This window comes from Flavobacterium sp. YJ01 (assembly GCF_029320955.1).
Classification (GTDB): Bacteria; Bacteroidota; Bacteroidia; order Flavobacteriales; family Flavobacteriaceae; genus Flavobacterium.
This window is the reverse complement of sequence record NZ_CP119757.1, coordinates 1,326,444-1,384,114: the sequence shown is the minus strand read 5'-3', so window position 1 is coordinate 1,384,114 and position 57,671 is coordinate 1,326,444. Positions and strand designations below refer to the sequence as shown.

General features: G+C 33.0%; 40 protein-coding genes and 2 tRNA genes (1 of these 42 only partly in view). 14 read left to right on the top strand and 28 right to left on the bottom strand.

Annotated features, from left to right (window positions below):
- Nucleotides 1-1,216 precede the first annotated feature (1,216 nt).
- The 4 genes from mobA (at nucleotide 1,217) to P0R33_RS06140 (ending at nucleotide 4,014) form a co-directional block, all read left to right on the top strand.
- Nucleotides 1,217-1,648 carry a conjugal transfer protein MobA gene (gene mobA / locus P0R33_RS06155; protein WP_276174683.1) on the top strand — a complete coding sequence of 144 codons (432 nt, stop codon included), beginning with the start codon at nucleotides 1,217-1,219 and terminating at the stop codon, nucleotides 1,646-1,648.
- Entirely contained in the window at nucleotides 1,645-2,931 is a 1,287-nt protein-coding gene (mobB, locus tag P0R33_RS06150) for a conjugal transfer protein MobB (protein ID WP_276174682.1), read from the top strand. The genes mobA and mobB overlap by 4 nt, the downstream gene beginning before the upstream one ends.
- A gap of 332 nt (nucleotides 2,932-3,263) precedes the next feature.
- Nucleotides 3,264-3,689 carry a hypothetical protein gene (locus P0R33_RS06145; protein WP_276174681.1) on the top strand — a complete coding sequence of 142 codons (426 nt, stop codon included), beginning with the start codon at nucleotides 3,264-3,266 and terminating at the stop codon, nucleotides 3,687-3,689.
- A gap of 43 nt (nucleotides 3,690-3,732) precedes the next feature.
- Nucleotides 3,733-4,014, top strand: a complete 282-nt coding sequence (locus tag P0R33_RS06140) for a helix-turn-helix domain-containing protein (RefSeq protein WP_276174680.1) — start codon at nucleotides 3,733-3,735, stop codon at nucleotides 4,012-4,014.
- A 175-nt stretch (nucleotides 4,015-4,189) separates the two neighbouring features.
- On the opposite strand, the gene P0R33_RS06135 is transcribed toward P0R33_RS06140, so the two are convergent.
- Both P0R33_RS06135 and P0R33_RS06130 read right to left on the bottom strand, forming a co-directional pair.
- Nucleotides 4,190-4,277: transfer RNA gene (locus P0R33_RS06135), tRNA-Ser, on the bottom strand.
- Nucleotides 4,278-4,651: 374 nt separating this feature from the next.
- Nucleotides 4,652-7,705: a P-loop NTPase fold protein gene (locus P0R33_RS06130; RefSeq protein WP_276174679.1), complete on the bottom strand. Its 3,054-nt coding sequence runs from the start codon at nucleotides 7,703-7,705 to the stop codon at nucleotides 4,652-4,654.
- 879 nt (nucleotides 7,706-8,584) lie between these two features.
- Between P0R33_RS06130 and P0R33_RS06125 the strand changes: the two genes are divergently transcribed.
- From P0R33_RS06125 to P0R33_RS06110, 4 genes are all read left to right on the top strand, one after another.
- A complete protein-coding gene (locus tag P0R33_RS06125; protein ID WP_276174678.1) occupies nucleotides 8,585-9,412 on the top strand; it encodes a glycosyltransferase in 828 nt (275 codons plus the stop codon).
- 16 nt (nucleotides 9,413-9,428) lie between these two features.
- A complete protein-coding gene (locus P0R33_RS06120; RefSeq protein WP_276174677.1) occupies nucleotides 9,429-11,570 on the top strand; it encodes a family 16 glycosylhydrolase in 2,142 nt (713 codons plus the stop codon).
- Between the two features lie 2 nt (nucleotides 11,571-11,572).
- A complete protein-coding gene (locus P0R33_RS06115) occupies nucleotides 11,573-13,177 on the top strand; it encodes a carbamoyltransferase C-terminal domain-containing protein (RefSeq protein ID WP_276174676.1) in 1,605 nt (534 codons plus the stop codon).
- A gap of 666 nt (nucleotides 13,178-13,843) precedes the next feature.
- Nucleotides 13,844-14,869, top strand: a complete 1,026-nt coding sequence (locus tag P0R33_RS06110) for an ATP-binding protein (RefSeq protein WP_276174675.1) — start codon at nucleotides 13,844-13,846, stop codon at nucleotides 14,867-14,869.
- On the opposite strand, the gene P0R33_RS06105 is transcribed toward P0R33_RS06110, so the two are convergent.
- From P0R33_RS06105 to P0R33_RS05980, 26 genes are all read right to left on the bottom strand, one after another.
- Entirely contained in the window at nucleotides 14,858-17,317 is a 2,460-nt protein-coding gene (locus P0R33_RS06105; protein WP_276174674.1) for a S8 family peptidase, read from the bottom strand. The genes P0R33_RS06110 and P0R33_RS06105 overlap by 12 nt on opposite strands.
- Nucleotides 17,318-17,486: 169 nt before the next feature.
- Entirely contained in the window at nucleotides 17,487-18,710 is a 1,224-nt protein-coding gene (locus P0R33_RS06100; RefSeq protein WP_276174673.1) for a site-specific integrase, read from the bottom strand.
- A gap of 261 nt (nucleotides 18,711-18,971) precedes the next feature.
- Nucleotides 18,972-19,059 (bottom strand) — tRNA-Ser (locus tag P0R33_RS06095).
- A gap of 151 nt (nucleotides 19,060-19,210) precedes the next feature.
- Nucleotides 19,211-19,609 carry an acyl-CoA thioesterase gene (locus P0R33_RS06090; protein WP_184167062.1) on the bottom strand — a complete coding sequence of 133 codons (399 nt, stop codon included), beginning with the start codon at nucleotides 19,607-19,609 and terminating at the stop codon, nucleotides 19,211-19,213.
- A gap of 1 nt (nucleotide 19,610) precedes the next feature.
- Nucleotides 19,611-20,744, bottom strand: coding sequence for a 3,4-dihydroxy-2-butanone-4-phosphate synthase (gene ribB / locus P0R33_RS06085; RefSeq protein ID WP_276174672.1), 1,134 nt, complete (start codon nucleotides 20,742-20,744; stop codon nucleotides 19,611-19,613).
- Nucleotides 20,745-20,746: 2 nt separating this feature from the next.
- Nucleotides 20,747-22,201, bottom strand: coding sequence for an LptF/LptG family permease (locus tag P0R33_RS06080; protein ID WP_276174671.1), 1,455 nt, complete (start codon nucleotides 22,199-22,201; stop codon nucleotides 20,747-20,749).
- Between the two features lie 8 nt (nucleotides 22,202-22,209).
- Nucleotides 22,210-22,902, bottom strand: coding sequence for an outer membrane lipoprotein carrier protein LolA (locus tag P0R33_RS06075; protein WP_276174670.1), 693 nt, complete (start codon nucleotides 22,900-22,902; stop codon nucleotides 22,210-22,212).
- 7 nt (nucleotides 22,903-22,909) lie between these two features.
- Nucleotides 22,910-25,366: a DNA translocase FtsK gene (locus P0R33_RS06070; RefSeq protein ID WP_276174669.1), complete on the bottom strand. Its 2,457-nt coding sequence runs from the start codon at nucleotides 25,364-25,366 to the stop codon at nucleotides 22,910-22,912.
- An 18-nt stretch (nucleotides 25,367-25,384) separates the two neighbouring features.
- Nucleotides 25,385-25,759, bottom strand: coding sequence for a diacylglycerol kinase family protein (locus P0R33_RS06065; protein WP_276174668.1), 375 nt, complete (start codon nucleotides 25,757-25,759; stop codon nucleotides 25,385-25,387).
- 13 nt (nucleotides 25,760-25,772) lie between these two features.
- Nucleotides 25,773-26,270: a thiol peroxidase gene (gene tpx, locus P0R33_RS06060; protein WP_276174667.1), complete on the bottom strand. Its 498-nt coding sequence runs from the start codon at nucleotides 26,268-26,270 to the stop codon at nucleotides 25,773-25,775.
- A gap of 374 nt (nucleotides 26,271-26,644) precedes the next feature.
- Entirely contained in the window at nucleotides 26,645-26,902 is a 258-nt protein-coding gene (locus tag P0R33_RS06055) for a hypothetical protein (protein ID WP_008462029.1), read from the bottom strand.
- A 17-nt stretch (nucleotides 26,903-26,919) separates the two neighbouring features.
- The gene (locus P0R33_RS06050) at nucleotides 26,920-27,228 is read right to left on the bottom strand and encodes a thioredoxin family protein (RefSeq protein WP_007805605.1); all 309 of its coding nucleotides are present in this window, start codon (nucleotides 27,226-27,228) and stop codon (nucleotides 26,920-26,922) included.
- A gap of 222 nt (nucleotides 27,229-27,450) precedes the next feature.
- On the bottom strand, nucleotides 27,451-28,089 hold the full coding sequence (locus P0R33_RS06045; RefSeq protein ID WP_229352825.1) for a peroxiredoxin: 639 nt from the start codon (nucleotides 28,087-28,089) through the stop codon (nucleotides 27,451-27,453).
- 125 nt (nucleotides 28,090-28,214) lie between these two features.
- The gene (locus P0R33_RS06040) at nucleotides 28,215-29,828 is read right to left on the bottom strand and encodes a glycoside hydrolase family 3 N-terminal domain-containing protein (protein ID WP_276174665.1); all 1,614 of its coding nucleotides are present in this window, start codon (nucleotides 29,826-29,828) and stop codon (nucleotides 28,215-28,217) included.
- A 2-nt stretch (nucleotides 29,829-29,830) separates the two neighbouring features.
- On the bottom strand, nucleotides 29,831-30,280 hold the full coding sequence (locus P0R33_RS06035; RefSeq protein WP_276174664.1) for a GNAT family N-acetyltransferase: 450 nt from the start codon (nucleotides 30,278-30,280) through the stop codon (nucleotides 29,831-29,833).
- A 189-nt stretch (nucleotides 30,281-30,469) separates the two neighbouring features.
- On the bottom strand, nucleotides 30,470-30,811 hold the full coding sequence (locus tag P0R33_RS06030; protein ID WP_276174663.1) for a hypothetical protein: 342 nt from the start codon (nucleotides 30,809-30,811) through the stop codon (nucleotides 30,470-30,472).
- A 31-nt stretch (nucleotides 30,812-30,842) separates the two neighbouring features.
- Nucleotides 30,843-32,156: an MFS transporter gene (locus tag P0R33_RS06025; protein ID WP_276174661.1), complete on the bottom strand. Its 1,314-nt coding sequence runs from the start codon at nucleotides 32,154-32,156 to the stop codon at nucleotides 30,843-30,845.
- Complete coding sequence (locus P0R33_RS06020) at nucleotides 32,143-33,711, bottom strand: family 10 glycosylhydrolase (RefSeq protein ID WP_276174660.1); 1,569 nt, start codon at nucleotides 33,709-33,711, stop codon at nucleotides 32,143-32,145. The genes P0R33_RS06025 and P0R33_RS06020 overlap by 14 nt, the downstream gene beginning before the upstream one ends.
- A 93-nt stretch (nucleotides 33,712-33,804) precedes the next feature.
- Nucleotides 33,805-35,076: a DUF5009 domain-containing protein gene (locus P0R33_RS06015; RefSeq protein ID WP_276174659.1), complete on the bottom strand. Its 1,272-nt coding sequence runs from the start codon at nucleotides 35,074-35,076 to the stop codon at nucleotides 33,805-33,807.
- Nucleotides 35,077-35,136: 60 nt separating this feature from the next.
- Nucleotides 35,137-36,342: an anhydro-N-acetylmuramic acid kinase gene (locus P0R33_RS06010; RefSeq protein WP_276174658.1), complete on the bottom strand. Its 1,206-nt coding sequence runs from the start codon at nucleotides 36,340-36,342 to the stop codon at nucleotides 35,137-35,139.
- A 365-nt stretch (nucleotides 36,343-36,707) separates the two neighbouring features.
- On the bottom strand, nucleotides 36,708-39,707 hold the full coding sequence (locus tag P0R33_RS06005; protein ID WP_276174657.1) for a glycoside hydrolase family 3 N-terminal domain-containing protein: 3,000 nt from the start codon (nucleotides 39,705-39,707) through the stop codon (nucleotides 36,708-36,710).
- A 52-nt stretch (nucleotides 39,708-39,759) separates the two neighbouring features.
- The gene (locus P0R33_RS06000) at nucleotides 39,760-41,265 is read right to left on the bottom strand and encodes a sodium:solute symporter (protein ID WP_276174656.1); all 1,506 of its coding nucleotides are present in this window, start codon (nucleotides 41,263-41,265) and stop codon (nucleotides 39,760-39,762) included.
- 24 nt (nucleotides 41,266-41,289) lie between these two features.
- Complete coding sequence (gene murQ / locus P0R33_RS05995; protein ID WP_276174655.1) at nucleotides 41,290-42,111, bottom strand: N-acetylmuramic acid 6-phosphate etherase; 822 nt, start codon at nucleotides 42,109-42,111, stop codon at nucleotides 41,290-41,292.
- Between the two features lie 131 nt (nucleotides 42,112-42,242).
- Nucleotides 42,243-43,442, bottom strand: coding sequence for a DUF1343 domain-containing protein (locus tag P0R33_RS05990; protein WP_276174654.1), 1,200 nt, complete (start codon nucleotides 43,440-43,442; stop codon nucleotides 42,243-42,245).
- Between the two features lie 226 nt (nucleotides 43,443-43,668).
- A complete protein-coding gene (locus tag P0R33_RS05985; RefSeq protein WP_276174652.1) occupies nucleotides 43,669-45,405 on the bottom strand; it encodes a RagB/SusD family nutrient uptake outer membrane protein in 1,737 nt (578 codons plus the stop codon).
- Between the two features lie 32 nt (nucleotides 45,406-45,437).
- Nucleotides 45,438-48,716: a TonB-dependent receptor gene (locus P0R33_RS05980; protein ID WP_276174651.1), complete on the bottom strand. Its 3,279-nt coding sequence runs from the start codon at nucleotides 48,714-48,716 to the stop codon at nucleotides 45,438-45,440.
- A 245-nt stretch (nucleotides 48,717-48,961) separates the two neighbouring features.
- Here P0R33_RS05980 and P0R33_RS05975 point away from each other — a divergent pair, with 245 nt between their 5' ends.
- The 6 genes from P0R33_RS05975 to P0R33_RS05950 form a co-directional block, all read left to right on the top strand.
- On the top strand, nucleotides 48,962-49,711 hold the full coding sequence (locus P0R33_RS05975; protein ID WP_276174650.1) for a DeoR/GlpR family DNA-binding transcription regulator: 750 nt from the start codon (nucleotides 48,962-48,964) through the stop codon (nucleotides 49,709-49,711).
- A gap of 135 nt (nucleotides 49,712-49,846) precedes the next feature.
- A complete protein-coding gene (locus P0R33_RS05970) occupies nucleotides 49,847-50,743 on the top strand; it encodes an alpha/beta hydrolase family protein (protein ID WP_276174649.1) in 897 nt (298 codons plus the stop codon).
- Between the two features lie 253 nt (nucleotides 50,744-50,996).
- A complete protein-coding gene (locus P0R33_RS05965) occupies nucleotides 50,997-52,832 on the top strand; it encodes a PQQ-binding-like beta-propeller repeat protein (RefSeq protein WP_276174648.1) in 1,836 nt (611 codons plus the stop codon).
- Nucleotides 52,833-52,987: 155 nt separating this feature from the next.
- A complete protein-coding gene (locus P0R33_RS05960) occupies nucleotides 52,988-54,469 on the top strand; it encodes a family 10 glycosylhydrolase (protein ID WP_276174646.1) in 1,482 nt (493 codons plus the stop codon).
- A gap of 10 nt (nucleotides 54,470-54,479) precedes the next feature.
- Nucleotides 54,480-55,784, top strand: a complete 1,305-nt coding sequence (locus P0R33_RS05955) for a serine hydrolase (RefSeq protein ID WP_276174645.1) — start codon at nucleotides 54,480-54,482, stop codon at nucleotides 55,782-55,784.
- A 282-nt stretch (nucleotides 55,785-56,066) separates the two neighbouring features.
- A protein-coding gene (locus P0R33_RS05950; RefSeq protein WP_276175693.1) for an FAD-binding and (Fe-S)-binding domain-containing protein crosses the window boundary here: on the top strand, nucleotides 56,067-57,671 show its 5' portion. The gene runs 1,302 nt beyond the window's last position; only the first 1,605 of its 2,907 coding nucleotides appear in the window; the start codon lies at nucleotides 56,067-56,069; the stop codon falls past the right edge of the window.

The following is a 57,671-nucleotide window of genomic DNA, read 5'->3' as shown; positions in this document are numbered from 1 at the left end:
TTCATATTACAGTCGACAATCTATAAAATCTTCCCTTTAATGATCCTCGTTTTATCAGTTTTAATAAGTCTAGAATGATATAAATTAATTACGAAAAACGATCCAAAAATTATCAAAAGCGATCAGTTTTTCACTTTTCTCAAATCAAAACTTAAATAAAAGGCTGGCAGATTGCAGACTAACTGCCGGAAAAAAAATTGTCTGTTTATAATATTAGAAGTCCATAAATTGCTTTATTGAATATCAGATATTGAGAATCTGAAAGTATGTTCGGATTTCATAACTATTTGAATATTAAAATTGCAAAAAAAGAAATCCGGAAGATGAAAACTATATTGATAACAGATAAACGCCGACTTCGGAGGTGTTATCCAGCCCCCGGCGGGGCAAGTTGTTTTGAGATGCAGAAAGTATTTCAAGCAGCTCAAAACACAACTTGCTATTTTCTCTCGAAAATATTATTGCAATAGTTTTAGTTGAAAGGGCTTCATGCCCTTTTTATTATTATGGCTGTAAGTAATTTATTTGAATTGTAAAAGCAATACAGATCTGCAATACTTGACGAGTACAAGTAAGATTTTAAATAAAGCGGACTGAGATATGGCTGTAATTAACCTATATGTGATTATCCGCCTATGAAGGCAGACAAGTCCTCAGGTATTCCTGCAGTCCTGCAGTCCTGCATTCAAGTATTCAAGTATTCAAGTGTGCAGGTATTCATGTAATCATGCAATCATGTATTCCAGTGTTTATGTATTCATGTATGCAGGGTTTTACTTCTGCCTGCAGGCAGTCATGCAGTCACGCCTGCAAGCCTGCACACAGGTAAGCAGATGCTCAGTCAGTCCGGCATTACTAATAAGAAAAAAGATATTTTTCCAAAAGAAACAGAAAAGGAAAAAAGAAAAAGAAAGCAATTTAAAAGGACGGGATGCAGACAGACCAAAAGGAAACGGAATAAGTCCCGAAGGGTGTTTTGTGAGGGACGAGCAAAACATTATGCCGTAGTCTTTTGGCCGGGCTGATCAAGCACGTCCTACCTTGTTTTTCTTTTTTACCGTTCCTTTGGTAAAAATATAAAGCTGCATGTAAAAAACTATCAGTTCTTTGTTTTGGGACATTTAAGGCCAAATGCTTCCAGAGATTTCCAAATCTAATCAGCGCTGCTGATAATAATATATATTGTTTTTTTAAGTAATTATAAGAGCCAATACTTATGGAAAACAAAAACACAGCCAATCCACGCAAAGGAGGCAGGCATCCTAAAGCAGATCCTGCCGTCCACCGCTATTCGATTAGCCTTACAGCTGAGGAAAATGCAAGGTTTCTGACTCTTTTTGAAGCATCAGGCATGAATGTAATGGCGCATTTCATTACAGCGTGTATTTTTCAAAAAGGAATCAAGACAGTTAAGATCGATAAAGCAGCAATGGATTATTACATACTTCTGACTGCCTTGTTCGGGCAGTTCCGCGCTGCTGGGGTTAATTACAACCAGGTTGTAAAGATTATGCACCGCAATTTTTCCGAAAAGAGAGCTCCCGCGTATCTCTACAAATTGGTAAATCAGACAATGGAATTTGCCGTTTTAGCTCAAAAGATAATTCAGCTTACGGCAGAATTTGAAGAAAAATATCTGAAAAAATGATAGCAAAAATAGCAAGAGGCATTAGTCTGTACGGAGCAATAGCTTATAATTACAACAAACTTGAAAAAGGGAACGCACAGGTTTTATTTACCCAAAAGATAATCCAATCTCCTGACGGCAGTTATACAGCAGGACAGCTTTCCCGTTCTTTTGAGCTGCACTTACTGGCTAATCGTAAAGCGGAGAAACCTGTGCTTCATATTTCCCTGAACCCTGATCCTAAAGACAACGTAAACGATACTGATTTTGAGAATATGGCACAAGTCTATATGAGGCAGATGGGCTATGGAGATCAGCCCTTTGTCGTATTCAAGCATACTGATACTGGCCGTGTCCATATACATATCGTATCAGTCTGCGTTGACGAGCTTGGCAGGAAGATATCCGATAAATTTGAAAAAAGGCGTTCGATGGAAGTCTGTAGGACACTGGAAAAACAGTACAGTCTTATATCGGCTGCAGATAAAAAACAAGAGCCACGCAGCCCAGGATTCAAGCGTGTGGATTTTAATGCAGGAGATGTAAAAAGTCAGATGGCTTCGGTGCTGCGCTATCTGCCTAAATATTACCAGTTCCAAACTTTTGGGGCATATAATGCATTGCTTTCTCTTTTTAATATTAGTGCCGAAGAAGTCAAAGGCGAATATATTGGAATTCCAAAACAGGGAATAGTATATTTTGCATTAAACAGGCAGGGAGAAAAAGCAGGCAGTCCCTTTAAGGCTTCGCTGTTTGGAAAAGATGCAGGATTAGCACAGCTGGAATCCCAATGCTACCAGAACAGAATAAAACTAAAAAATAGTCCTGCTAAGGAATCAGTTAAAGACAGGATTGAATCAGTAATGCGGACTGCATCAAACGAATCTGAATTTAGCCAAAAACTAATACAAGAAGGGATCAACATTGTTGTAAGGCGAAATGCTGCAGGACGTATTTACGGCATCACTTTTATTGATCATAAATCCCGCAGCGTATGGAACGGATCAGAGCTGGCTAAAAACCTCTCGGCCAATTCATTTAACGACTGGTGGAATAATAATAAGAAACCTGAAAATCCAGTACATAAAAGCAGTGTTTCCGAAAAAGATGTTATTATGAAACCAAAGACAGGCCAATCGCCTGAAATGTTTGACTTATTAAGAAATGAAAATATGTCCCATGCTTATGAACAAAATAGCTTTGACGTATTGGGCGGTTTATTGCCGCAGGCGCAGGCAGAGGATTACGAGGAGCAGGCATTTGAAAAAAGGATGAAAAGAAAGGTTAAACGCAGAGGATTGTAGGCATAAATTTAAGTTTCCTGCTCACCAGAGAATAAGCTGTATTAAAAAGAGGCTGATAAAATTTCCTATGATCTCTGTTCATTTTTTATTTCAATAGATAGTCTGTCTTCAGGTATTACCTGAGAACAAATTTGTATAAACATAATGCCATTGAATGACAAAGAAAGCAAACAACTACTATTGTTTAAATGGCTTCAAAATGCATTTATATATTTGTCTTACAAATAGGAAAGCTTAATAGGAATAAATATCTTGTGCATACAACGAATAGTAAAATATAAGGAGTCGGTGGATATTTTTATTTATATAATGATGACTAAATTTTAGAGGCAATGAAAAGTGGTAAGCTGATAAAGGACTTGAATGTTATATTAAAATTAGATGAAAGGCTTCGGTTAGTAGAAAATCTAATTAGTATAAGTGACCAGGAAAACAAAATGCAGTCCATTTCTTCAAATGAAAAATGCAAATCCTGTTATAACAAAATTGACTTTGCCCAGCTGTTCTATATTTTGATGGATGAAGGTTTGCTGTTTTTTGATGCTGCAGACGAAAAAAGTAATAGAACCAAGTTCCAGTTTTTTCTCGAAAATAATTTTATGTATGCAGGCTATGAGGGCGGGCAGTCGAGAATTAAGTCAATCAGCAGGCAGTTTTCCGAATGTAAGGGATACACATATAAAGAAAAGCAGATTGCATTTTTAGAAGGTTTTATCAGAAGAATGCAGGATAGGAAAAGAAGAATTGAGAGATGGTAAGATCTGGCATAAATAGTTTAGTGTAAAATTTAAATTTTTAGCGATGACAAAAAAAGAAAGAAAGCTCTCTTTTGTTATGAGAGTAGAACAATTAATGGAGTCTGTACTTTTAAGACTGGAAACAATTGATTTAAAAATAAGCCAGGGAAAAACATTAAGACCTGAATATTATCGTAATGAAGATTTAAAAAAGATGTTCGGTCTTTCCAATAACACGATTATCAAATACAGGCAGACCGGAATTCTGCCCTACACTAAGCTGGGAGATATTTTTTTGTACGACAGCAGTAAGATCGATAAAATACTAAGAAGTAATGAACTATAATAAAGCATCTAATTAGTTACCCAGATTTGAAATAAAGAGTTTAAAAATAGATTAGGTAACTTAAAAAAGTAACCATTTTTTCAATCAGGGTTCAGTACCATTTCAAATGAAAAATCCTTTAAACACTGATGTTTAAAGGATTTTTATTTTTAAAAGTCGCTTTTCGGACTTCATCTGGCGGAGGAAGAGGGATTCGAACCCCCGGACCTGTTACAGTCAACAGTTTTCAAGACTGCCGCATTCGACCGCTCTGCCATTCCTCCAGTAAGACGCAATCATTTTATCATTGCGGGTGCAAAGATAATATGTTTTTTTGATTGTAGAAATTTTTTTGAGCCTATTTACAAAGATTTTTTTGTTTTGGCAGTTATCAATAAATTATCTACTTTTTTTAATGGGTCAAGATATTGTTCCAATTTTTTCTTATGTGTAGAAAATAATAAATCGATTTAATGGAAAAATTATAACTACATCTGTTTTTTTTTAAATCTTAGCCTTAAATACTTTTATTTATATCGTATACCCCTAAAAAAATGAAGATATTGTAAAAAAAGCTATCTATTTAATTTGTAATTATTTTGTTATTAGTGATTTATGTTGGTATTAGTATAAATTGATGTATGAAAAAATTCAATTTCTATTTAGCATTGGATTGTATGGAAAATATTTTAATATAGCTATCAGTAGATTTAAAGAAAGGCTGTCCATCAAATAAATTTTTGCGTGTAAGTTTTTCCCTTTCCCATAAATCCGATTCAGTATGCAATTTTTTTATTATTTTCTCAGATAAGACTTGTCGGATATTGTAAATTTCCAAAGGATTATTTAAGTTTATTATTAAATAAAATTTGTCTTCATATGTAAACAGGAATAACCTCCCGTATTGAGATTCTAAGTCAATATCTGATACAAGTTTGTTCATCATATCAAGGTTATTACTTTCAAAAAATACTTGAGTAAAACTATCTTCTGAGTTTCTAGATCTAATTGATTTTTTTAATTCATCATTTACAATTTTAATCATTTTTAAACTCTGTTTAAATTCAAAAACGATAAATAAAGAATAATTGGTTATCGAGATTAGTTTGTAAAGTTGTATGAATTCTGTTATAATTTTTTCATTTGTATTGGTTTTAAGACCTTCAACAAAATTGAAAAAATTATTGGGCGATCCAAAAATATCAGTTGTAATTTTTTTTAAGGTGTAGCTAATTCCTGAAAAAAGACCAAAGTCAATCATGTGTATGCATAAAATTTCAATATTTTCAGCATTCCAGAAACTAATAAAGGTTTTTCTAACATCGTCAGCTATACCATCGGCGTCTTTAATAGCGTGGTAAACATCATAAATTGAGAAGTCATCAACAGTGTAGTCTGCCTTATTTTTTAATTCTAGGATATATTCCTTAAAACTATTTAAAATGATAGTAGAAAGGTCTTTATTTGATAAAGATCTGTAATTATTTAAATTATCATTCAGTAAGATTTGCTGATATAATATTAGTCTATTTTGAGTTGACAATACATTGTCAAAAAAGTTTGTGATTAACCATTTATCCAGATAGATTTTATTATGACCTTGTATATCAATGAGTTTTTGGATAAAAGTGTTAACAAGAATTAAAATTTCGTTAAATTGTAATTGGTAATTTTTTCTTTTCTCAAGTAAAATTCCGAGAATTAGGATTGTCCATTTGATATCTGAACTTTCATTAGAATTGAAATAGTCGAAGCGACTTAAAAGCTCCTTTATTTTTTTTTCTTGATATAATTTTTCAATTAATTCATATGGCAGTAAATGTCTGGACTGCATTAGATCATTTTCAATTGAACGGGAATTTTTAAATAACATCTGATATTCTTCCTGTAGTAGATCTGTAGATAGGTATTTTTGTTGCATTAACTTTCTAAAATTATTCTCAAACTTAATGGAATGCTTGTTTTCCATTTTATTTTCATCTCCAAAAAGTGAGACTAAACTTTTTAAAAGTAAATCTATATCAATATTGTTTCCATTTATTAAATCATTAACGGAATCATTAGCTTTCAGTTTTTCAAATATTAAATACCGATCTAAATTTGAAAAATTATTTAATCCGTAATTTTTGTTTTTCAGGATGTTAAGTTTTTGTTTTGGCCTTTTGCCATTTTCATCCTCTTTTTCTGCCAATCTATAAAACTTTCCTGTTTGATCTATTTCTAAAAAGGAATTGCGGTTGTCATTTAAAACCTTAACAAATTTTGGGAATTTTAACTTGAAATATGTAAAATTTAAAAAATCTTTTAAATCCAATTCTTTTTCAAAAAAAGGGTATTCGAATATGATTTGATTTGCTACTCTTTTTACATCTCTAAAATTTTTAACATATAAGTTAAAGAGATTAAAATTATTTTTCATTGCATTGTTTAACCGCAACTCAAAATCACTATTGAATTTTTCTTTAAATTTTAATAGTAATTTTACAAAATATTCTTGTAGTTTTATAGATTCTAGCTCTGGTAAATAAATTTCTAATTGAAAAAACTTATCAATAAATTTTGAATCCAGAATTTCATGGTTAATTTTTAATCTGTTAATCACGTAATCTTTGTCCATTGCAACGACAAAAATCGTATTGTTAAAGTCAGCAGTATTCCTAATTAATTTCAATACTTCTAAAATCTCGTTTTCATTTAACCTATCGAGGTCGTCAATGAAAACTATTATTTTTTTACCCACCTCCTTTAATCTGATGTTGATTTGATCATACAAGTGTTTTGAGGGAGTATCTGCAGATTTAGATGAAATATTTTCAAAAAGTTCAATTAATTTATTCTCTTTATATATATTAGTTAGACGCTTCGAATATTCTAAGATTTGATTAGCTAATTTACCGTTAAATTTGGACAACTCTTTACTAAGCGATGTAAAGAACTCACTTATGATATCTTCTTCTTTATGATTTAAGTAAGGCATAAAATTTATAACGATCAAATCTTTATTGTTCGAAAATTTGAGATAAGCCAATATTCTTTCAAAAAACGAAATTTTTGGTTCTATTTCGGACTTTACCATCTTTATAATACTTGACTTGCCATTTCCCCATGGGCCTACTAAACCAATAGTAAATGATTTGTCACTTGTCTGACCTATCAAAACTTCTTTCAGTTTTTTGACAATTTCAGAATAATCAAGTTCATCCTCTGCCGTATCGCTAATTGGACTATCATCGAATAAGTTGTTTAAAGGTTTTGGTTTCACCGAAGAAAAGGAAATGAAAATAAATCTTAAGAAAAATGAGGTGAGGAACACAATAATTGGCGCAAGAAGAAAATAAATATATTTAAAAGAGACTGTAGATATTTGTGTAGAAGTAAATTCCCAATTTAATTTTGAACTGTTGAACAGGTAATAAAAGCAATTAAAAACAAACAAAAGTCCTAAAACCAGCTCATTGTATGATGGCACATATCGATCATTGTTTATTTTATAAAAGAAAAAAATTGAAAAATAGATTGATATAAATAGTAAAACAAAATCTAGCCATGGATTAGAAAAATTTTTATCGATTAGTAAGTTTAGCTCGATAAAGTTTTCAATTTTTGACTGATAAGCAAAATAAAAGAATATAACTGCAATTAGAATTAATACTCTCTTGCGTGAAAATGAACTATATATAATTTCAATAAAGTTCTCAGTTTTTTTTCTCATCTATGTGTTTTAAATTAATCGAAATATAATTTTTTAGCTCTGTTTTGCTCACTAAGCAAATTAAAAACAATCTATATTTTAAAACCAGAAAATAGAAATATAAATAAAAAGCAAAGGGATTTGCGAAAGAGAAGTAGAAATTAGATCTAAAATTTTCTTGAGTCTTAAAAAGCCATTCAGAAATAGCTCCCTGATTTTCTAATTGAATAACTGTTTCTAGTTTTATTTTAATTTATTGTAGTTCCGAAATTAGATAAATTAATTAAAGAAAAAGCTGCATTTATCATTAAATTTAAATATATACATTAACTTCCGATGTAAAAAGATCAGAGAAGAATTTAAAAGTTAAAGAAGTATTCCATTTATTTTGTTCCCTTAACTAGATAAAACGAGAATTGAGAGATGTATAAATAATGGATGTTTTAAGGTAACTATTTACTTATAAGGGGTTTGGTTGCTGTTTAAGGTTGCGTTGAGTAACATGTTATTACGGAGCTTCAGACTCCGCAACATAAAGATAACTTCGTGAATTCCTCAAAAAAATGGAGTATGAAATCGGTAACGGTTTTAGTGAAGAGACTGTATAAGTTTTGAATCTAAGCTACTTGCAACTTTATTTTTATGGATTTCCTGTTTTTATAAACACCAAGTACCACGATTTTGCCACAAAATTTATAACAGTAATTTATAAAATTTTTTTAATTATAAAAATTCTGTTTTATTCTTGCTGGCAGTTTTCAAATATCTAATTTGTACTGCGTGTATTGAGGGGCAATTACGGATAACCGTAATTTTTTATGCATTTATTTTAATAAATTTACTTTTCATCAAATTTAACATTGCTAAATATTTATTTTTAACTAGATAAAATTTTAAGAAATGAATATTTCTAAAGAAGAAAAAAATCAAAACCAGTCTCTTTTTGTAAGGGATATCGTGCAAAAAACACCATCCAATAAAAAAGAATCATTATCAAACTCCGATAAAATTCCTAAAAAAATTATACAATTTTGGGATAATCATGAGCAATTGCCATCGGATGTGAAAGACTGTATTCAAAGTTGGTCTCAACTTGATGTTTTGGGTTATGAAAGATTACTTTTTAATAATAAAAATGCGGGAGAATTCATTCTTGAAAAATTAGGCGATAGATATAAGAATGCTTATGATAAGTGTTATCACCCCGCCATGCAATCAGATTATTTTCGTCTTTGTTATATCTTTATTGAAGGTGGGTGTTATGTAGACGCTGATGATGTATATAGTGGAGTAGATATTGATCCTCTTTTTGATGATGATAGATTAAAAATACAACCACTATGCTACGATACTACGACCTATTCTATGGTCTCTCAATCCATTTTCACAATGGTTGGAGAATATTCGAACAGTTGGATTTTCTATTTCAATAATAATCCTCTTATTGCTAAAAGTAGAAATCCCATAATTGAGCAAGCGCTTTCTCTAGCTACTTCTTTATTAGAAGAAGATACAAGCCAAGGTTTACCTGAAATCCAATCCACAACAGGTCCCGGTAATCTAACGAAATCAGTAACAGCGTTCTTAAAAGAAAAAGATGCGATAGTAGATGAATTAATTTTAGTATTAAAAGACTGGGATAATACCGCCGAAAGTAAGTGGCCTTTGAGTTATCGGAATGATGCTAGAAATTGGCGTTTATCAAATTCTGTAAACTTTAACGGATAAATTTGATAAACTAATCATGAGGAAGAAAACTAATTTGTCATTACCCTTAAAATATTTGTTTAGCACTGGACTAAAAATCAGGAGAGTACTCCCAAGTAAAAGGAGCAAAGTATTTGGTAATAAAAGCTCTCACTCTCTAATTAATCATATTTATGTAATTAATTTGAAACGCCAACCTAAACGGTGGAAAGAGATTGAAGCGGAGTTACAGCAAATATCAGATATTTCAGGAAGTAAACTCAATTATTTAACAGAACGGTATAATGCTATTGATGCTAAGGAATTTTTAAATGATCCTATTGCAAGCGATGATTTAGATCCAATATATACACTTGGTGATCAGCTTTATGTGGAGCCTCAACCCCTTATTTTACCTACGGAATGGGATCTTAATTTCAAGATCCGAATGAGTAGACCTGAAATAGCCGTAGCATATTCACATATAGAATTGTGGAAACGTATAGCTTCTGGGAACAATGAGTATACTATGATTTTAGAAGATGATATCTGGTTTAAACCAGCTTTTAATAGGGAGCTTAATAAAGTCTGGAAAGAAATAAAGGAAAATGATCAAAGTAAATTCGATATACTTTATTTATCCTTTGAAGAAGTGAAAAATGGGGCGCCCAAAACATTTATATCAAGCAAAATATTTTGCCCTGTCCGAGGTTTGTGGAACCTATCAGGTTATGTTGTCTCCAAGCAGGGGGCAGAAAAACTGCTCAAACTTCTTCCTTGTAAAGGTCCAATAGACTTATGGATAAATCATAAATTTAAATCTTTGAATGTACTTGCTTCGTATAGATCTATAATTAGTCAAAGACCTGATTTGTCATCTACAAATTCCTACTCTATATTACCAGCACTAACGAAAATTGGTGCAATTACAAGTGAAGGAGCTGCATTATTTAATAATAGACCATTAGAGGTGCCTGTCTTTGCATTTGGTTCGAATGATTCTGGGCTAACATCTCTTGCTATAGCATTATCAATGCTTGGTTATCGTTGTTTAAGTGATTTAGAAACAATCCCAAATTCAGAACTGAACAGTATTTTGACGGGAAAGAATAAACTGCTTTTTAATGCTTACGTTAATATCAATATTTTAAAAGGTAAGCTATTCGATTTAATTAAATTTTATCCCAATGCTAAATTTATTTTTACATTAAATGAAAATGAATGTTTGGATGAAGTTTATTTAGAATTAATTAAAATTCTTGATAAAAATAAATTTGTCATTCTTAATTCGAAAGCGCCAAATAAATGGCAGATTATATGCCAACTTCTGAGGACAGTTCCTCCAGATTGCAGGTTTCCAGAATTAATAGATAAAGGAAATAGAAAACTTAAATCCCAAAATAACATAAGTGAAATTCAAAAATTGGATAAGTTAAAACATGATTTTTCTCCATGGGTTATGGAAATTGATCGACAATGGAATGGTATTGATATAATCTGTGACGAGAATAGCTTAAGTAATCGCTATGTAATGATAAAAGAAGATTTCAAGACATTTAATAGTCAGTTTTGGACAGCTAGGAATGATACATTTACTGATAATCTCGCATTGTTTAGAGAGGAAAATTTAGTTTTTGATTTAAAACATGGTCTCGCGTTAACATTAAAAAAACATAATCTTGGTGTTAGAAAATACAGTGCAGGAGCTATGACAAGTAAACATCAATACTTGTACGGTAGGTTTGAAGTTGTATTGAAGGCATCGAATGTACCCGGTGTCATAACAGGCTTCTTCCTACATAGAGACTCTCCGCGTCAAGAAATTGATATTGAAATTGCTGGTAAAAACACTAGTCGTTTGCTAACGAATGTTTTTTACAACCCAGGTGATGAAGGAGCTAAATTTGATTATGGATATCGAGGCACACCAACTTATATTGATCTAGGATTTGATGCATCAGAGTCCTTTCATAAATATGCTATCGAATGGGATGAATCTGAAATACGATGGTTCGTTGATGATCATTTAGTGCATAGACGTAACCAATGGAATCCAACACCAATTCCACACCTTCCAATGGCAATTCACTTAAATATTTGGCCGTGTCGGTCAAAAGAGTTCGCAGGAATATTAATAAATAAATTGCTTCCTACAACCACTTTTTTAAAAAAAATTAGTATTAATGCACAAAAGTTATAGTAATGAAAATACTCTCTTATAATCCAGGACACGATGGTTCTGTTGTTTATCTAAACGATGGAAAGTTAGTGTTTTCCATAGAAGCAGAAAAAAATTCCAATTATAGATACTCTCCTATTTCAACGCCTGATATACTACGAGCAATGGGAGAACTAGATGAGATTCCTGACGTAATAAGTGTAGGCGGATGGTGGCCTCGTGATCATCATGAGTATTTATATGGTTCAAATGTACATGCACCTTATCGTGGAGAAACTTTAAAAGACATTATTGTTGAGCAGAGTAAATTATTAGGAAAAGAAATTCATTATTTTTCTTCCTCCCATGAACGATCACATTTACTTTGTGCAATTGGTATGTCTGAATTACCAAAAGGAACACCTTGTTATGCATTGATATGGGAAGGGGAAATAGGAGCATTTTACGAAATAGATTCAGAATTGAATATATTTCATATTTCTGATGTTCTTACGCAAGTTGGAAATCGATATGGTCTTTTTTACGGTTTAGCAGATCCAACATTTCCCATAGATGGAGAGTACCCTCGTAATCAGGATGCTGGAAAATTGATGGCGCTAGCCTCATTTTCAAACCGAAATAATCCAACAAATGAAGAAAAAAAAATATTAGAATTTTTATTAGATGGGCCTTATCGAAAACTCAGTGATTATGAAAATATTTTTGCATCTGCACATTATCATGTGGGTGTAGATAATTCAGAATTTTGCAATTTCGCGGGTATTTTTAGCGATAGAATTTTTAATATTTTTTATCAATTTGCTAAAGACAATTTGAAGAAAAAATTACCACTTGTAATTGCTGGAGGTTGTGGCTTAAATTGTGATTGGAATAGTAAATGGAAGGAGACTGGCCTTTTTACCGAGATTTTTGTGCCCCCGGTAGCTAATGATTCAGGTTCTGCTATTGGAACTGCTATAGACGCACAGTTTTATTTTACTGGCAATCCAAAAATTGATTGGGATGTGTATTCTGGAAAATATTTTGATGCTAACTGTAATATAAATTTAGACGAGTATGATATACTTGAAGCAACCAATGAGAAAGTAGCTGAATTTTTAGCTGATGATTTAATTTTAGCATGGATTAATGGCAAATATGAAATAGGTCCGAGAGCCTTAGGCAATCGTTCAATTATTGCAGCGCCATTTAAAGAGTCTACTAAAACAAGATTAAATATAATTAAGCAACGTGAGCAATTTAGACCGATTGCTCCTGTATGTTTAGAAGAAGATGCCTCTAGATGGTTTGGATGCGAAAAACCAAGTCCTTATATGCTTTACACTTATGTTGCTAATACTGACGCATTAGCAGCAGTTACTCATGTTAATAAAACAGCGAGGATACAAACAGTTTCATCTTCATCAAATAAAAATCTTTATAATTTACTTAAAGCATTTAAAAATCGAACAGGCTATGGTGTATTATGCAATACATCTTTGAATTTTAATGGTAAAGGATTTATTAATAAACTTGACGATCTTTCACTATACACAATTCAACATAAATTAGATGGCTTTGTAGTGAACGAAAAAATCTATATTTTAAAGTCTTCAACATATTATCAAAACCACTTAAAAAAAAACTAAAGTAGAATGAATGAGGTATTTTCGTCAAAAATGTGTGGCCAGCTGATTTCTCTCAACAGTGTTGAGAGATTTGGATAATTTTATATTGCGGATAGAATTGTTTCATCCGCAAAATATTTTTATTTAAAAATCTTTTTAGCTTCCATAGAGAATCCTCTCTTTCTAGATTCTAATCTTTGACTGATGTAATTCCTATTGCACCAGCCGTGGCAAGTTCATTTGTTTTCATCCTGATAGTAATATAGAACTCTTTTTTTTTATTTATTATCAATTGATTATATGAGTTTGAATTGTGCCCGCACTGTGGGTACAATTGGAAATGTTCTGTAAATTTTTGGTACCTATTTATTGACAGTATGAAAATTAAGTTCCATACTGAGGCTCTAATTCTTCGGACAGATAGTTAATTATGATCTATAATCTCCTCTTTTTTCTCCTGCTTTTCCTTAAGAGTCAATATTTCATTATTTGGTATTGTATTGTACTTTCGTTATTCATTGCAATGTTTAACTCCTTTAAAGAACTGGATAATGATGAAAAGTATGCGAGAATAAAAGCAGAATAGCCTTATTTTATAATTTGCAGATTTTTAATAGTTGGGGTATTATTAATCCGACGGTTTTTCGTAAATTTATTAAATAAATTTGGTTACTTTTGTGGCAGTATATGGCACAGGCAGACTACATCAAAGAAATAGCAAAGTATGGTCTTGAGAATGATCAGGAACGTTTATTGTCTGTTTTAAACGAGTTGATTGAGCATTCTAAGAAAACTAAAAAGTTAAATTTTGCCATACAGCTTCAGTCAATTTTAAAAGATGCGATCAGATTTCAAAAATCTACAGGATTAACAAAAGTTGGTTCTGAAACATATTTAAATAGGATTGAAGACAAAGAAATCTCTGATTTAATATTGGAGAAAATTACTTCTGATTATACTTTAGAAAATATTATTGCAAATGAAAAGGTGCATAATGAGTTAAAGTTTTTTATTGAAGAGCATCATAAAATTGAAGTTCTTCAGCAATTTGGGCTGCCGGTTTCTAATAAACTACTTCTACATGGGCCATCAGGATGTGGAAAGACATTAGCCTCTTATGTTATTGCCGGGGAATTAGAAAAAATGATGGTTGTTATTGATCTAGGGGCAATTGTGTCTTCTAAATTAGGAGAAACAAGCAAAAACTTATCTAAAATATTCAAAAAAGCGGCACTGGAAGATTGTATTATATTTCTGGACGAATTTGACAGTCTTGGAAAAATACGAGATTACAGTCAAGATCATGGAGAAATGAAAAGAGTTGTCAATACTATACTACAGCTTTTTGATTATCTTCCGCAAAGCAGTATTGTAATAGCAGCAACAAATCAGAAGGATATGCTCGATGATGCACTGCTGAGAAGGTTTGATAATATCATAGAATTTCAATTTCCCAATCAAGCAGAAATTAGCAAACTTATAGAGTTAGTTCTGCAAAATGGAAGTTTTAAATTTGATAATAAGGCAGCTGCAAATAGGATTCTAAAAGAATGTTTAGGCCTGTCTTATTACAGCATTCAAAAGACCCTTATCACTGCTATCAAAAGGTCTTTATTTGCTGCTAAAGAAACACAAAACTTGCTCTTTGCTAAAATAGACACATCTATCTGGCAAAATCTTGTTATTGCTGAAAAGCAGTCGTTAAATATTTAGAGAGTCTGTTTCTAAATCATTATCAATATCAATATTTTGAATAGATTCCAGTTCATTTACCAATTGTAATCCATCATATAATTTTCCAGTCTTCTTCTTGAGATTTTCTTCTATAGAAAGCACAATTGAAAATGAAAATTCTTTGGGATAATTTTCGGGTAGCCCTCCAACAATCTGGTCAGAAACTCTTGCGTGTAATGCTAGTTTGAAGGTGCTTTTTTCGCTAACCAAGTCATCTACATTGACATTCAGTGTTATTTTCTGAGTATTTGAATAAGGGATAGGTTTTGAGATGTATCTTCCGTTTTCAGACCATGTTAGAGTTGATTTTAGCTTCGACAATACTTCCTCATCAGATTTCATAATTTCCTCTGCCGTATGATTTTTAAATATGCTGAAAGCCATATGAATCGGATTATAAGAAAGCTGATTATTTTTGATGGGCAGAAATTTAAAGCACAGAGTTGCATTAATTTTTAAAATTCCATTTTTTTTACCTAGATCATCGTATATAAGGTAGTCTGGGAAATTGACAGGATAAATTTTTATTTTTCCACTCTTTATTGTGTCCTCTAATATAAGTGTAGCCGAATTTTCATTTGAGTACAATGTTTTAAAATCATCAACAAGTCCATGTCCAATTACTCTGTTCTTTAATTTAGAAACATCTGATTTAAATGGTATCAAGCTTGTAGACGCGCTGTTTATTATAAGTGCTTTGACGCTTTCGTTGGTGAGTAACGGATAGTTTTTTGTGATTTTTGCGGCAAGATTAGCAACAAGTGGAGTTGCGAAACTTGTTCCGACTTCTTGAATGATCCCGATTTCTGGACGGGCTGATAAAAGTGTAAGAGCAGGTTCATCCATCCAGTCTAAAGTGTTTTCGTCGTAATAGCCTATATCGCCGGCATACTCAATGCCATCAGGCTTGAAGTAGTTTTTATTTACTTTAACAGGACTAAATATTGCAGATAGGTCGACATGTCCTTTTCTGGTGTAGAGAGCAGGAAATTCTTTACTGCTGGAAATGCCTAAAAAAGGTCCGTTTATTAGATTGCCTGCTGCAGCTCCTACGGTGAAATTGTTTAAACTATCTGCGGGGGTGGATAAATTAGTATGGTTGTTTTGAAAATAGGAAAGCTCATAACTTGTATTTTCATTTAGACAGTTCAAATTATTTCCCGTACAAATAAAGATAAGGCTGTTTGTTTCGTATGAGAATTTGTCTAATAGATAAGTATAGTTTGAAAACGGTTCATTTTGCTCTTTAAAGATGCCGTAGCATGTGGTTAATGTAAATAGGCGAATTTCTGGGTATTTCTTTTTTACGTCGTAAAGCATTTTTAATAGATCAACTTCTGATATATAGCCAGTTCCATTTTCGCTTATTTTAATTGACAGCAATTTGGCGTCGGCAGTTACTTTTCCCTGAAAATTGTTTCTATGATTCTCTTTGCCCAATGAGGCTAAAGCAGCCACTGCCGTACCATGACCTAAATAATTGAATCCAGTTCTTCGTCCAGCCTGGTCAATTAAAGGATTGCCTGCAAGGGTAAAACTTGCATCATCAATTATTAAAGGCGCTAAAGCTGTTTGAGAGCTAATTCCAGTGTCAATTATTCCAATAATTGGCAATTCCTCATCAGAGTTTGAAACGGTAAAAGCGAACTGGCGTTCAACTGTGTTAAATTCACCAGGTCGGATCGTAGTGAAGAGTGAGCATGTTGCGCTCTCAATTATATCGTAATTTTGTATGATCAATTGAATTTGATGTGAATCTGGATTTATCAATTCTATTCTATCATTTTCAGAATCATGCTTATGTTCAATATTTGATTCATTTAAATAGCTTATTAAAGCTTTTGCAATTTGCTGCTTAATAGCATCATCTAGCGGTAGGTTAATAAGTTCAAGATATACAATAGATCCAGTATCTTCCAGTTTGAACTTTAGAATATCTTCAGTTCGAAGGAGTTTGAAATCTGATATATATTTGACATATTCGGAAAACTTTAGATTATGGTTTTTCTCAAGTTCGTAACTGATGAAATTGTTTACACTATTAATGAATCTCTCAAACTTTGCGCGGTCAACAATAGCAAATAACCCTTTTTTTGCAAAGTCGTAGAAGTTGGTGGCTTCTAGTCCAAAATTATTGTAATAGTCCTTATAATATTTGTTTATGACAAACTGATCTTGAAAAGTGATCTGTACATAGTCTATGTCGAAGGGTATGGCTAAAGATTTATCTCTTAATTTGTATTTGCTATTTAAATCGCTTTCAAGGCGTATCAGATTATTTCTAAATGAGTTGGCTAGTCTGGTGTAATTTTTAGGTTCTTTATCTTCTTCATCATTGCTGGGATCAAAGCCATAATTATATTTGAAGTCTTTGATTTCGGACAGCTGTTTTTTACTTAGAAATTTTAAGTGAGATTTGTTAGTCATTGTTTGGTCTGGTTAGCTAGTTTAAATGTAAATATAAGAAAAGTATGTATAAGATTGTTGTCTAGGTTATTGGCATTTTTAAGGATGGTTGGAGATATTTTTAATGTTCAGGCAGATTAGCATGCAGGATTAAGAGGCCTCAAATTCAGAGGCCTCATTTGAAAGCATTTTACCTAAACTTAGATTTCAATTTTTCCATATCTTCCATTATATTCACGTCCAAAACTTTTGCATAATGCTGGGTTTGTTTAGTATTGGTATGTCCCATCATGGCTGAAACATTCTCAAGTCTCACGCCATTTCCTAAAGTGACAGTGGTTGCAAATGTGTGTCTGGCAACATACCATGTAAGATGTTTGTCTATGCTGCAGGCATCAGCTATTTCCTTAAGATAAGCATTCATTTTTTGATTGGATATTTTCGGGATAAGACCTTTCTGCTGATTTTTATATTTAAAAATAATTTTCTCAACGGTTGGTAATACAGGCACATTTGCTCTAATGGCGGTTTTGGCTCTGCTGGTCATAATCCATAAGTTTCCATTTGAATCTTCAGATAAGTTTCTTTCGCTCAGATCCATTGCATCGACGGGCGCATATCCTGTATAGCAGCTGAAAAGAAATATATCCTTGACCTTTTCCAGACGGGGCGTTGAAAATACTTTATTCTCGATTGTATTCAGTTCCAGCTGGGTTAGGAAGACAGCATCTTTTACGCTTAGTCTTCCGTCATAAACGTTGAATGGGTTTTTTATGATTAAGTCCATTTTAATAGCGTAATTGCAGGCGGTTTTATACATTTTTATATATTTTACCACCGAATTGTTTTTGATGCCTGTCTGGTCTTTAAAACTGCTCTCGTATTTAAGGAACTGCTCCAATTTAAAAACAAAAGAGCTTGATATTTCAGATGCTGGCATATCTTCCTTTTTGTAGTTACTGGTGATGAAATCTAAAAGTAAATCTTTAGCTCTTTTGTACTTCTGCAATGAAGCCGATGCACGCTCTCCAGTATTTACTCTTTTGGTGAAGAATTCATTGTATGTATCCATAATCTGAATTATGGAGGGTCCCTCAGGCTGGTCGATTTTAACTTTTCCTGTGAGTTCAGCTTTTAATAATTGAAGGTTAACCTCAGGATCAATTCTGAAGAGCTCAGTAAATTTTTTAGCTGCATTAAGCTGGAAAAGGTCAAGCAGGTTTTTTATTACTATTTCCTTTTCAATCTTAAGCTGGTTTCTGAGGTTATTTGTGCTTGTCCATCTTTCTTTTGAAATGGCTTGTCCGGTGGACATTGAAATTTGTTTGTCATTGAAACTCAAACGGGCATAGATTGGAGATTCGCCGTTCTTGTTTACTCTGTCGGATTTCTGGTAAAAAATTACTTTTAACATGTTATCTAGTTTTAAAATTAATAATCAAATTGAATTAAAAATTTTAAGAGAGCCCATTGACAGCAGGGAATTCCCAGGGAATTCTTTCTTTTTAGTTACCCATTTTTGAGAAAAAAGATTCAAAAAAAGACAGGGTAACTAATAGGGTAACCATTCTTTGATAAAACATGTGCTTTTTGAAAAGTATGCAAAAACGAAAAAGCCTTTAAACACTAGTGTTTAAAGGCTTTTGATTTTTAAAGTTTCTTCTGAAGCTTCATCTGGCGGAGAAAGAGGGATTCGAACCCCCGGACCTGTTACAGTCAACAGTTTTCAAGACTGCCGCATTCGACCGCTCTGCCATTTCTCCAGTATGTCGCTATCAGTGCCTGATTGCGGGTGCAAATATAAGACGGTTTTTCGGTTATAAAAACTTTTTTTGGACTTTTTTTGAAACTTTTTTTAAATAATTTTCAAGTGTCTAATTATCAGTATTTCCGAAAACGAACTTTTTCGAAAAATTATTCTAAGTCGTCTAAAATTGGCGTCGGTTTTTTGTTTTCGTCAACTGCAACAAAAGAAAAAGTTCCCGAAACTACCGTTTCGCGAAGCTCCGAATACATTTGTTCCATAAAAATATCGACATGAATTTTGCAGCTTGTTCTTCCAACACTATCGACTTTTGCGACTAATTCGATTAAAGTTCCAGCGGGAATTGCCTTTTTAAAATCGATTTGACCTGTAGAAATCGTAACTACTTTTTTACGACTGAAACGTGTAGCGCAAATAAACGCCACTTCATCCATAAGATGTAGTGCAGTTCCTCCAAATAAAGTGTCGTAATGATTTGTTGTACTCGGAAAAACGGCTTTAAAAATACGAGTTTCAGATTTCTGAATTCTTTCTTCTACTGTTCCCATATTAATAATTAACGTATTCTGTAATTTCAAGTCCGTAACCAATCATACCAACGCGTTTTGTTTGCTCAGTATTAGAAACCAATCTTATCTTAGAAATATCAATATCATGAAGAATTTGAGCTCCAATTCCGTAATCTTTGCTGTCAATAATTACTTTCGGAGCTTTTAAAGTTCCGTTAGATTGTAATGTTTTAAGCTCCGAAATTCTATTTAAAAGATTTACAGCTGTCATATCCTGATTGATGAAAATAACAGCGCCTTTTCCGTTCTCGTTAATTACTTTAAACATATCGTCCAATTGCTGTTCCGCATTGTTGGTTAATGTTCCAAGTAAATCATTATTTACTTGAGAAGAATGTATTCTGGTTAGAATTGGTTCGCCAGAATTCCAAGTTCCCTTTGTTAGAGCAATATGAATTTGTTTGTTAGTCGTTTGCTCGTAAGCTCTTAATCTGAAAGTTCCAAAACGAGTTTCAATATCAAAATCTTCTTTTTTAACAATTAAACTATCGTGTTGCATCCTATAGGCAACTAAGTCTTCAATGGAAACTAATTTTAAGTCAAATTTTTTGGCAACTTTAATCAATTCAGGCAAACGAGACATTGTTCCGTCTTCATTTAGAATTTCGCAGATTACACCGGCAGGTTTAAATCCTGCTAAACGTGCAAAATCGATAGCGGCTTCAGTGTGTCCAGTTCTTCTTAAAACACCGCCTTGTTTAGCAATTAAAGGGAAAATATGACCAGGACGAGCTAAATCGTGTGGTTTTGTATTTGGATCAACTAGTGCTTCAACAGTTTTAGAACGATCGGAAGCCGAAATTCCAGTTGTAACACCATTTCCTTTCAAATCAATAGAAACAGTAAAAGCAGTTTCCATATGATCTGTGTTGTTAGTAACCATCGCACGCAAATCAAGTTCTTTGCAACGGCTTTCTGTAAGTGGTGTGCAAATTAATCCACGACCATGAGTAGCCATAAAATTGATCATTTCTGGTGTTACTTTTTCAGCAGCTGCCAAAAAATCACCCTCATTTTCACGATCTTCATCATCGACTACAATGATTACTTTACCTTGACGAATATCTTCTATAGCTTCTTCAATGGTATTTAGTTGTATTTTTGTTGTTGACATAATTATTGTTGCTTTTGAGCCGGAAAAAACCGCTCGGAAATTTTCTGAAATAGTAGTGAAATCGGGGTTGTAATTGCATCAAAATTAATTAACCCGTTGTCGTTTGTTGCACGATACGTTAAGAGAACCGCTAATGGAGATAAAATAATGGACGACATCCATGAACCCAAAAATGGAGACATACCGCCTTCTTGTGATAATCTTTTTCCAAAAGTATTAATGAAGTGGAAAGTAATAAAGATTAAAACAGCAAATACAATCGGAAGTCCAAGTCCACCTTTTCTAATAATCGCACCAAGTGGCGCTCCAATAAAAAACATTAAAAAGCACGCAAAAGCAATTACAAACTTTTCATATAATGCGCTTAAGTGCTTATTGATTTCTCTTTGTTTGTCCTTTAAATCCTTTTGAGTAGTTTCTATTGAATAAATATTACTTGTGATATTGCTTCCAGCCATTTTAAATATATCTACTTGATCTTTGTTCGAATACAATGATGTTAGATTGTTTGGAAGTTGTTTTTTCTTTACCTGTTTATTTATGTTTTGTGGACCTCTTCTAATTCCGACTCGCTGATTGATGTTTTCAGAAAAAGAAACAATTTCGTTATCTAAGTTTTTGTTTAATGAATCTAAAGTGTAGCGTAATTCATTAACATTCAGCATTGCATTTGTACCTGCAATGCTTTCTTTGCTATCGTCAACTTTGTTTAATTCAGCTAAATCAATATTAATAATTTGCTTCTTGAATTTTCCCTTTATAAAAGGCAATTTTGCACGATCTTCATATTTTTTTGGAGTAACATCTTGATAATAGTAACCGTCATTCAAAACTAATTGAAGAATGCTTGATTTTTCGCTACTAATAAGTTCTCCAGTTTTAGATTTTATAACGGTCTTGTTTTCACCCATAGTGCTGGGTTTTTCGTGAATGGTAACACCTGTAAGATGATTTCCGTTTTCACCAGATTTCTTGTTTACCTTAATGTTATAAGTTCCGACATCATTAAACTGACCTTCGGCAATTGCCATTGCTGGCTTAGCCTGTGCAATATTTTTTCTAAAGTTTACAAATTTATATTCTGCATATGGAATTACGTTATTTGCAAACCAAAAAGCGACAATACTCAAAACGAAAATAAAAATAATCAATACACGCATAGCTCTTTGCAACGAAATACCAGAAGATTTCATGGCAGCGAATTCGTAATTTTCGGCCAAATTTCCAAAAGTCATAATCGAAGCCAGCAAAACTGATAAAGGTAAAACCAGCGGAATAATTCTAGGCATGGAGAAAAGCAAGAATTTAACCACTAGAATTAAATCCAAATCTTTACCTGCAAGTTCTGAAATAAACAGCCATACTGTTTGAAGTATGAATATGAAAAATAGGATTACAAATACCGTAGCAAATGTAAATAAGAATGTTTTTAATAAGTATTTGTCTAGAATTTTCAACCTTCTGATTAATCTAATTTATTAATGTAGTATTTCGGGTATTTACTCGCTACAAAGGTAAATTGATTTTTTGATAATGGCTGATTGGTTTTAAAAGAATTAACGGTTAAAGTTGTTTTTGTTCCGTTTTTCCCTGTTTCAATCAAATTATAAATGTGTTTTGTTTGACTGTCAATACCTAAAAGAATTTCTTTTCTTTGATCTTTTCCGCTTGTAGGAACTAATTTGATGTATTGAATTTTTCTTCCTTTTACATTTTGAACAATGTCCATATTGTATTTATAGCCAGAATTAAAGAAAGTAAGCATTTTTGAAGGAGTAATTGCATTGTCATCCTTTTCGTTTACTTTAGAAATTGTAACTTCTTCGTCTTCAGGAACAATTGTATATGTTTTTTGACCATCAAAAATTTTAGTAACCCCCATGAAATTCAATACATATTGATTTCCTTTCATAGTTACATTCCCTTTACTGTCTTGATTAATGTTTTCTTTAGCATTATTCAAAGAATATTTAAAATCAATTACAATATTATCGTAGCTTTTTATTTTAGAAGTTACTTCGTTCAATAGATCTTTTGCTTTCTTATCTTGAGCCTGAATAGAAGTGAAGCTCAAAAGCAAAATAACTGCCATTTGAAAACACTTTTTAGTCATGTTTGTGATAGAATTTTTGTTGATTTCTTGAATTTTTGTTCTCATGATTGGATTAATTTTGTTCATTATTAAAAAATTGATCAAGAGCACTTAAGTCTAAAATATTAACGCTTCTAGCTTTACTGCCTTCGAACGGACCAACAATACCTGCTGCCTCAAGTTGATCGATTAATCGACCTGCTCTGTTGTATCCTAATTTTAATTTTCGTTGCAATAAAGAAGCAGAACCTTGTTGTGCATTAACAATTATCTCTGCCGCTTCTCTAAATAAAGTATCTCTTTCAGAAATATCTATATCAAGATTAATGCCAGTTTCTTCTCCAACAAACTCCGGAAGCAAATAAGCCGTGGCATACGCTTTTTGTGCACCAATAAAATCGGTAATTTTTTCAACTTCTGGTGTATCAATGAAAGCGCACTGAACACGAATGACATCATTCCCGTTTGTGTATAGTAAATCTCCACGTCCAATCAGCTGATCGGCACCTTGCGTATCCAAAATCGTTCTCGAGTCGATTTTTGAAGTTACCCTAAAAGCAATTCTAGCAGGGAAATTGGCTTTAATTAAACCTGTAATTACGTTTACAGAAGGTCTCTGTGTTGCAATAATCAGGTGAATACCGATTGCACGAGCTAACTGAGCAAGACGCGCAATAGGTACTTCTACTTCTTTTCCTGCAGTCATAATCAAGTCGGCGAACTCATCGACAACCAAAACAATGTAAGGTAAAAATCGGTGGCCAGCTTCAGGATTTAATTTTCTTGCTTTAAATTTATCGTTGTATTCTTTAATATTACGAACCATCGCATCTTTTAATAAAGAATAACGATTATCCATTTCTGTACAAAGTGAATTTAAAGTATTGACAACTTTTGCATTATCTGTAATAATTGCGTCTTCTGTATCTGGAAGTTTGGCTAAATAGTGTCTTTCAATTTTATTAAAAAGTGTAAGCTCTACTTTTTTCGGATCGACCAAAACAAATTTTACTTCTGCTGGATGTTTTTTGTATAAAAGCGAAGTTAAAACCGCATTTAATCCAACAGACTTTCCTTGTCCCGTTGCTCCAGCCATCAATAAGTGAGGCATTTTAGCAAGATCGACTACAAAAGTTTCGTTAGAAATAGTTTTTCCTAAAGCAATTGGAAGTTCCATTTCAGCTTCTTGAAACTTAGCGGCTCCAATAACGCTTTTCATCGAAACCATAGTTGGGTTTTTGTTCGGAACCTCAATACCGATAGTACCTTTTCCTGGAATTGGCGCAATAATACGAATTCCTAATGCTGATAATGATAATGCGATATCATCTTCTAAACTCTTAATTTTAGAAATTCTGATTCCTGCTTCTGGAACAATTTCGTACAAAGTAACCGATGGTCCAACGGTTGCTTTAATTTGTGCAATTTCAATTTTGTAGTTACGAAGTGTATCTACAATCTTGTTTTTATTTTCTTCTAATTCCTCTTGATTAATAGTAATTCCACCAGTCGAATATTCTTTTAATAAATCGATGGTTGGGAATTTGTAGTTTGATAAATCTAAAGTTGGATCAAATAATCCGAAATCGGCAACTAGGCGAGAAGCTAAATTTTCTTCAATTATATCTTCTTCTTCCGCTTTTTCAATTACAAAAGCTTCGTCAGGAGAAACTAATGGTAGTTCTTGTTTTGGAGTGATTGGCTTTAAAACTGGATTTAACTCAATTTCAGATGAATGAGAAATAGTTGGTTTTAATGCTTCTTTGTTAATTTCAAATTGAGAATCAACAGTTTTTAAGTGAATATCATCCAAATCAGGATCGCTTTCTACTATTTCTTCTTTAATTGCAAATTCTTCCAAATTATAAGCGCTTTCAGGCTGATTTGCTGTTGGTTTTAAAGTATTTAATTCTGATTTGAAATCTTTTTTAGTAGAATCAAAATAGGTCTGGATTTTTTCTGGAGATAATTTGATTTTGAAAATAAGATACACAATTAAACCGAAAAGCAATGTTAATAAAGTACCTGTTTTTCCGATATAATCTTGTAGGAATAAGTTCAATTCATAACCAATTGTTCCCCCTAATTCTGGTGCAGAAGTTGCAAAGAAACCAAACAAAATAGAAACTATAATGATGGCGAAAATATCCCAAAACCAAGTGTTTTTAAGTTTTTGAGTAGAAAGTTCTAATGCCAAAAACATTCCGGTCAGGAAAAATAGACGAACGAATAAAAAAGAAGCAAGTCCAAAACCTCTGTAGATTACTAAATCGGATAAATAAGCTCCGAATTTTCCAAGCCAGTTTTCGACAACTTCACTACGATCTCCAAGTTGATTTACAATACTTTGGTCATTTTGCCATTGTCCGTTAACGTAAAATGAAATAAATGCAACCAACAATGCAACAGAAAAAAGAACTAGAAGACATCCTAAAACAAATTTTTGCTGTTTAGACATCTTAAAAGATCTTTTGTTTACTTCTTGCTTATCGTTTTTTTTATCTACAGTTTCTTTTTTATTTTTTGCCATTCTTGCGTTTTCCTTTGCCTAAATAAATTTTGGAATATAAATAATCAAACCTATTGCTATTGCAGTCATTGCGGCAAAAAATACCGCTCCGGCAGCAATATCTTTGATAAATCCGATTCGTTTGCTGTAATCAGGATGGATAAAATCGGCAATTTTTTCAACTGCCGTATTCAATCCCTCAATGCTTAAAACCAAACCGATGGCAAATGTTTGACATAGCCATTCGGTTTGTGAAATATGAAAATAGAACCCAGCAATGGTCATGATAATTCCCAAAGAGAATTGAACCATTACGCTGTGCTCTGTTTTTATCAATTTTACAGCTCCTTTAAAAGCATATGTAACGCTTTTTAATCGACCTGTAACAAAAGTATTGTCTTTTTGAAACTCCATTTAAAGGAAAATATTATAGTGCCGCTAAAGCTGCTTCGTAATTTGGTTCGTTTGCAATTTCAACAACTTGTTCAGTATGAACGATTTTTCCATTAGCATCAACAACAATGATTGCTCTTGAGTGTAAACCTTTTAATGGTCCGTCAACGATTTCTAAACCGTTTGCTTTACCAAAAGTACCTTCTTGAAAATCAGATAAGTTTACTACATTTTCTAAACCTTCAGCACCACAAAAACGTTTTTGAGCGAAAGGTAAATCTCTAGAAATACATAAAACGGTTGTGTTTTCTAATCCGCTTGCACTTTGGTTGAATTTTCTAACTGATGCAGCACAAGTTCCTGTATCAACACTTGGGAAAATGTTTAAAACTAATTTTTTACCAGCGAAAGTGCTTAATGAAGCAATTGATAAATCGTTTTGAACTAATTTGAAGTCAGCTAATTGTGATCCAACTGCTGGCAATTCGCCTGATGTATGAACTGGATTTCCTCCTAATGTGATAGATGCCATGATTTTTGTTTAAAATTAATGAGGTTCAAAAGTAAGGATTAATATTTGAATCTAAAAGTATTTGTTATGGGTTTAAGGAGAGATTAAGGTTGGTTTTTGGATGGCCTTGAATTCACGAATTTATCTAGTAATCTTAGATTTTAGATTAATTGCACATGTCAGGCTGAGCGAAGTCGAAGCCCGCACAAAGTAAATCGAAAAAGATTGTAAATTTAGATTGAGGAGCAACTTTACGCGGACTTCGACTTCGCTCAGCCTGACAAAGATTGCGTGAAAACTGCCACTGAATACTGAAAACTAAAAAAAAGCGTCCCTAAAATAGAAACGCTTTCCTTGTCATGTTTTTTTATTTTTCTTTGAAAGAGAGGCTCGATTTATTTATCGATAGAACCTAAAACACGTTTCATGAACGTATTTAAAGCTTCTTTTTTATCTGTCCCTTGAGCTACAAGTTTCTGTACTTCTAGCGCACCGTACATATTTGAAATCAATTCTCCGATTACGTCTAATTCTTCATCTTTTAGGGACGGAATTTCAGTCATCGCTTCTAGAACTTCAATCGTTTCAATGATATAATCCTGATCGTTTTCTTCGATGAATTGCGTTAAATGCTTTATTACTGGTAATTTCATGTTGTGGAGTTTATGAATTAAGCAATTGCGTTTACAAGGTCGATTAAAACTTCTTGTTTATTAGTTTGCGTTTCGCCAACTAATTGTCCGTTTACGAAAGTAGCGAAAGTAGGCAAGTTGCTCACATTAGCCAATTTTCTTGATTCAGGAGAATTTTCTGCATCAACCAAAACAAAAGTGATAGCTTCATTTTCTGTTGCTAATTTTTTGAATTTTGGTTTCATAATACGGCAGTTTCCACACCATGATGCTGAATATTGTACTACTACTTTTTCGTTTTTAGCAACTAAATCTGCTAACGTATCTTCGTTTAAGTCGATTAACATAATTTTATTTTTTAGACACTAAGTTGCTAAGGTTCTAAGATGCTAAGTTTGCTCTCGAACCGAATAACTTTGTGTGGATTTATTTGATGTTTTTTTAAGTCGTTGAGATTCTAAGATCTAAGTCTAATCTTAGAATCTCTTGACTTTTATTGTAGATTGTATTTAAGATTCAAAAGTTAAGTTAAAAAACTTAGCAACTTAGAACCTTAGTATCTTAGCAGCTTAGTTAGCGCTTAAGTATTCAGCAGTACTGATTCTGTCAGCAGACATAGCTTCTTTACCAGCTTCCCAGTTTGCAGGACAAACTTCACCTTTAGTTTGGATGTGAGTATAAGCGTCAACCATTCTTAAGTATTCGTTTACGTTACGTCCTAATGGCATATCGTTTACGCTTTCGTGGAAGATTTTTCCAGTTTCGTCAATTAGGTAAGTAGCTCTGTAAGTTACGTTTGAACCTTCGATGATAACTGAATCTGTATCTTCGCTGTAGCTTGTAGATTCGATATCAAGAATACCTAAAATGTTAGCTAAGTTACGGTTTGTATCAGCTAAAATTGGGTAAGTAACTCCTTCGATTCCACCATTGTTTTTTGGAGTATTTAACCAAGCAAAGTGAACTTCGTTTGTATCACAAGAAGCACCAATTACGATAGTATTTCTTTGCTCAAATTCTGGTAATGCAGCTTGAAAGGCGTGTAATTCAGTTGGACATACAAAAGTAAAATCTTTTGGGTACCAAAATAAAAGTACTTTTTTATTGTTGTTTACTGCTTCTTCAAAAATGTTGATTTTTAAATTGTCACCCATTTCTGAGATAGCATCTACTGCAATACTTGGGAATTTTTTTCCTACTAAAGACATAATTTTCGTTTTACGTTAAATATTTATTTCTGGTGCAAAAGTAGGGTATAAGTCCAGGTACTTACAATAAGATGTGATTATTAATATTTATAAGTTAATAAATTTTGACTATATTAAGTTTTAACTTATTGAATTTCAATATTAACTGGAAGAATACCGTTTGAAGAAATTTTTTCTAAAAATTGAATTCCTGCTGTTTTTTGAAATTCTTCGAAATCCTGATACGCCTCAATTAATCCTGATGCCTTTTTTAGATTCGGAATTAACGGTAAAGAATACGGATTTCCGAAAACGTAAATAATGCATTTTTTGGTTTGAAGCAAATCAGAAAGTAAATCTAAAACTTCGTTGTCAATTTCAAAATTGTTCAGCGGTTTTGCCTTTGGAACAAATAATGAAATCAAAATCGTGTCGAAAATTTCTAATTCATTTTTAATTGAAGAAATATCCGAAACTTCTAAATTTTCAAAAGCAAATTCTGGAGAAGACAGTTTTGAATTTAAAGTTTTGAAAAATGTATTTTCAGTGTTTTTATATAAACTTAGTTTGGCTAATTTGTTGTTTTTCTGAGCTTCAAATGCTAACTCTGAACTAGAATTGTCAATAATCGTAGTAATCGCATTTTGTGCAATTTCCAAATTTAATTTTGATGTTTTTTCGAAATTTAATTCTCCAGAAGCAGCAGTGTTTCCAGAAAGAATTCCAGCTTTTTCTTTAGCTTTCATAATTCGATTATAACTTTCGAAAATACGGTCTGGCGAAGCATTTTTATAAATCGCTTCAATTCCTTCAGGAACATTTTCGGCAAAACATAAAACATCATTTCCAGCATTAAAAGCTTCCCATTCTAATTGACCTTTGGTTTCGTACAATTTAGAAACGCTATGCATGTTTAGAGCATCAGAAATTACTAAACCATCATAACCTAATTTATCACGCAAAAGATCTTGAATAACGGCTTTTGATAACGTTGCCGATGTATCTTTTCCATCATTTAAGCTTGGAACGGCCAAATGTCCAATCATAATAGAATCGACATTATTTTCGATTCCTTTAATGAACGGATATAATTCGTTTTCCATCAATTCTTCTAAAGTTTCCTTTAAAACCGGCAATCCTAAATGCGAATCAACATTTGTATTGCCGTGTCCAGGAAAATGCTTCAGACATCCTAAAACGCCAACTTCTGACATTCCTTTTAAATATTCTACAGCAAAATCGGCTACTTTTTCTTTGTTTTCACCAAAAGAGCGATAGCCAATTACGGGATTGTTTGGATTATTGTTAATATCTGCCAAAGGCGATAAATTATATTGAATTCCTGCTGCTTTTAAATCTAAACCAATTTGTTTTCCAACTTCGTAAACTAAATTTGATTTGTTTTCTGGTAAAGCGCCAAGCGTGATTGCATACGGATATTGCGGTGTTTTTTCGATTCGCATTGCCAATCCCCATTCGGCATCAATACTGATTAAAAGTGGAGTAGAAGCAGCTTTTTGATAACGAGTAACTAAAGCTTTAATTTTCTCATAACTATCGTCATTAAAAACTATTTTTTTCTTGCTTTCGTAATTGGTTGCAGCGCTTGCACGACTATGAAAAAAGGTCAGTCCGCCAATATTATAGTCTTTAATAAGGCGTTCCATTTCCTGAATATTTTCTTCTGTATCGTTAATAAATACTGCTGGAAAAAAGAATTGTCCAATTTTTTGTCGTAATGCTTCTGCTGTAATTTTCATTATTATAAAGTCTTTTTCATGCAAACACTATTATCCATTTCTTCATAAGGAGGATAATTTGGAATGATGGTATAATTTAATTTTTGATATAAGTTGATGGCTTCTGGCTGGTTTTTGCCAGTTTCCAGTATAGTATAAGTATAACCGACTTCTTTTGCCCAAATTTCCAATTCGGCTAAAATTTTTGAAGCAATTCCTTTTTTTCTATAATCAGGATGAACGTACATTCTTTTGATTTCGGTTTTGTCGCTTTCTTTTTCGCGAAAAGCGCCACAACCAACGGGGATTTCGTTTTCGTAATAAACGATCGTATGTTTTATTTTATCTGTTTTATTAAACTGATTGTAAAATGTATGATCGTCTCCGTCTCTAATCGCTAAATCCTGATCTAATAAAGCAACTAGATTTATAAAATCGATATCGTCTGAGTTGGTTCGTTTTAGTTTGATCATGATTTATTAGAATCGTTTAATTTTTTTTGAAAATACAAAGAACCATAGTATTTAGTTCTCGGTAAAGGCATTTCAATTCATTCAAATACATCCCGAAACTTTGGGACTATGTGTTGAGAAATGAGTTTCTCTTTTATATTCTTTTTACATAAAAAAAAACTATGTTTCTATGTGTTTAAAAGAACATTTTTATTTCAATTTCGCTTTCTTTTGTTTGGCTAATTGTTTTTGGGTTTCAATGGCTTTTTCTAGTCGGTTTTTGAATCTGAAAAGTTTTGGAAGCCCCTCCAATCGGTCTTCGATTGTGATTTCTTCGTAAACCAAAATAGCCTTTTCTAAAACCCTAATTTCGTTGTCGAGATTGTTTTGGTTCTTGTAGATCGTAGCCAGTCGATCATACGGGTGATTTCCTTTAAAGCTTTCTGCGACATTTTCTTCATACAATTCAATTGCTTTTTCAAGATTTCCATTTTTCTCGAACTCAGCTCCTTTCAGATTTCGTTCGGCCTGCAAATTTTCATTGATTTCCATATGTAAGAGTTTGATTTGGGATTTAAACTTCTTATGATTTTTTCCCAAAATCTTTCGGGAAAACTAAAAAACGTGATAAAATAAGACCTGGAATTGTAGCTATTAAAACCCATACAAAGAAATTTTGATAGCCTAAATATTGTTGTATAAAACCGCTTAACATTCCCGGAAGCATCATTCCTAATGCCATAAATCCAGTTGCAAGTGCATAGTGTGCTGTTTTTGATTCTCCTTCGGCAACATGAATTAAATACATCATAAAACCTGTAAATCCAAAACCGTAGCCAAATTGTTCAAGAATAACCGTTATGCAAGTATAAAGATTTAATGGAGAATTTATTTCGAAAAAATATAAATTTAAATGAAGATGAAATAATTCTTGTGGCTGAAAATGAGCTAAACCAATAAAACCAAGTATTGGAAGGTGCATTGCCAAAAACATTGGAAGCATCCATTTTGTAAGGCCATGTTTAGAGATTGCAATTCCTCCTAAAATTCCTCCAACTGTAAGAGCAAAAATTCCCAATGTTCCGTAAATAATTCCAACAGCTTCTGTATCCAATCCCATTCCGCCTAATTCTCTTTTATCAAGCAAGAACGGACTCAACATTTTCAATAATTGTGATTCTCCTAATCTGAAAACAAGGATAAAAGTTAAAATTAGACCGATTTGCTTTTTCTTGAAGAAACTGGCGAATATAGTTCCGAAGTTTTGATGAGTAGTTTCTTTGTTGCTTTCTACGGCATTAATTTCATTTTTTGGTGTAAAAATGAAATTGTAAATTGTAATGAAAGTCATTAGTAAACCAACACAAATCATCGTATACGACCAAGCTTTTGTGTTGTCTCCGTATTTATGTTCTAAATATCCAGCAAAAAGAACGACCAATCCGTTTCCAGCAAGCATGGAAAGTCTGTAAAAAGTACTTCTGATTCCGATAAAAAAAGATTGTTTATCTTCTGGCAAAACCAATAAATAAAAACCGTCCGTCGCAATATCATTTGAAGCCGAAGCAAAAGCCGCAACCCAAAAAATGGCTAATGACATCATGAAAAATCCATTTGTTGGAATGGCTAATCCGACCAGTAAAAAGGAAATTGAAATTAATAACTGCATCGATAAAAACCATTTTCTCTTGGTTCCTATTAGTTCAATAAGCGGACTCCACAGGGGTTTTACCACCCACGGAAGATATAATAAACTGGTGTAAACTCCGATATCTTCATTTTTTATACCTAGATTTTTGTACATAATTACCGAAACTGAAATAATTATAGCATACGGCAATCCAGATGCAAAGTTTAGAAGCGGAATCCAGAACCAAGGTTTATTATCTATTTTCATTAGGTTGTGCAGGTATATAGTTTTTAAATGGTTTTTTTAGATCTATGGCAGTAGGCGTGCTTTCGTTTGCATAATAATCAATGAAAGTTACAGCGCATGCTTTATAAAGGTTTAATTTTCCGGCTGCAATTGCGAAAGTAATTTTTCCGTCAACTTCTTTGACAGTTACTTTTTCTACAATTTTTGTAGCATCGTTAATGTCAATTTTAGAAATATGTTCACCTCCGTAAACAACCATATAACGAACTTTCGTATTTAGCGGACTTTTAAATGTAAAGTTATATTTAATACTGTCTTTATTGTATTCAACCACTTTTGGAGTATCAATAATTACGTGTCTTAAATTTGGAACTGCAGCAGGAAGCGCAGGATATTTATATTGATTTTCTTCTAAATGACGAACGACATCGAAATTTTTTCCCATGAACCATTTTGAGCTGAAATAAGCACTTCCAGAAACGTTTTTAAAGGTTCTTAGAAAATCGATCTGCGTTGGAATTTCAGTCACAAAATTCCAGCTTTTATCTGAATCGCCTCTAATTTTATAAGAAGCATGACCGATATAAATAGCTGTATTATTTGAATTTTCAGACCACCATTTTACCAATTTCGAATAAGATGCTCTCGAATTATTCATACTCCAATACAATTGAGGCAGAATATAATCAATCCATTTTTGATCCATCCAAAGCATCGGATCTGCGTATAGATCGTCGTAATTTGAAGTCGATTGTGTTTCAGAACCTCTTGGATCTTGAGATTTATTTCGCCAAACTCCAAACGGACTAATTCCGAACTGAACCCAAGGTTTGCTATCTTTAATAGTTGTCGAAATCGTGTGCACAAAATTGCTCACATTTGCACGACGCCAGTCAGCACGGCTTAAACCTGCACCGTATTTTTGGTAAGAAGCGTTGTCGTTAAATACTTTTCCAGGAACGGCATACGGATAGAAATAATCATCAAAATGAATGGCATCGATATCATATTTGTCAACTACTTCTTTTACTACTTTTGTTAAATGTGCCTGAACTTCTGGTAAGGCTGGATCATAATAATATTTTCCACCATATTCAATCATCCATTCTGGATGTTTAAAAAGATCATGTCCAGGACTTAAAAGATTTTTATTCAAATCGAAAGTCGCGCGATATGGATTTAGCCAAGCGTGGAATTCAAATCCGCGATTGTGTGCCTGTTCAATCATCCATTCCAACGCATCGTAATACGGATTTGGAGCCAAACCTTCTTTTCCAGTTAAAAATCGAGACCAAGGCGCAAATTCAGAAGGATAAATCGCGTCACCAACACTTCGAACCTGAACAATTACAGCGTTATAATTCAGTTTTTTATACGCTTCTAAAATTTCAAGATAATCAGCTTTTTCTTTTTCTACATTATCAAAGCTCGTTTTCGGCCAGTCTATATTCACAACGGTGGCAATCCAAACACCTCTAAATTCGTTTTTAGGATGCATTGTTTTTTCCTGTGCAGAAATCGTCGAAACGAAAAATATGAATAATAAAGAGAATATTAGATACTGATTTTTATGCATTTCAATGTTTTTTAACAAAAACCAAAAGTAGTTTTTTTAGATGATTAAAGGAAATTTAAATTTCGCAATAATAATACCATTCTTTCTGAAATACTAAACTTTGAATATCAGTTTTCTTTTATACAAAATCCATAAGATGATCGACCAGAAAAGAGCATAAGCCAGCGCATAAGCTAAAGATGCATTTAATGGATTTTCAAAAACAGGAACAATTCCATATTGGTATATATAGCCTTGAAGACCAATTTCTTCGCCTCCAATTTCTGGATTTTGCATTTTTATAGAACTCATCACTCTCGGAATTATTCCAGAAAAGTAAAAGACAATCATTGGGTTTACACCCCAGATTAAAAACAATTTGGCCCACTTTTTATAATTTGCCACATCAATAACATAATACAGAAACGTCAAGCATAAAGTAGCTATACCACCAGTATACAAAACATAAGAACTTGTCCAAAGTGATTTGTTAATAGGGAAAACAATATTCCAAAGTAATCCAGAGATTAGTAGAACAATTCCTGCGATTGCCAGTTTTTTTACAATTTCGATTTTAGAAACAGATAAATTTAAAATTTGTCCGATAAACATTCCCGTTATTCCAGTTGCAATGGCTGGTAAAGTACTTAAAATTCCTTCTGGATCCCAAGTTTTAGAAACACTCCAAAGGTGTCCGTTTAAAAGTAAATTGTCGAGCCATGCTGCCAAATTAGTGCCTTTTTCAAAGTTGGCTTCTCCAAATCCAGGAACAGGGACAAAAGCCATCAACAAATAATAACCAACTAGAATTGAAACTCCAGTTATGATTTGTGTTTTTAAATTGGTTTTTAAATATAAAAGAGATGTGAAGAAATAAACAATACCAATTCGCTGTAAAACGCCTGGAATTCTGGTATCTTCAAAATGTTCTAAACCGCTGTAAGCTAAAAATAATAAAACCGCTAAGATTCCGAAAACAAGATAGGTTTTGACTTTTAGGCTAAAATTTCCCAAAAGGGCATAAGCGATTCCGAAGAAAATAACGAGTCTTATTGCTAAAAGCGGAAAACCTTCCAAACCAAATAAATGTATTCTGCCGAAAAAAGCTAAAGAAAAGCCTAAACAGAAAATGCGAAGCGATCGAACTAAAATTTTATTAAAAACAGCGCCATCAAGATGTTTAATCGGCATGGCAAAAGGGATTGCTGTTCCCATTATAAAAACGAAAAAAGGAAAAACTAAATCGGTTGGTGTACAACCGTGCCATTCTGCATGTTCTAATGGCGGGTAGATAGAAGACCAGCTTCCGGGATTGTTTACTATTGTCATTAAAAAAATAGTAAATCCTCTAAATACGTCCAATGAGGTTAAACGTTCTTTTGTCATGGTTTTTGGTTATTAATAGTTTATTGTTTGTGGTTTATTGTTTTTTCTTGGTTTTAAAAATTAATCAGGAAATGAAATTTTTCCCATACTTACCGATGGAATTTTTACAGAATTAAATTTAAAATCGCCTCCAGCAACGGTTTCATTGGCAAGAACAGCAAAAAGAATCGCTTCTTTGGCATCGCTGTTTATTCCTAAATCATTGCTTTTGTAGAAAGAACAAGGCAATAATTCTTTTAGCCATTGTACAATTAATGGATTATTGGCTCCTCCGCCAGAAAGATATATTTTGAAATCTTCAATTTTATAAGATGAATTTTTTATAGCAAATTGAATCGCTTCTGCAATAGTTTCAGCAGTAAAGCGTGTTAAAGTTGCCAATAAATTTGGTGCAGAAATATTGGTAAGATTGCTTTTAGAAAGTGCCAATTCTACATATTCTGCATTAAATAATTCTTGTCCGATAGTTTTTGGAAATCCTTTTTTGAAAAATGCATTGTCTTTCAAATTGTTCAATAAAACCTTATTTACAGCTCCTTGTTTGGCTATTTCTGCATCTTTATCGTAGCTTTTGTCTAAGAAATATTTCTTTACAAAAAGATCAATCAAAGTATTTCCTGTTCCTGTGTCGGTTACAAAAGTGTCTTTGGTTTTTATGGCTGAAGGCAGATAAGTAAAATTGGCAATTCCGCCAATATTCAGCATAATTCTGTTTTCGCCTTCTTTTCCAAATAAAAAATAATCGCCATAAACGGCTAACGGAGCGCCTTCACCGCCCGCAGCAACGTGTTTCTGTCTGAAATCAGATAAAGTGATAATTCCTGTTTTAACCGCAATATGATCGCCGTCTCCAATTTGTAAAGTAGCATTTGGAAATTTTTCCTGCTGATGCAAAAACTTTGGCGCATGTAAAACGGTTTGTCCGTGAGACGCAATTAAATCAATGTTTGAAGCCGGAATATTCCATTTTTTTAAAGTTTCATTTATCATTGAAGCATGAAGTAAACCAATCCATTCGTTGAGCAAAGCCAAATGCTGAAAATCAATATTTTTTTGAGCAAAAACTTTACGAATTTCGGTTTTGATTTCTTCCGAATAACTAATCGTTTCAAATTGAGCTAGTTTTACATTCGTATTTACGCCAGATCCTGAAATTTCGCATAAAGCAATATCTAATCCGTCGAGAGAAGTTCCCGACATTAATCCGATTATTTGCTTCGTTTCTTTTTGAGCAATTTTATAAAGTGCTTCAATATTTTTGTTCATGAAAGTTATTTTAAAATGCAGCTAAAGTTAATCAGTTGGGAGCAATTAATTCTAACACATAGAAACATAGATTCAGATTTCTTTAAAAAGGCGTTTCACTTGTCTTAAACAAACATAGTGCTATGTGTTAGAAAATAGTTTTTTTAGTCAGCCCCAGCGGGGCAAAATATTTATAGAAATTCAATAAACGGATCTAAAAAGCTTCAGCGGAGCGGAATATAGTAAAAAAATGTCGCTCCGCTGGAGCTCTTTTACAATCGATAATAAATACAATTTCTATAAATATTTCGCTTCTCCGAAGCTTATCTTTGCTTGTCTGATTCTTTTCAGGCAGCCTTATCGGAAAAATATAATTTATATTGCTTTTATTTTATTATAGATTCATAAATTATCTTCTGAATATCTTCACGAATCTTTTCTTTCGCCAGTTTATTTCCCTCTTCACCAACTTCTGGATACGTTCTATTCGATAAAAAGACATAAACCGTTTCGTTTTCAGGATCAACCCAAGCCATATTTCCAGTAAAACCAGTATGACCAAAACTTGATTTAGAAGCACATTGACAAGTCGGACCATCTTTTCCCAATCTTTTGTCGAAACCTAAACCTCTTTCAACGCCTTGAGCGCAGTAAAAACAGGTGTTAAAAGTGTCAAAAGTAGCTTCAGAAAAATATCGTTCTCCGCCATAACTTCCTTTTTGAAGAAAAAGCTGCATCATTTTGGCAACATCCATAGCGTTCGAAAAAATCCCCGCGTGTCCTGCAACTCCGCCTTCCATTGCCGCTGCCATGTCGTGCACATAACCTTGAATCAATTGATGTCTGAAATAATTGTCGATTTCGGTTGGAGCGATTACATTTTTATCAAATTTCAACAACGGATTATAAGTTGTGTAATTCATTCCCAACGAATTGAAGAAGTTTTCTTGACTTAAATCTTCCAGTTTTTTATGCGTTGCTCTTTCCAAATATTCTTTTAAAATGATAAAAGTAAAATCACTGTATTTGTATTTTTTTTTTAATGAAATAGGAGAGTCGGCAATAAATTTCATAATTGTGTCATGATAATCATTTCTAATGAAAAGACTGTCGGCTACTTTTGTGGTGAAATTTTTCTCTGGAATTTTTCGATAATATTTATCAGAAGGAAAACCTTTGGCATCTAATGTCGATTTGTAAAACGGACTCCAAGCAATTAATCCCGCATAATGATTTAGAAGATCTTTAAACGAAATATCTTTTTTGTTCGATTTAGAAAACATTGGAAGCATTGTTCCCAATTTGGTGTCTAATTCAACTTTGTTTTTATCGTATAATTGCATCACGTTTGGAAGCGTAGAAATCATTTTTGAAATCGAAGCGACGTCGTATAAATCAGTATTCGAAACTTTTACAGTTTTGTCGTATGTCTGATATCCGTATGATTTCTGAAAAACAACGCTTCCTTTTCTTGCCACCAAAACTTGCATTCCTGGAGCCATTTTTCTGTCAATTGCTTTTTGAGCGATAGCATCTATTTTAGAAAGAATTGCAGAATTCATTCCGACATTTTCAGGTGTTTCAAAAGCTAAGCGATCGATTTTTTCGGTATCGATTCCATCATTAACTTTAAAATTATCGTTAATTGAAACGGGTAATTTTCCTTTGGCGCTTTTTGCTCCGAATAATATTTCGGCAGAAACAATCTGAGAAATTGTTGAGTTTTGATATGAAACAACCAATCCTTCAATGTTATCAAAGTTTTGGATAGAAAGCAATGAATAAGGTTTCGTAAAAACATCTAAAATGACTTTATTGTTTTCGGCAATTTTATTCAAGAAAAACAATTCATTTGAAGAAAAATCGTGTTTTTCCCAAGCTTTATTTACTTTGTGATAACTTACAATTACCAAATCAAAATTCTTTAATTGTTTGTTTAAAGAATCAATGTTTGTGTTTGAAACTTCTGTTATTTCAGTATATTTTTTTAAAGTCGAAACAAAAGCGCTGTTTACATCTTCTCCGAGTTTTACGTAAGCAATTTTCTGATTCAGATTTTTGATCGGAAGAATGTCTTTTTTGTTTTTTAAAACGGTAATGGCGTTTTCAAACAAATTGTATTGAAGCGCATCTTTATCTGGACTTGTCAAATCTTTTTGGAGATTTTTTAAATCAACAGGCTTGTATTTGTTTAATCCCGCTTTGAATTTATAACGCAATATTTTTTTAACAGAATGCGCTACACGTTCTTCGGTGATTTGACCATTTGCATAAAATATTTTTAATTTTTCTAAAGCCGCTGGAACATCGTCTGGACAAAGAAAAATATCATTTCCTGCTTGTAAAACAGCCAATTCTAAATCACCAACAGGTTTAAAATTGCTCGCGCCTTTCATGCCTAAACCGTCTGTAAAAATCAGTCCTTCAAAACCCAATTGTTTTTGAAGTAATTCGGTTACCACATTATAAGAAGCAGAAGAAGGGATATTTTCGCCTGGTTCTAAATTCGGAATATTAAGGTGTGCGACCATTACAGAAGCCAAACCTTCGTCAAATAGCTTTTTGTATGGATATAATTCGACTTCATCCATATGTTCTTTACTGTAAGCAACTGTTGGAAGCGCTTTATGCGAATCGACAGCGGTATCTCCGTGTCCAGGAAAATGCTTTCCGGTACACAAAACGCCTTGACTTTGAATACCTTTCATAATTGCCGAAGCACGATTGGCAACATTTGTTTTGCTTTCACCAAATGAACGATTTCCAATAATAGGATTCATCGGATTGGTATTAATGTCTAAAACAGGTGCAAAATTGAAATGAATTCCCATTCTTTTGCATTCGCTTCCCATTTGTCTTCCGACTTTTTCGATTAAATCTAAATCTTGGATTGCGCCCAAAGTCATATTCCAAGGATAAGCGTATGTAGAATCTAAGCGCATACTTAATCCCCATTCGGCGTCAAGTCCGATAAATAAAGGAACTTTTGCTTTGGACTGATATAAGTTGGTTAATTTCGCTTGACGAACAGGTCCGCCTTGAAAGAAAATAATGCCGCCGATATTGTATTTTGAAACCAGTTCTTTTACTTTGTTAACATGTACAGAATCTTTGTTGGAATAAGCATTTGCAAAAAACAATTGTCCCAGTTTTTCATCCAACGTCATTTTACTGTAAATACTGTCTGTCCAGCGTTTTTCTTCGTCACAATCGGCAACAAAAGGCTTTTTTTCTGCTTTGCTTTTTGGGATGTAAACTTCTTTGTTTTCTGTCGAAATAGGTTCGTTTGTATCAACAGCAGTTTTGCTTTTTTTAGAAACACCACAATTGATGATTAAAAAAAGTACGGCTGTAAGCAAACCTATTTTTATAATTGTATTTTTCATGAAATCATTTTTTGAGCATTCAGGTAAAAGTCTGAATTCTTTATTTTGGCTTTTAGAAAGAGATTGTTTCTTCTGTGCGTTTACTGGTTAAATAAATTCCGATGTAAGTAAATAATCCATTAATGATAATTAATTCGTTATCAAAAGTATATCCAAATAATTGTGCTGAGTTTTCGCTTAAGAAATACGTAAATATTGGCGAAATAAGGCAAATAATCGGAATCAGTTTGTCGTTTACTAATCTTGATTTTTGCAATAATCCGAAAGCGTATAAGCCTAATAAAGGTCCATAAGTATAAGATGCAGCTCTGAAAATTAAAGCCACAACAGAAGCATCATTAAAGGAATTCAAAACAATAATTACAAGAAAAAGTAAAATTGAAAATGCGAAATGTACCCAATGTCTTATCGTTACATTTTTAGTATTATCGAGATTTTCAGATTTGTCCATTCCAAGAAAATCAACACAAAATGAAGTTGTTAAAGCTGTTAAAGCTGAATCGGTTGTGGCAAAAGTTGCAGCGATAATTCCCAAAAGAAAAACAAAAGCTGGCACAATTGACAAATGATTTAAAGCAATTTCTGGGAAAAGCAAATCGGTTCTTGGTTTTCCTGTTACTAAATCAAGCGGAATTTCAACATTATTTTTTGCAGCGTAGATGTATAATAATGCACCTAAACTCAAGAAAATAATATTGATTAAAACAAAAATTCCTGTAAATGTGAACATGTTTTTTTGTGCTTCTCCAATGTTTTTACAGCTTAGATTTTTCTGCATTAAATCTTGATCGAGCCCAACCATTGCTATAGTAACAAACATTCCTCCTAAAATTTGCTTTACAAAGTGGTACTTGCTCGTAAAGAAATCATCGAAGAAAAATATTTTTGAATAATTACTTTTCTGAATGGTTGAAACCGACTCAAGAACAGTCAGGTTAAGACTGTCACAAACAAAATAAATGGTTATAAACACGGAACTAACTAAAAAAAACGTCTGTAAAGTATCGGTAATAATAATGGTTTTGAGACCGCTTCTAAAAGTGTACAAAAAAATAAGCGCCAAAGCCAAAAGCACCGTTACGGGAAAAGGTATATGAAAATCATTGAAAACATATCGCTGTAAAACAATAACCACCAAATACAATCTAAAAGCCGAACTAATAGTTCTGCTCACTAAAAATATTGAAGCAGCCGTTTTGTAACTTCTAATTCCCATTCTTTGTTCGATATAACTGTAAATCGAAGTCAGATTCATTCTGTAATAGATTGGAAGCAAGACTTTTGCAATAATGATAAATCCGATTGCGTTTCCTAAAACAAACTGGAAATATTTGAATTGTTCTCCGTTTGGCGAGCCAACTTCTCCAGGAACAGAAATAAAAGTTACTCCAGAAAGAGCAGTTCCGATCATACCAAAGGCAACAAGATACCATTTGGAATTTTTATTTGCTTTGAAAAAAGAATCGTTGTCTTGTCCTTTTTTACTAATTACGTTTGATATAAACAGTAAAAGACCAAAATAAACAAAGATGAAAATGAGAATTGTAGTAGAAGACATTTCGGTTTTGCTTTAAAAATTAGGTTATTTTTTGCTATTATGATCTAACAAAACAGCACGTACGCTTTTATGTTTTTGCAGTAATTCTTCGGCTAAATCATATTCAATTCCCAATTCTTCCATAATCATTTTGATGCCTCGTTTTACCAGTTTTTCGTTAGACAACTGCATGTCTACCATTTTGTTGCCTTTTACTTTTCCAAGTTTAATCATTACAGAAGTCGAAATCATATTCAAAGTCAGTTTTTGAGCTGTTCCCGCTTTCATTCTCGTACTTCCTGTTAAAAACTCTGGACCAACAATTACCTCAATCGGATAATCAGCTTCTTGTGCGATAAGTCCATTGCTGATGCAAGAAATACTTCCTGTTTTAATATTGTGTTCTTTAGCTTTTTTCAAAGCGCCTAAAACATAAGGTGTATTTCCAGAAGCAGCAATTCCGATAATAAAATCTAAACTTGAAATCTCAAATTTAGCTAAATCTTTCCAAGCTTGTTCGGTATCGTCTTCAGCATTTTCTACTGCTTTTCTAATTGCAGTATCTCCTCCAGCAATAATTCCGATAATCATGTCGTGCGGAACACCAAAAGTTGGCGGACATTCAGATGCATCCAAAATCCCGATACGTCCAGAAGTTCCAGCTCCGATATAAAATAATCGTCCGCCCAATTGCATTTTTTTTACGATTGCTTTTACGAGTTTTTCAATTTTAGGAATCTGTCCTTGTATAATTTGCGGAACTTTTTGATCTTCTGTATTAATGTTGGTTAAGAGTTCTTTTACGCTCATTTGGTCTAAATCTTTGTACAAAGATTCTTGTTCGGTTTCAGGGGTTTTATTCTTCATTTTTCTTTTCTTTTTTGGTTTTGAAACAGCGGATTATTTGATATTTATGATTTCGATTTTTTGTATAAGGATTCCCTATTTTATAAAAAATAGTAAGTTTTTGGAAATTTTTAATTCTGAAAAGGCCTTATTTAGTAGAGTAAATACGGTTTTCTCATAATTTGAAAGGCTTGTAAATCTTTTTTCCAGCTTGCGCGAATTTCTTTTTCTGAAACTCCCGATTCTATTTGCTGCTGCAATTTTTTTGTTCCAGCAAGTTTGTTAAAAAAGGCATTGAAAAATTTAGATTTATCGGTGGTATTTTGATAGGCTTTTAAAAGCCATTTTAATTCTAATTGTTTAAGTTTTGGATAAGAAGTTAAATCTTCACCAAAACATTCTTTTCCGTTATAAACCGGATCTTTGGCTCCGAAATTAGGTTTTGGCGTAAAGCTGAAATTGGTTTTGGTTAAAAAAGGAGAACCGTAAATTTGGAATTGTTTCTCGGTTCCGCGTCCCATGCTGACATTTGTTCCTTCAAAAAGGCATAAACTTGCGTACAAATTTATAGATTGGTCGTTTGGCAAATTTGGTGACGGTTTAACCAATAAACTGTATTGCATATTTCGATTGTAATTGGAACAAGGAATAACGGTCAATTTGCATTGTACACCATTTTTAAGCCATTTTTCTCCGTTGATCATTTGAGCATATTCTCCAATTGTCATTCCGTGAAGGAGCGGAATAGGGTGCATGCCGACAAAACTGGTAAATTCTTTTTCTAACAAAGGACCATCAACAATACTTCCGTTTGGGTTTGGTCTGTCTAAGATTATAAGCGGTAAATTGTTTTCGGCGCAAGCCTCCATTACATAATGAAGTGATGAAATATAAGTGTAAAAACGAGCTCCAACATCCTGAAGATCAAAAATCATAATGTCGATTCCGTTTAATTGTTGAGGTTTCGGTTTTTTATTATCTCCATAAAGAGAAATGATTGATAAACCAGTTTTTGGATCTTTTCCGTCAACAACATGCTCGCCTGCATCGGCAGTTCCTCTAAAACCGTGTTCTGGTGCAAAAATGGTTTGAATTGCAATTTTTTTCTTTAATAAAAAGTCAACTAAATGTGTTTTGTTAGATAAAATTCCTGTTTGATTGGTTACAATTCCTATTTTTTTGTCTTTTAAAAGCGGTAAATATTTCTCGTAATTATCTGCTCCAGTTTTAATTGCAGGAGGATTAATTTCTGATGTGCCGAATGTTGTAGCTGTTGAAAACGAATTAGAATGCAAAGACGTTACAAACAGATAAACTGCAATAAAAACACTTTTTGAAATAAATTTTTTCATTTTAATTACAATTAATAGTTAGGCAAAAAATTGACTAATAAAGTTAAGCTATTATTTGATTGGTTGTTGTTTGTGATTGATGATGAGAAATGAATATCTGAAATTTCAGATTGAAGTTTTTTTTGTCTCGCAATGAAAAAGCGATTTTTAAATACTGCCTCTGGTTAGATTAATTCCAGAGGCAGTTTTATTATAAAGTGCAAATAGTCTATTTATGAAAACTGGATTACCAACCTGGATTTTGTTTCAATTCTACACCTTCTGCCGCATATAAATTGATATCATTTGTTGGAATTGCACTCAAATAATTTTTTGGAGATACAAATAATCTTGAAACACCAGCAGCATAAGGAATTACATATCCTTGTGCGTTTACTCTAGTTTTAGTAGTTCCTCCTATCAAAGCAGGTATTCTAGCTCCTAAAACGACATCAGGATTTGAATTGGTATCTAAATAATCTCCTTTTTTCCAACGCATAAGATCTTCTTTTCTCATTGTAGTCCAAGCCATAAACTCGATTCTGCGCTCACGACGAATCTCCCAGATAATTGGATTAACAATTCCCGAAATTTGTTCTAATGCCGTTGTTCTTTGCGGATCGTTTATTTGTACTCCACCAGCAGTTGCATTTGTACCATCTGTAGTCAAAGTAGCTATTCCTGCACGTGTACGAACTTTGTTAAGTGATAAATCAAGATCAACATTGGTAATTGTGCCTAATTCTGCACATGCTTCAGCATAATTTAAATACACTTCGCTTAATGTGAAAACTGGAGCGTCAATTTGATTTTGTCCAATTGTTGAAACGTCTGTACCTGTTGTAGCAGGGTTATTATACAGCTGAAATACATAACCTGTTATAGATGTTAAACCGTTATAAGGTTTGTCAGAATAAGCGTAATCTGCATTGCTGAAAGCTTTAGCAAATCTTGGATCTCTGTTGGCAAAAGTATTGGCAATAGTAGCATCACCTAAAAACTGAGCGTTTCCAGCTTGTTTGATAGGCAATCCATTTGTAGTTACATAACTTTCTGCTGCAAATTTTGTCAATCCGTTTTGAACTGTAGAGGTATTGGTATACGCTTGTACTGAATTTCCTAAAACACCTTTAAGATATCTTTTTGTTAAGATTACTTCAGTATTATTCATTAACTCAACAGAGTTGTAAAGCGCTTTCCAATCTGCATTTAGTTTGAAAGAATTGTTATTCATCACGGCCAAAGCAGCTTCTTTGGCTTTTTGAAGATAAACACTTCCATTTTGTGCCAAATTGTACTTTCTGTAAGTGCCTTCGCCCAAACATACTCGGCTCAATAATGCATAAGCAGTATATTTATTTACAGTTACATTGCTGTCATCAACATTTAGTAACATTGGAATTGCTTCTTCTAAATCTTTAATTACATTGTCTATAACTTCGGCTCTTGATAAAGCTGGTTTATAGACATTAGCATCGCTTTGAGCTAAATATTTATCTGTATATGGCACATCACCAAACTGTTGCGCTAAACGGAAATAAGTATGAGCTCTGAAAAATTTTGCAACACCGATATAGTGATTTTTCTTTGCTTGATCCATTGGTACATTAGGAACTCTTTCTAGCATAAGATTGCAACGGCGAATCAAAGTGTAATATTCGTTCCAGTTTGTATTGGTAGCATTCGGAGCCGTTAGAAAGTTTGTAAAAACGTTCATCGCTAAGTTGTCATCTATTAATCCTGTAGACGAAGCATGAAAGTAGAAATCGGCAGTAGTACCAGCATTATTTCCATACCCGTTAAACGTATTATAGTTCAACCAAGAGAATGTTTTTACGTTATTTTCTGAGGTCCAAAAATTGTCATCTGTAAATACATCCTCAGGAGGTGTATCCAAAAAATCTGAACAGCTAGCAGTTAGACCTGCAAAAGCAAGCAAAACAACTGATAGTTTTATCTTAGAGTTTATGATTAATTTTCTCATTTTACTTAATTTTTGATTTTTAAATACATTTATTAAAACGCAAGTTGTATACCAACTGACCATGTTTTAGAGTAAGGAAAAGTTCTTCCCCATACTGCTTCAGTTTCATTAATTTCAGGATCTACAGGTAATCTGCTGCTTTTCCAAGTAGCTAAGTTGAAACCTGAAACATACGGTCTGATTTTGTCAAATCCAGCCTTTTGAGAAATGCTTTTAGGAAAAGTATACCCAAGAGTCATAGATTTTAAACGTAAATAAGACATATCTAATAAATAACGTGACTGCGCAACAAAATTGTTTGATCCAGGTGCATAAGCTCCGAACGCATTCGTAGCATGTCCAGGATATGGATTAGGGAAATACGCATCTGTATTTTCTGGTGTCCAGTAATCATTCATACTTGCATACATAGCATCTGTTCTGTTGTAGAATGGTAAAACTAAGTCTGAAGTTGTCCAGAATTCGCGTTTACCAACTCCTTGAAAGAATGCATCAATATCAAATCCGTATAATGCACCACCTAAACGAACTCCATATTGGTAGCGAGGTGTAGTATTACCAATTACTTTTAAATCTCCTGGTTTAAGAGCTGTTCCATCGCCTCTAGAGATTACTCCATCTCCGTCTAAATCTTTATACATTACATCTCCTGCACCATATCTAAAAGCACCAGTTCTTACATTTTTGTAATCAACACCATTTACTATTAATCCTGTTGCATCAATTTGATCTGTTGTTTGAATTAATCGATCTGTTTCTAATCCCCAGATTTCTCCTAATTTTTGACCAGCATAGAAAGATCCTAAAAGTTTAGAAGAGTTGTTCCATTCTGTTACTTCTGTAGTATTATCAGAAAGTGTAAGATCTGCATAAACGTTTATGTCTTTGTTTATTTGTTTATTAAAGTTAAGTGCAAGTTCCCAACCTTTTGTTCTTAAGTTTCCAGAGTTTGTATTAGCAGCAGCCTGACCAAATGAACCTGGAAGTGTTTTACCTGGCGCTAACATTCCTTTAGTATCACGTTGATAGTAATCAAATGTTAAACCTAACATATTAAAGATACGAATATCAATACCAATATCCTGAGTAGTTACCTTTTCCCAAGTTAAATTCGGGTCAACATTTGAAGGCTGATTAACAGTAGGATTAACTGTCGTACCGCTACCTATCCAATAAGGATTAGGATTAGTAGTAACGTTAGTCATAACTGGTAAAAAGGCATTGTTGGCGATATTTTGATTTCCAATTGAACCAACAGATCCACGGATTTTCAAATCATTTAACCAGCTTTTTGTTCCTTCCATGAAACTTTCTTCCGAAATTCTATATCCAACAGAAGCAGAAGGGAAGAATCCCCATTGCTCATTAGTTGGGAATTTTGACGAACCGTCATAACGTCCGTTTAATTCCAGTAAATATTTTCCTTTGTAATCGTAATTTACACGCGCAAAAAATCCTGCAATTGCATATCTTGATAAACCTGGATTTAAAGTGGTATTAGAAACTAGAGGCGAAGTAAATTGATCACCAATTGCTAAATTAAACTCTGGCTTGTTTTTGTCCAAAAGTGTATTTCTACGAGCGTAGGTTCTCTCAAAATCATACCATTCTGAGTTTAAACCACCTAATACTTTAAAGTTATGGTTTTCTCCTAATGTTTTAGTGTAATTAGCATAAAAATTGGCTACATTTCTTGTAAAAGATGATTTGGCTTGCGCAACAAAATCATTAGCCACTTCCATTGAAGTCGGTTTTCCTGAAACTAAGTCAGCTGCACCTGTCCAAAAGTCCCAAAGAGGCACTTGACCACCGTTCATTTTTAGACTTGAAAAATTAGTATTAAAACTATATTCTCCAATGATATTAAAGTCTTTTGTGATTTGAGCAGTAAGTTTTCCGCTTATCCTCATATCATTTGACTTGCTTTCATTTTGAGATGCATTTGCCATATAACCTGGCGCGTGTCTAAAGTAAGTGCCATTATAAGTACCATAAGGGAAATAAGAACCCCAACGCATATAGTAACCAAAATAACCGTTACCAGCAGTATCAATACCATTGTTATAGTAGTTAAAAGGAGAATCATATTCTTGGAAAGTTCCTAAAACTTTAAAATCTCCTGTAAGCCAGCTTGCTAACTCTGTTGTCAACCCAAGATTAAGATTAAATCTTTGGTTGGTTTCGTTATTGATTTTCATTACACCTTCTTGATTAGCAAGACCTAACGAAACAATAAACGAGCTTTTTTCGCTCAAAGAACCTTGTGCTGATAAATTATGAAGTGTTTGTACCGCATTCTTTTTTAGCATTTCATCATGCGGATTCCAAATTCTGTAGAAATATTCTTTTCCGCCAATAATGTCAAAATCTTGACCTAGAATCATATTCTTATCATTAGGATTTCTAGTTGCAGCGTAGTTTTGTTTCCAGTTAATGATACCAGGCAATAATGTTTTGTAGTTCATACCGAAAGATTCCGGATTTGCATTTCCCGCTCTAGCTTGTGCTTCGATCATTGCAGGAAGTTCTACAGTAGGATCATTAAATTGAACCAAAGAGATTGGGTTGCTCCAACCTGTATTATTACTGTAAGCAAATCTTACTTTGCCTTTAGCATTTTTACCGCTTTTAGTAGTAATTAAGATAACCCCAAATGCGGCACGAGCACCATAAATAGAAGCAGAAGCGGCATCTTTAAGTACAGACATCGATTCTACATCTTCTGCATTCAGCATTGATAAATCACCAGGAACACCATCAACTAAAATAAGTGGAGATCCAGAAGCTTCTCCATTCACAATTGTTCCCATTCCACGAATATTAATGTTTGATTGTTTTCCTAAGTTACCTGAGTTGCTAGTAATATTAAGTCCAGGAGTAGTTCCCTGTAAACCTTTTGTTATGTCTGTAACAGGAATACTTCCCAATGCTTTTTTAACATCTACCTTTGCAACTGCTCCAGTAAGATTTACTTTTTTCTGAGAAGCGAATCCTACTACAACAACTTCATCCAATTTTGAAGTACTTGGAGAAAGATCAACATTTACTTTTTGTTGTCCTTCAATTTTGATTGCTACGGTTTCAAAACCCATGTAGCTAAAACTAAGGCTTCGTCCTGGCGCTATACTGATGCTGTAGTTACCGTCAAAATCAGTAGTAGTTCCATTGGATGTTCCCTGAATCATTACGCTGACACCAGGTATGGGGAATCCGTCTGCTTTGTTTTTTACCGTTCCAGTGATTGTTTTTGTTTGCCCAAAAGTTGCTTGAATGAACAAAACCAACAATGAAATAAGAAATAGTTTTTTCATGATTACTTGGTTTTTTTAATGGTTGTTAAGCAAATATATTTAATTATTGCATACAAATGCATTTTTATTGTTAATATTTTTAAAAATCTTTTGAATAACGCAAAATAACGCATATTTTGAATATGTAATTTTTATGTTTTAGATTTTTTTATTAAAACATGCAAACTATTGCAGATATTCGATAGACTTTTATATTTCAATAAAATTATTTGATATATTTGTCGTGAACTTAAACTTTTAATAAAATGCTGAAAGCCGAAAGACATAAATATATCATGACGAAACTTGTTGAAGAACAAAAAGTTGTCACAACAGATTTGGCTTTGGCTCTGGAATTATCCGAGGATACAATTAGGAGGGATTTAAACGAACTCGATAGCAAAAAGCTTTTAGAGAAGGTTTATGGTGGAGCAGTGCAGGTAACAGAAAAATCAGCAGATGTTTTTAATATTAATATATCTGGAGAAGATGAGAAGATGAAGATAGTTACAAAGGCGTTGTCTTTGCTTCATGACGATCAGGTTATTATAATGAGCGGTGGAAGCACCAACTTGGTTTTCGCAAAGCTAATTCCAGCAGATTTAAAAGCTACTATATATACATATAGTCTTCCAATTGCGATGCAGCTTTCGCAGCATCCGAATATTGATTTGATTTTTATTGGTGGAAAAATGCAGAAAAATGCAATGGTAACAATTGGTATGGATGTTATTCAGGTTGTTTCTAAAATCAAAGCAGATATTTGTTTCATTGGAGCGAGTAGCATTAATATTAAACAAGGTTTAACTGAGATTGGATACGAAATTTCAATAGTAAAAAAAGCTATGATAGAAGCTTCTGATAGAGTGGTTTCGATGTTTTCTTCTGATAAATTGGATACTAAAATGCCTCATGTGGTTTGCGATTTAAAACAATTGGATACCATTGTTACTAATCTGGATCCTGAAGATGTAAGTCTTGAAGAGTACAGAAAATCGGGCGTTTTTATACTTTAAGCAATACATAGTTTAATAATTTTTGCATGTTTTTGCGTTATTTGTATTTTATTTTGTTAAATAACGCAAAATAATGTATTTTGTTTGTTTTTTGTATATATTTGTTAAAACTATTTTCTAACAAAACCATATTATATGAAAAACTATATTTTCTCTGTTTATAATGTATTTCAAAAAAGTAGCGAAACTTCATTTAGAAAAAAACATAAAAGAAAAACGCTTTATACCTTATATTTAATTCTCTTATTTTGTTCTGTAAAAGCAGCTACAGTTGATACTATTCAGGTTTTCAGTCCTTCAATGAATAAGAATATAAAAAGCTGTATTATATTTCCGGAGAGCTATAAAAAAAACGATAAAAAATTCCCTGTGGTTTATCTTCTTCACGGATATAGTGGGAATTATGCTTCTTGGGCAAAAGATTTCAAAGAGCTTAAAAGCCAGGTAGATCAATACAATTTTATTGTAGTCGGTGTAGACGGAAATTACTCAAGCTGGTATTTTGACAGTCCGATTGATCCAAGCTTTAAGTACGAAACTTATGTTACAAAAGAATTAGTTTCTTATATAGACCAAAAATACAGAACAATTCCTAATCGTGAAAACAGAGCCATTTCAGGCTTAAGCATGGGCGGGCATGGCGCTTTATATTTGTCGTTTAAACATCAGGATATTTTTGGTGCGGCCGGCAGTATGAGCGGAGGAGTAGATTTTAGGCCATTTCCTGATAATTGGGATATTAAAAAACGTCTAGGAACGATAACCGAATTTCCTGAAAATTGGGAAAAATATACCGTTACCAATATGCTTGATTTAGTAAAAGACAATAATTTAAAATTGATTATCGACTGCGGTTTTGATGATTTTTTTATGGAAGTAAACAGACAGCTTCATGCTAAAATGCTAGCCCAGAAAATAAATCACGATTATATAGAACGTCCAGGAAAACATGATCTTAAGTACTGGGAAAATTCCTTAAAATTTCAATTATTATTCTTTAATAATTTTTTCAACGATAAAACAAAAAATTAGATAAGTAATTGTGTGTTGCGATTTTACCCATAAAAAAAGTAATGCATAAATTTTGGTTGGTTACCTATCCTAACAGGTTTTCAAAACCTGTTAGGTTTTTTTAGCTGTTTTTTAATAGCCACAGATTAAATGATTTTTTTTCGCGATTATCGAGAATTAAATCTGCTGAATCTACGTGAAAAAAATGAAGAAATCAACTCGACTTGATCACAATATAATTTAAATGAAGGTTCAATAAATTAAAAAATAACTTATGAAAAATTTATTTTCAAGAATATTATTGCTTTTTATAATTGTTTCGGGTTTTTCTCAAAATGCAGAAAAATCAGAAAAGATCAAGTTTGTACAGCTTACTGATCTGCATGTTTCAGTAGGAAACGACAATGATTTTTTATTGCAGAATATTGTAAAAGAAATCAATAATTCTGATTTTGAATTTGCAATTGTAACGGGTGATTTAACCAATCGCGGTGCCGATGACGAATTAAAACAAGTGCATTCAATACTTTCAAAATTGAAAATTCCCTATTATGTCATTTCAGGAAATCACGAAACCAATTGGAGCGAAAGTGCAGGTCTGACTTATAAAAAAATATTTGGAGAAGATCGTTTTGTGTTTTCGAAAGGAGATTATGTTTTTATCGGATTTCCATGCGGACCTTATATGAAAATGGGAGACGGTTTTGTAAAACATGAAGATGTGCTTTGGCTCGATAAAACTCTTCAAGAAAATCTTAAAAATAATAATAAAAAAGTACTGAATTTTGCTCATTATCCGTTAGATAACAGCGTGAGTAATTACAAAGAAGTACTTTCTGTTTTACAAAAATATCCAACTGTTGCCACTTTTTGCGGTCACGGACACACTTTAAAAAAATATGATTTCTCTGGTTTGAGCGGTATAATGGGAACATCGATAACTTCGCTTGACGGAAAAACAAAAAGTTATAATGAAGTAATTATCAGTAAAGACAGTATTAGTATTTATCAAAAAGAAATAGATAAACCAGCAATTTTTAGGTTTTCAGTTCCCTCAAAACCTTCTAAAATCGAAATTCCGAAAGATAATTTGGTAATGCAATCTCCTTTTATTAAAGATGTTGCTTCGATTTACAGTCTTCCTGCATTCGATAAAAAGAATATTTATTTTACTAATTCGATTGGAGAAATAAAATCAATCAATCTGAAAAATAAAAATGTGAACTGGAAAACAGAAACAGGAAATTCAATTTATTTTTCACCGATAATTATTAAAAATACACTTGTAATTGGTACAATCGAAGGTAATTTACAAGGATTTGATACACAATCAGGAAAACAAAAATGGACAATTCCTGTTGGAGGCGTTTTGGTAGGTTCGCCAATTGCAGAAAATAATAAAGTTTATACAGCAAGTTCTACAGCATTTGTTTGTGCAGATGCTGTGACAGGTAAAGTCATCTGGAAGAATAATTTACCTGCGTCTTATTCGCAAGGAATTCCGTTGATAGAAGGCGATAAAATAATTTTTGGAGTTTGGGATTCGTACGTTTATTGTTTAGATAAAAATACAGGAAATTTGATCTGGAAATGGAATAATGGAAATGATAAGCAAATCTTATATTCTGCTGGAAATGTAAATATGGTTTCGACAAAAAGCCGACTTTATTTTGTTACGCCACAACGTTTCTTGACCATTTTGGATATCGAAACAGGGAAGGCGCTTTTAAGAACTTCGAAATGGAAAATCAGAGAATCTATGGGTAAAAGCCAAGATGGAAAGTGGTTTTATGGAAAAACTATGGATGGAGAATTGGTAAGAGTGCCGCTTAACGATGATATTGAATTAACAGAAGAAAATGTAATTTCTCAAAGCAAAGTTTTAGATTTAAAGCTTGGATATGAACATAATCCGGCAGGAATATTAGAAAAAAATAATAAAATTTATATCGGAAGCCGTAAAGGAGAAGTTATAATTGTAGATGCTGAAAAGTTTGAAATTATAAAACAAATTAATCTAGGAAGTTCGAGCATTAATGGCTTTACAGTTGATGATAAAGGACAAGTCTGGACATCACTTATCGAAGGAGGAATTTATTTGTTAGAATAAACGTTGGTTATCCTAACAGGTTTTCAAAACCTGTTAGGTATTATATAAGAACAGAGTTCAAGTTCTAATTCTAATTCTAACTTTGTATAAATATCAGTTAGAGACCTAACAGGTTTTGAAAACCTGTTAGGATGATCAATCAAAAACACAACCTTATGAAAACCATAAAATTCATAATCCTAATACTGCTCTTTCAAACAAAACTCTTCAGTCAGGAATCACCGAAAAGAGAAATGCGTGCAGCTTGGATTTCTACTGTTGACAATATCGACTGGCCATCAAAACCAGGATTGTCAGACAAACAAATGAAGGCCGAAATGATTAGTATTTTAGACAATTTAAGATCTAATAATCTGAATACGGTAATTTTTCAAATTCGCCCAACTGCCGATGCATATTACAAATCGACAAAAGAGCCAGCTTCGCATTGGATAACAGGAACTCAAGGTATTGCTCCAGGATTTGATCCGTTGCAAATGATGATTGATGAAGCTGGAAAAAGAGGAATGAACGTTCATGTTTGGCTAAATCCTTATCGTGTACAAAAAGATACTGTAAAAGATGTTTTGACCAAATCGCATTTATTTTTCAAAAAGCCTGAATTGTTTTTAACGTATGGAAAATCAAGATATTTTAATCCAGGTTATAAAGAAACCAGAGATTTTGTTTCTTCTGTAGTTGGCGAAATTGTTCGTAATTATGACATTCAAGCCGTTCATATGGATGATTATTTTTATCCTTATAAAATTGAAGGACAAGAATTTCCAGATGAAAAAGCTTTCGCTAAAGAGCCGCGTCAGTTTAAAGATAAAGACGATTGGAGAAGAGATAATGTCGATTTAATCATCAAGCAAATCAGAGATACTATTATTGCGAATAAACCTGAAGTTGAATTCGGAATTTCGCCTTTCGGCGTTTGGCGTAATATTGCGAAAGATTCTCAAGGTTCTAACACAAAGGCGGGAGCCACAAATTATGACGATTTGTATGCCAATATTTTAAAATGGCAAAAAGAAAATTGGATAGATTATGTAACGCCACAATTGTATTGGCATATTGGTTTTGATAGAGCTAATTTTGAAGTTTTGGCAAAATGGTGGGCAGATCATAAATATGGTGCAAACCTTTATGTTGGTCACGGCGATTATAAAATTTCGACTAAAGCGAAAGAGTTAGAATGGAGAAGTCCCGATGAGATTGTGAAACAAATTGAAATGATTCGAAAAATTCCTCAAATAGACGGTTCAATGCATTTTACAGCAAATTCATTCTTTAAAAAAGGAGATACTTTAAGAAATGCTCTTATTCAAAAACCATATAAATATATCGCTTTAACGCCCGAAGCTAATAGAATTACAAGAATAAAACCGCAACCGCCAACTAATGCAATAATTACTAAAAAAGGCGACAAAGCAATATTAAATTGGAAGGCTGAAATGTATGATAAGAAATATGTAATTTACAGATTTCCGAAAGGAAAAATTACAGATTTCTCCAATCCAGCTAATATTTATTATGTAACAACAGCAGTAAAATTGAAAGTTGAAAATCCTGATTTAGAAAATTATGTCTATGCTGTTTCTGCTTTGAGTCAAACTCAGACAGAAAGTAGTCCAGTAGAATTCTCAACAAAATAAAAATACAATAATGAAAAACAGAACAGCTAAAATTGTATTCGCATTTTTGATTCTTTTCGGAATCAGTGGTTATACTCAGAAAAATTCTAAAAAAACTTTCGATGTAAAACAAAATGAAGTTTATATCGATTCGATGATGACAAATGCATTAGAAAAAAGATTTTTTCCTGGCGCCCAAGTTATTGTTGGAAGTAAAGACGAAGTGTATATTTCAAAAAATTATGGTTTCGAAGATTACTCGAAAAAACAACCCGTAAAAAATGATGATGTTTACGATTTGGCTTCGATGTCTAAAGTTTTGGGTGCAACATTAGTAACCATGCGTTTGGTGGGCGAGAATCAAATGAAAATTACAGATAAATTGGGCGATGCAGTTCCTTTTTTCAAAAATACACCAATTGCCGATTTAACACTTTTCGAATTATTAACGCATACTTCAGGATTAAAAGCGAGTATTACTTTTTATCAAGATCTGCTTTCAACGCCTGATGGTTCGCCTTTGTTGAGCAATCAAAAATCAGCAGATTATCCAGAATTGTTTGATACAATGTACGTAAATAAGAATATTATTTATGATACTAATTATCTTTCATTTACACCAAAAGAAAATTGGATTCAGATTTATAAAAACATGTGGCTGAAACCTGAATTTTACAAAACAGTTTATAATCAGATTGCTCATGCCAACGTTAATCAACGAGGAAAATATGTGTACAGCGATTTGAATTTGCTTTTAGTAAAAGAAATGATTGAAGCTAAAACGGGAAAGAAACTCGATCAATTGACAAAAGAAATTTATACCGAATTAGGTATTTCTAAAATTGGATATAATCCTTTAAAATGGACTTCTATCGAAAATGTAACGCCTACAGAATTGGATAATTTTTTTAGAAAAGATACAATCAGAGGATATGTTCACGATGAAGCAGCTGCAATCTTTGGAGGTGTTTCTGGAAATGCGGGTTTGTTTGCTAATGCGCAATCTATTTCGATTATCTGCCAAATGTTGTTAAATGATGGAAAATTTAAAGGAAAACAAATTCTAAAAGCAAAAGTGGTAAAAGAGTTTATACAATCGCCTTTAGCAAAAGAAGGAATCTACCGCGGACTTGGTTTCGATAAAAGAAAACCAGACGAATTTTTCAAAGCAAATGATTTTGGACACACAGGATTTACGGGAACTTTTTTCTTTATGAATCCTGATAATAATAGATTTCTCATCATTTTAACCAATAGAGTAAATCCAACCCGAACAAACAGATTAATGTACAAAGATGATTTTATGGCAAAAATCTGGAGAGAAATCAATAGGTGAAAAGTTTGCCACGAATTACACTAATTTACACGAATTAATTTTTTAATCTATAAAGAAAAAAATAGTCACAGATTAAAAGGATTCTAAAAATATATAAGTGTATGAATGTTATTAAAAAAAATTAGCAAAAATTAGTGTAATTCGTGGCAAACCAATAAAAAAAATCTTTTTAATCCATTTAATCTGTGGCAAAAAAAAAAGAAACATAACTATTGAAATTACAGTAATTTTGTAATCTCATCAACAAAAAAATAAAATCAGTTTTAGACAACAAATTAGAATATAATGTCAAACCAAGAGTTACAGCAATTATCAGAATCATTAGAAGGCACACTTTTATATGATGATCTTCATAAAACACTTTATTCTACCGATGCTTCGGTTTACAGAATTAGGCCAAATGCTGTGGCATTGCCAAAAACTACGGCAGATATCAGTAAATTAATTTGCTTTGCGGCAAAACATAATATTTCTGTAACGCCAAGAACAGCGGGAACGTCATTGGCAGGTCAAGCAGTTGGAGACGGATTGGTGATTGATGTTTCGAAACATTTCACAAAAATTTTAGGGTATAATGCTGAGAAAAAAACGGTAACGGTTCAGCCAGGTGTAATTCGTGATGAACTGAATTTATTTCTAAAACCTTATAATGTGTTTTTCGCTCCAATTACTTCTACTTCAAACAGAGCAATGATCGGCGGAATGGTAGGAAATAATTCATCTGGAACCACTTCAATCCGTTATGGTGTAACTCGCGATAAAATTGTTGAGGTAAAAACCATTTTAAGTGATGGGACAGAAGTGTCTTTTGGTGAATTGACTTCGGCTGAATTTATTGAGAAAACGAAAGGAGATACTTTAGAAAATAAAATTTATAAAAGTGTTTACGACGAACTTTCTGTAAAAGAAAATCAGGAAGAAATTATAAAAGAGTTTCCAAAACCAGAAATTCACAGACGAAATACGGGATATGCTGTTGATATTTTGCTGAAATCTGAACTTTTTGGAGGAACAGAACCAACAATAAATATTGGGAAATTACTTTGCGGAAGTGAGGGAACTTTGGCTTTTACAACCGAAATCACTTTAAAAGTAGACGATTTACCGCCCGCGCATAATATTATGGTTGTGGCGCATTATCATACGATTCAGGAATCTTTAGAATCTGTTGTGGTGGCAATGAAACATCATTTGTACACTTGTGAAATGATCGACGATACGATTTTAGATTGTACTAAAACGAATCGTGAACATATTAAAAACCGCTTCTTTTTGGTTGGCGAACCAAAAGCAATTATGCTTTTTGAAGTGGCGTCACACAATTTAGAAGATGCAGAAAAACAAGCAGATGCGCTAATTGCAGATTTAGACAAACACAATTTTGGATACGCTAGTGTCAAAATTTATGGACCAGATATTGATAAAGCCAACGAACTGAGAAAAGCAGGTCTTGGACTTTTAGGGAGTATTGTGGGTGACAATAAAGCAGCCGATTCTATTGAAGATACTGCGGTGGAATTAAGCGATTTGCCAGCTTATATTGCAGAATTTTCAGCAATGATGTTAAGCCACGGACAAGAAGCAATTTATTACGCGCATGCTGGTGCTGGAGAATTGCACCTTCGCCCTGTTTTGAATTTAAAGAAAACATCCGATTTAAAACTGTTTAGAACCATTGCGACAGATGTAGCGCATTTGGTTAAAAAATACAGAGGTTCTTTAAGTGGTGAACATGGCGACGGAATTGTGCGCGGAGAATTTATTCCGTTTATGATTGGTGATAAAAACTACGAGCTGCTAAAAAGATTAAAATTAGCTTTTGATCCTAATTCAGTTTTGAATATCGGAAAGATTGTCAATGCGCTGAAAATGGATGAAAATCATCGT

Bases quoted from the DNA above. Each gene is read 5' to 3' on its own strand.
- P0R33_RS05990 (WP_276174654.1), bottom strand. From the start codon at position 43,442: ATGAAAAAATTTATTTCAAAAAGTGTTTTTATTGCAGTTTATCTGTTT.
- P0R33_RS06055 (WP_008462029.1), bottom strand. From the start codon at position 26,902: ATGAAATTACCAGTAATAAAGCATTTAACGCAATTCATCGAAGAAAAC.
- P0R33_RS05965 (WP_276174648.1), top strand. From the start codon at position 50,997: ATGAAAAATTTATTTTCAAGAATATTATTGCTTTTTATAATTGTTTCG.
- ribB (WP_276174672.1), bottom strand. From the start codon at position 20,744: ATGTCAACAACAAAAATACAACTAAATACCATTGAAGAAGCTATAGAA.
- P0R33_RS06035 (WP_276174664.1), bottom strand. From the start codon at position 30,280: ATGATCAAACTAAAACGAACCAACTCAGACGATATCGATTTTATAAAT.
- P0R33_RS06110 (WP_276174675.1), top strand. From the start codon at position 13,844: ATGGCACAGGCAGACTACATCAAAGAAATAGCAAAGTATGGTCTTGAG.
- P0R33_RS06020 (WP_276174660.1), bottom strand. From the start codon at position 33,711: ATGCATAAAAATCAGTATCTAATATTCTCTTTATTATTCATATTTTTC.
- P0R33_RS06010 (WP_276174658.1), bottom strand. From the start codon at position 36,342: ATGAACAAAAATATTGAAGCACTTTATAAAATTGCTCAAAAAGAAACG.
- mobB (WP_276174682.1), top strand. From the start codon at position 1,645: ATGATAGCAAAAATAGCAAGAGGCATTAGTCTGTACGGAGCAATAGCT.
- P0R33_RS06090 (WP_184167062.1), bottom strand. From the start codon at position 19,609: ATGGGAACAGTAGAAGAAAGAATTCAGAAATCTGAAACTCGTATTTTT.
- P0R33_RS05985 (WP_276174652.1), bottom strand. From the start codon at position 45,405: ATGAGAAAATTAATCATAAACTCTAAGATAAAACTATCAGTTGTTTTG.
- P0R33_RS05955 (WP_276174645.1), top strand. From the start codon at position 54,480: ATGAAAAACAGAACAGCTAAAATTGTATTCGCATTTTTGATTCTTTTC.
- P0R33_RS06065 (WP_276174668.1), bottom strand. From the start codon at position 25,759: ATGGAGTTTCAAAAAGACAATACTTTTGTTACAGGTCGATTAAAAAGC.
- P0R33_RS05970 (WP_276174649.1), top strand. From the start codon at position 49,847: ATGAAAAACTATATTTTCTCTGTTTATAATGTATTTCAAAAAAGTAGC.
- P0R33_RS06100 (WP_276174673.1), bottom strand. From the start codon at position 18,710: ATGTTAAAAGTAATTTTTTACCAGAAATCCGACAGAGTAAACAAGAAC.
- P0R33_RS06000 (WP_276174656.1), bottom strand. From the start codon at position 41,265: ATGTCTTCTACTACAATTCTCATTTTCATCTTTGTTTATTTTGGTCTT.
- murQ (WP_276174655.1), bottom strand. From the start codon at position 42,111: ATGAAGAATAAAACCCCTGAAACCGAACAAGAATCTTTGTACAAAGAT.
- P0R33_RS06125 (WP_276174678.1), top strand. From the start codon at position 8,585: ATGAATATTTCTAAAGAAGAAAAAAATCAAAACCAGTCTCTTTTTGTA.
- P0R33_RS06140 (WP_276174680.1), top strand. From the start codon at position 3,733: ATGACAAAAAAAGAAAGAAAGCTCTCTTTTGTTATGAGAGTAGAACAA.
- P0R33_RS06115 (WP_276174676.1), top strand. From the start codon at position 11,573: ATGAAAATACTCTCTTATAATCCAGGACACGATGGTTCTGTTGTTTAT.
- P0R33_RS06025 (WP_276174661.1), bottom strand. From the start codon at position 32,156: ATGAAAATAGATAATAAACCTTGGTTCTGGATTCCGCTTCTAAACTTT.
- P0R33_RS06145 (WP_276174681.1), top strand. From the start codon at position 3,264: ATGAAAAGTGGTAAGCTGATAAAGGACTTGAATGTTATATTAAAATTA.
- tpx (WP_276174667.1), bottom strand. From the start codon at position 26,270: ATGGCATCTATCACATTAGGAGGAAATCCAGTTCATACATCAGGCGAA.
- P0R33_RS06075 (WP_276174670.1), bottom strand. From the start codon at position 22,902: ATGAGAACAAAAATTCAAGAAATCAACAAAAATTCTATCACAAACATG.
- P0R33_RS06120 (WP_276174677.1), top strand. From the start codon at position 9,429: ATGAGGAAGAAAACTAATTTGTCATTACCCTTAAAATATTTGTTTAGC.
- P0R33_RS06030 (WP_276174663.1), bottom strand. From the start codon at position 30,811: ATGGAAATCAATGAAAATTTGCAGGCCGAACGAAATCTGAAAGGAGCT.
- P0R33_RS06050 (WP_007805605.1), bottom strand. From the start codon at position 27,228: ATGTTAATCGACTTAAACGAAGATACGTTAGCAGATTTAGTTGCTAAA.
- P0R33_RS06015 (WP_276174659.1), bottom strand. From the start codon at position 35,076: ATGACAAAAGAACGTTTAACCTCATTGGACGTATTTAGAGGATTTACT.
- P0R33_RS05980 (WP_276174651.1), bottom strand. From the start codon at position 48,716: ATGAAAAAACTATTTCTTATTTCATTGTTGGTTTTGTTCATTCAAGCA.
- P0R33_RS06005 (WP_276174657.1), bottom strand. From the start codon at position 39,707: ATGAAAAATACAATTATAAAAATAGGTTTGCTTACAGCCGTACTTTTT.
- P0R33_RS05975 (WP_276174650.1), top strand. From the start codon at position 48,962: ATGCTGAAAGCCGAAAGACATAAATATATCATGACGAAACTTGTTGAA.
- mobA (WP_276174683.1), top strand. From the start codon at position 1,217: ATGGAAAACAAAAACACAGCCAATCCACGCAAAGGAGGCAGGCATCCT.
- P0R33_RS06045 (WP_229352825.1), bottom strand. From the start codon at position 28,089: ATGTCTTTAGTAGGAAAAAAATTCCCAAGTATTGCAGTAGATGCTATC.
- P0R33_RS05960 (WP_276174646.1), top strand. From the start codon at position 52,988: ATGAAAACCATAAAATTCATAATCCTAATACTGCTCTTTCAAACAAAA.
- P0R33_RS06130 (WP_276174679.1), bottom strand. From the start codon at position 7,705: ATGAGAAAAAAAACTGAGAACTTTATTGAAATTATATATAGTTCATTT.
- P0R33_RS06070 (WP_276174669.1), bottom strand. From the start codon at position 25,366: ATGGCAAAAAATAAAAAAGAAACTGTAGATAAAAAAAACGATAAGCAA.
- P0R33_RS06040 (WP_276174665.1), bottom strand. From the start codon at position 29,828: ATGAAAATTACAGCAGAAGCATTACGACAAAAAATTGGACAATTCTTT.
- P0R33_RS06105 (WP_276174674.1), bottom strand. From the start codon at position 17,317: ATGACTAACAAATCTCACTTAAAATTTCTAAGTAAAAAACAGCTGTCC.